At 64.6% G+C, this 57,671-nt stretch carries 50 protein-coding genes (2 of these 50 running past the window's edge); 21 read left to right on the top strand and 29 right to left on the bottom strand.

Annotated elements, in window-relative coordinates; translation table 11 throughout:
* The 4 genes from ING15_RS11410 to ING15_RS11395 all read left to right on the top strand — a co-directional run.
* Window positions 1-851, top strand: the 3' end of a protein-coding gene (locus ING15_RS11410) for an ASKHA domain-containing protein (RefSeq protein WP_206454928.1). The gene continues 1,222 nt to the left of window position 1, outside the view; 851 of the gene's 2,073 nt are visible here — the last part of the coding sequence; the start codon falls outside the window, past its left edge; its stop codon occupies window positions 849-851.
* A gap of 106 nt (window positions 852-957) precedes the next feature.
* Window positions 958-1,326: a DUF6481 family protein gene (locus ING15_RS11405; RefSeq protein WP_206454927.1), complete on the top strand. Its 369-nt coding sequence runs from the start codon at window positions 958-960 to the stop codon at window positions 1,324-1,326.
* 135 nt (window positions 1,327-1,461) lie between these two features.
* Window positions 1,462-1,794 (top strand): hypothetical protein, encoded by a 333-nt coding sequence (locus ING15_RS11400; protein ID WP_206454926.1) that lies wholly within the window; start codon window positions 1,462-1,464, stop codon window positions 1,792-1,794.
* A gap of 292 nt (window positions 1,795-2,086) precedes the next feature.
* The gene (locus ING15_RS11395) at window positions 2,087-3,025 is read left to right on the top strand and encodes a GlxA family transcriptional regulator (RefSeq protein ID WP_232845709.1); all 939 of its coding nucleotides are present in this window, start codon (window positions 2,087-2,089) and stop codon (window positions 3,023-3,025) included.
* A gap of 20 nt (window positions 3,026-3,045) precedes the next feature.
* Here the strand turns inward: ING15_RS11395 and ING15_RS11390 are convergent, their stop codons facing one another.
* The 14 genes from ING15_RS11390 to ING15_RS11325 all read right to left on the bottom strand — a co-directional run bounded on the left by ING15_RS11390 (window position 3,046) and on the right by ING15_RS11325 (window position 19,088).
* Window positions 3,046-3,945: a DUF1194 domain-containing protein gene (locus tag ING15_RS11390; RefSeq protein WP_206454924.1), complete on the bottom strand. Its 900-nt coding sequence runs from the start codon at window positions 3,943-3,945 to the stop codon at window positions 3,046-3,048.
* A gap of 75 nt (window positions 3,946-4,020) precedes the next feature.
* Window positions 4,021-6,534 (bottom strand): GcvT family protein, encoded by a 2,514-nt coding sequence (locus tag ING15_RS11385; protein WP_206454923.1) that lies wholly within the window; start codon window positions 6,532-6,534, stop codon window positions 4,021-4,023.
* An 80-nt stretch (window positions 6,535-6,614) separates the two neighbouring features.
* Window positions 6,615-7,835: a hypothetical protein gene (locus ING15_RS11380; protein WP_206454922.1), complete on the bottom strand. Its 1,221-nt coding sequence runs from the start codon at window positions 7,833-7,835 to the stop codon at window positions 6,615-6,617.
* Window positions 7,836-7,900: 65 nt separating this feature from the next.
* Entirely contained in the window at window positions 7,901-9,355 is a 1,455-nt protein-coding gene (locus tag ING15_RS11375) for an aspartate aminotransferase family protein (RefSeq protein WP_206454921.1), read from the bottom strand.
* A 17-nt stretch (window positions 9,356-9,372) separates the two neighbouring features.
* A complete protein-coding gene (locus tag ING15_RS11370) occupies window positions 9,373-10,386 on the bottom strand; it encodes an NAD-dependent epimerase/dehydratase family protein (protein WP_206454920.1) in 1,014 nt (337 codons plus the stop codon).
* Window positions 10,383-10,820 (bottom strand): EamA family transporter, encoded by a 438-nt coding sequence (locus tag ING15_RS11365; RefSeq protein WP_206454919.1) that lies wholly within the window; start codon window positions 10,818-10,820, stop codon window positions 10,383-10,385. The genes ING15_RS11370 and ING15_RS11365 overlap by 4 nt, the downstream gene beginning before the upstream one ends.
* A gap of 181 nt (window positions 10,821-11,001) precedes the next feature.
* Window positions 11,002-12,318 (bottom strand): FAD-binding oxidoreductase, encoded by a 1,317-nt coding sequence (locus ING15_RS11360; protein ID WP_206454918.1) that lies wholly within the window; start codon window positions 12,316-12,318, stop codon window positions 11,002-11,004.
* On the bottom strand, window positions 12,311-13,744 hold the full coding sequence (locus ING15_RS11355; protein WP_206454917.1) for a UbiA family prenyltransferase: 1,434 nt from the start codon (window positions 13,742-13,744) through the stop codon (window positions 12,311-12,313). Before ING15_RS11355 ends, ING15_RS11360 begins: the two co-directional genes overlap by 8 nt.
* A gap of 221 nt (window positions 13,745-13,965) precedes the next feature.
* Entirely contained in the window at window positions 13,966-15,012 is a 1,047-nt protein-coding gene (locus tag ING15_RS11350) for a histone deacetylase family protein (protein ID WP_206454916.1), read from the bottom strand.
* A 130-nt stretch (window positions 15,013-15,142) separates the two neighbouring features.
* Window positions 15,143-16,579, bottom strand: coding sequence for a coniferyl aldehyde dehydrogenase (locus ING15_RS11345; protein WP_206454915.1), 1,437 nt, complete (start codon window positions 16,577-16,579; stop codon window positions 15,143-15,145).
* A 170-nt stretch (window positions 16,580-16,749) separates the two neighbouring features.
* Window positions 16,750-17,823: a DUF3618 domain-containing protein gene (locus tag ING15_RS11340; protein ID WP_206454914.1), complete on the bottom strand. Its 1,074-nt coding sequence runs from the start codon at window positions 17,821-17,823 to the stop codon at window positions 16,750-16,752.
* Window positions 17,820-18,215, bottom strand: a complete 396-nt coding sequence (locus ING15_RS11335; protein WP_206454913.1) for a phage holin family protein — start codon at window positions 18,213-18,215, stop codon at window positions 17,820-17,822. The genes ING15_RS11340 and ING15_RS11335 overlap by 4 nt, the downstream gene beginning before the upstream one ends.
* Window positions 18,205-18,930 carry a hypothetical protein gene (locus ING15_RS11330; protein WP_206454912.1) on the bottom strand — a complete coding sequence of 242 codons (726 nt, stop codon included), beginning with the start codon at window positions 18,928-18,930 and terminating at the stop codon, window positions 18,205-18,207. The genes ING15_RS11335 and ING15_RS11330 overlap by 11 nt, the downstream gene beginning before the upstream one ends.
* A gap of 11 nt (window positions 18,931-18,941) precedes the next feature.
* Window positions 18,942-19,088 (bottom strand): hypothetical protein, encoded by a 147-nt coding sequence (locus tag ING15_RS11325; protein WP_206454911.1) that lies wholly within the window; start codon window positions 19,086-19,088, stop codon window positions 18,942-18,944.
* A 269-nt stretch (window positions 19,089-19,357) separates the two neighbouring features.
* Here ING15_RS11325 and ING15_RS11320 point away from each other — a divergent pair, with 269 nt between their 5' ends.
* The gene (locus tag ING15_RS11320) at window positions 19,358-20,056 is read left to right on the top strand and encodes a CBS domain-containing protein (protein WP_232845701.1); all 699 of its coding nucleotides are present in this window, start codon (window positions 19,358-19,360) and stop codon (window positions 20,054-20,056) included.
* Window positions 20,057-20,118: 62 nt separating this feature from the next.
* Here the strand turns inward: ING15_RS11320 and ING15_RS11315 are convergent, their stop codons facing one another.
* Entirely contained in the window at window positions 20,119-22,338 is a 2,220-nt protein-coding gene (locus tag ING15_RS11315) for a RelA/SpoT family protein (protein ID WP_206454910.1), read from the bottom strand.
* Between the two features lie 109 nt (window positions 22,339-22,447).
* Complete coding sequence (gene rpoZ / locus ING15_RS11310) at window positions 22,448-22,858, bottom strand: DNA-directed RNA polymerase subunit omega (RefSeq protein ID WP_206454909.1); 411 nt, start codon at window positions 22,856-22,858, stop codon at window positions 22,448-22,450.
* Between the two features lie 257 nt (window positions 22,859-23,115).
* Here rpoZ and ING15_RS11305 point away from each other — a divergent pair, with 257 nt between their 5' ends.
* Complete coding sequence (locus ING15_RS11305; RefSeq protein ID WP_206454908.1) at window positions 23,116-23,712, top strand: LabA-like NYN domain-containing protein; 597 nt, start codon at window positions 23,116-23,118, stop codon at window positions 23,710-23,712.
* Window positions 23,713-23,735: 23 nt separating this feature from the next.
* The gene (locus ING15_RS11300) at window positions 23,736-24,392 is read left to right on the top strand and encodes a uracil-DNA glycosylase (RefSeq protein WP_206454907.1); all 657 of its coding nucleotides are present in this window, start codon (window positions 23,736-23,738) and stop codon (window positions 24,390-24,392) included.
* A 34-nt stretch (window positions 24,393-24,426) separates the two neighbouring features.
* Here the strand turns inward: ING15_RS11300 and ING15_RS11295 are convergent, their stop codons facing one another.
* The 3 genes from ING15_RS11295 to dapA all read right to left on the bottom strand — a co-directional run bounded on the left by ING15_RS11295 (window position 24,427) and on the right by dapA (window position 26,443).
* Window positions 24,427-24,987 (bottom strand): peroxiredoxin, encoded by a 561-nt coding sequence (locus ING15_RS11295; RefSeq protein WP_206454906.1) that lies wholly within the window; start codon window positions 24,985-24,987, stop codon window positions 24,427-24,429.
* A 12-nt stretch (window positions 24,988-24,999) separates the two neighbouring features.
* Window positions 25,000-25,473 (bottom strand): SsrA-binding protein SmpB, encoded by a 474-nt coding sequence (gene smpB / locus ING15_RS11290; protein WP_206454905.1) that lies wholly within the window; start codon window positions 25,471-25,473, stop codon window positions 25,000-25,002.
* An 88-nt stretch (window positions 25,474-25,561) separates the two neighbouring features.
* On the bottom strand, window positions 25,562-26,443 hold the full coding sequence (gene dapA, locus ING15_RS11285; RefSeq protein WP_206454904.1) for a 4-hydroxy-tetrahydrodipicolinate synthase: 882 nt from the start codon (window positions 26,441-26,443) through the stop codon (window positions 25,562-25,564).
* A 318-nt stretch (window positions 26,444-26,761) separates the two neighbouring features.
* Between dapA and ING15_RS11280 the strand changes: the two genes are divergently transcribed.
* A complete protein-coding gene (locus tag ING15_RS11280; protein ID WP_206454903.1) occupies window positions 26,762-28,942 on the top strand; it encodes a lytic transglycosylase domain-containing protein in 2,181 nt (726 codons plus the stop codon).
* 63 nt (window positions 28,943-29,005) lie between these two features.
* On the opposite strand, the gene ING15_RS11275 is transcribed toward ING15_RS11280, so the two are convergent.
* The 4 genes from ING15_RS11275 to ING15_RS11260 form a co-directional block, all read right to left on the bottom strand.
* A complete protein-coding gene (locus tag ING15_RS11275; RefSeq protein ID WP_206454902.1) occupies window positions 29,006-29,233 on the bottom strand; it encodes a hypothetical protein in 228 nt (75 codons plus the stop codon).
* A gap of 329 nt (window positions 29,234-29,562) precedes the next feature.
* A complete protein-coding gene (locus ING15_RS11270) occupies window positions 29,563-30,843 on the bottom strand; it encodes a porin (RefSeq protein WP_206454901.1) in 1,281 nt (426 codons plus the stop codon).
* 316 nt (window positions 30,844-31,159) lie between these two features.
* The gene (locus ING15_RS11265; RefSeq protein WP_206454900.1) at window positions 31,160-33,802 is read right to left on the bottom strand and encodes an AAA family ATPase; all 2,643 of its coding nucleotides are present in this window, start codon (window positions 33,800-33,802) and stop codon (window positions 31,160-31,162) included.
* Window positions 33,803-33,805: 3 nt separating this feature from the next.
* The gene (locus ING15_RS11260; RefSeq protein ID WP_210348860.1) at window positions 33,806-34,930 is read right to left on the bottom strand and encodes a metallophosphoesterase family protein; all 1,125 of its coding nucleotides are present in this window, start codon (window positions 34,928-34,930) and stop codon (window positions 33,806-33,808) included.
* Window positions 34,931-35,137: 207 nt separating this feature from the next.
* Here ING15_RS11260 and ku point away from each other — a divergent pair, with 207 nt between their 5' ends.
* From ku to ING15_RS11240, 4 genes are all read left to right on the top strand, one after another.
* Window positions 35,138-36,088 carry a non-homologous end joining protein Ku gene (ku, locus tag ING15_RS11255; protein WP_206454899.1) on the top strand — a complete coding sequence of 317 codons (951 nt, stop codon included), beginning with the start codon at window positions 35,138-35,140 and terminating at the stop codon, window positions 36,086-36,088.
* An 11-nt stretch (window positions 36,089-36,099) separates the two neighbouring features.
* Window positions 36,100-38,697 (top strand): DNA ligase D, encoded by a 2,598-nt coding sequence (gene ligD, locus ING15_RS11250; protein ID WP_206454898.1) that lies wholly within the window; start codon window positions 36,100-36,102, stop codon window positions 38,695-38,697.
* A 75-nt stretch (window positions 38,698-38,772) separates the two neighbouring features.
* Window positions 38,773-39,309 (top strand): gamma carbonic anhydrase family protein, encoded by a 537-nt coding sequence (locus ING15_RS11245; RefSeq protein ID WP_206454897.1) that lies wholly within the window; start codon window positions 38,773-38,775, stop codon window positions 39,307-39,309.
* A gap of 120 nt (window positions 39,310-39,429) precedes the next feature.
* A complete protein-coding gene (locus ING15_RS11240; protein ID WP_206454896.1) occupies window positions 39,430-40,545 on the top strand; it encodes a pyridoxal phosphate-dependent aminotransferase in 1,116 nt (371 codons plus the stop codon).
* Between the two features lie 123 nt (window positions 40,546-40,668).
* Here the strand turns inward: ING15_RS11240 and ING15_RS11235 are convergent, their stop codons facing one another.
* Window positions 40,669-40,941, bottom strand: coding sequence for a sel1 repeat family protein (locus ING15_RS11235; RefSeq protein WP_210348859.1), 273 nt, complete (start codon window positions 40,939-40,941; stop codon window positions 40,669-40,671).
* 368 nt (window positions 40,942-41,309) lie between these two features.
* Here ING15_RS11235 and ING15_RS11230 point away from each other — a divergent pair, with 368 nt between their 5' ends.
* Entirely contained in the window at window positions 41,310-41,657 is a 348-nt protein-coding gene (locus tag ING15_RS11230) for a DUF2147 domain-containing protein (RefSeq protein WP_206454895.1), read from the top strand.
* A 131-nt stretch (window positions 41,658-41,788) separates the two neighbouring features.
* Entirely contained in the window at window positions 41,789-42,127 is a 339-nt protein-coding gene (locus ING15_RS11225; protein ID WP_206454894.1) for a DUF2147 domain-containing protein, read from the top strand.
* Window positions 42,128-42,224: 97 nt separating this feature from the next.
* Here ING15_RS11225 and ING15_RS11220 read toward each other — a convergent pair whose 3' ends face one another.
* Complete coding sequence (locus tag ING15_RS11220) at window positions 42,225-42,938, bottom strand: glutathione S-transferase N-terminal domain-containing protein (RefSeq protein WP_206454893.1); 714 nt, start codon at window positions 42,936-42,938, stop codon at window positions 42,225-42,227.
* Window positions 42,939-43,117: 179 nt separating this feature from the next.
* Between ING15_RS11220 and ING15_RS11215 the strand changes: the two genes are divergently transcribed.
* The 3 genes from ING15_RS11215 to ING15_RS11205 are packed head-to-tail and all read left to right on the top strand — an operon-like array spanning window position 43,118 to window position 45,885.
* Window positions 43,118-43,309, top strand: coding sequence for a hypothetical protein (locus tag ING15_RS11215; protein WP_206454892.1), 192 nt, complete (start codon window positions 43,118-43,120; stop codon window positions 43,307-43,309).
* A 45-nt stretch (window positions 43,310-43,354) separates the two neighbouring features.
* Window positions 43,355-44,857: an AMP nucleosidase gene (locus tag ING15_RS11210; protein WP_206454891.1), complete on the top strand. Its 1,503-nt coding sequence runs from the start codon at window positions 43,355-43,357 to the stop codon at window positions 44,855-44,857.
* 8 nt (window positions 44,858-44,865) lie between these two features.
* A complete protein-coding gene (locus tag ING15_RS11205; RefSeq protein WP_206454890.1) occupies window positions 44,866-45,885 on the top strand; it encodes an endonuclease/exonuclease/phosphatase family protein in 1,020 nt (339 codons plus the stop codon).
* A gap of 3 nt (window positions 45,886-45,888) precedes the next feature.
* On the opposite strand, the gene ING15_RS11200 is transcribed toward ING15_RS11205, so the two are convergent.
* On the bottom strand, window positions 45,889-47,550 hold the full coding sequence (locus ING15_RS11200) for an electron transfer flavoprotein-ubiquinone oxidoreductase (RefSeq protein WP_206454889.1): 1,662 nt from the start codon (window positions 47,548-47,550) through the stop codon (window positions 45,889-45,891).
* Window positions 47,551-47,780: 230 nt separating this feature from the next.
* On the opposite strand from ING15_RS11200, the gene ING15_RS11195 reads away from it, so the two are divergent.
* From ING15_RS11195 to ING15_RS11185, 3 genes are all read left to right on the top strand, one after another.
* Window positions 47,781-48,110 (top strand): DMT family transporter, encoded by a 330-nt coding sequence (locus ING15_RS11195; RefSeq protein ID WP_232845700.1) that lies wholly within the window; start codon window positions 47,781-47,783, stop codon window positions 48,108-48,110.
* 64 nt (window positions 48,111-48,174) lie between these two features.
* Window positions 48,175-49,074: a uracil-DNA glycosylase gene (locus ING15_RS11190; RefSeq protein ID WP_206454887.1), complete on the top strand. Its 900-nt coding sequence runs from the start codon at window positions 48,175-48,177 to the stop codon at window positions 49,072-49,074.
* A gap of 132 nt (window positions 49,075-49,206) precedes the next feature.
* Window positions 49,207-50,481: an MFS transporter gene (locus tag ING15_RS11185; protein WP_206454886.1), complete on the top strand. Its 1,275-nt coding sequence runs from the start codon at window positions 49,207-49,209 to the stop codon at window positions 50,479-50,481.
* Between the two features lie 52 nt (window positions 50,482-50,533).
* On the opposite strand, the gene ING15_RS11180 is transcribed toward ING15_RS11185, so the two are convergent.
* From ING15_RS11180 to ING15_RS11170, 3 genes are all read right to left on the bottom strand, one after another.
* Complete coding sequence (locus ING15_RS11180; RefSeq protein ID WP_206454885.1) at window positions 50,534-52,522, bottom strand: PhoX family protein; 1,989 nt, start codon at window positions 52,520-52,522, stop codon at window positions 50,534-50,536.
* Window positions 52,523-52,629: 107 nt separating this feature from the next.
* A complete protein-coding gene (locus ING15_RS11175; protein ID WP_232845699.1) occupies window positions 52,630-53,574 on the bottom strand; it encodes a DMT family transporter in 945 nt (314 codons plus the stop codon).
* Between the two features lie 82 nt (window positions 53,575-53,656).
* A complete protein-coding gene (locus ING15_RS11170) occupies window positions 53,657-55,957 on the bottom strand; it encodes a xanthine dehydrogenase family protein molybdopterin-binding subunit (RefSeq protein ID WP_206454884.1) in 2,301 nt (766 codons plus the stop codon).
* Between the two features lie 230 nt (window positions 55,958-56,187).
* Between ING15_RS11170 and pepN the strand changes: the two genes are divergently transcribed.
* Window positions 56,188-57,671 carry the 5' portion of an aminopeptidase N gene (gene pepN, locus ING15_RS11165; RefSeq protein ID WP_206454883.1) on the top strand. Its footprint extends 1,165 nt past the window's final position, so the window shows 1,484 of its 2,649 coding nt (coding positions 1-1,484); the start codon lies at window positions 56,188-56,190; its stop codon lies beyond the right edge, outside the window.

Raw genomic sequence — 57,671 nt, 5'->3', positions numbered from 1 at the left:
CCGGCCCGGCCTTCGAAGGCGCCGAAATTTCCTCCGGCCAGCGCGCCGCGCCGGGCGCCATCGAGCGCGTTCGCATCGATCCCGAAACGCTGGAGCCCCGCTTCAAGATCATCGGCGTGGATAGCTGGTCCGACGCGGCGGAATTCGCCGAGGCCGCCCGATACGTCGGTGTCACCGGCATCTGCGGCTCCGGTATCATCGAGGTGATCGCGGAAATGTTTCTCGCCGGCATCGTCACCGAGGACGGAATCATCGACGGATCGCTGGCCGCCCGCTCGTCCCGCATTGTCCCGGAGGGGCGCACCTTCGCCTATGTTCTCCATGAGATGCCCGGACGGACGATCAGCATCCTGCAAACCGACGTGCGCGCCATCCAGCTCGCCAAGGCCGCGCTTTACGCCGGCATCAAGCTGCTGATCGACAAGTTCGGCGCCGCTGGTGAGTCCAGCACCATCGACCGCATCGCGCTAGCCGGCGCGTTCGGCTCCTTCATCGAGCCGAAATACGCCATGGTCCTCGGACTGGTGCCCGATTGTAACGTGGAAAAGTGCGGCTCGGTCGGCAATGCGGCCGGCGCCGGCGCGCGCATGGCGCTTTTGAACCGCTCCTATCGCCGCGAGATCGAGGCGGTGGTCAAGCGCATCCAAAAGGTCGAAACCGCGCTGGAGCCTGCCTTCCAGGATCATTTCGTCGCCGCCATGGCGTTTCCGAACAAGCGCGACGCCTATCCCGAACTGGTCAAGGTGCAAAGGCTGCCCAACCGCGATTCCGAGGGCCGGCCGATCCGGCGCTCCGACGACGCCGAAGGGAATGCGCCCCGGCGCCGGCGCAGCGGTCGTCCTCCCCGCTGAACCAGACTGTTGCGATTGACGCGGCGCCGCCAGCGGCTTATCCCCCAAGGCATCGGCGCCCGGACAACGAGTGCCCGAACCCTTTTCCACGAATTACGATTGGTCCATGTCAGTTTTGAAACCCAAGGGTGCGGATTTCGTCGAACGCCGCACAGCCGCGCAAGAAGCGAAAGCCGCCCTTCTCGAAAAGATGAAGGCGAAGCAGAACGATCCGGCTGCCGAGGCTCGCCGCGCCGAGCGCGCCGCCGTCGTCGCGGCTCGCGAGGAGCGTCAGGCCAAGAAGCGCGCCGAGGCCGAAGCCAAGGCCCGCGAAGCCGCCGCTCGCAAGGCCGAGAAGGAAGCCGAGCGCCTGGCCGCGGAAGAAGCCGCCAAGGCCGAAAAAAATCGTCCGATGGCGCAGATGGTCGCCGATGAAGCCGCCCGCAAGGCGGCCCGCGACGCCAAATACGCCGCGCGCAAGGCCCGCAAACGCTAGAGCGGGATGAGGCTGAGCGGAAACCGGTTTTCCGCCGGCATGTCGATCTAATTTACTGAAATCGATCGCGTTTATGACATGGGATCGAATCGATCGCTTTCTTACTGTGATCCGGGAACCGTTGAGGCGTTTTCGATGGGCCTGTTGGGCGTTTTTGCCAACATCGCAGCGATCGTCACGGCAGTGGTCGCCGGGTGGGCCTATGGGCGATACGTGTGGGAACGGCGGCAAAAACGTCTGCGCCTTGAACACCACTTGCGTGAAGAAAAAGCGGCCCGACGCGATCAGGGTCAGCGGACGCTTCTGCATCTCGTGGCCAATCTGGGAATGACAGAGTCCGAGATCGTCGACGCGGCGTTTCGCAGCAAATATGTCAGGCGCCGCCTCGGCGTCGATGATCAGGGCCGCGCCGACCGGCTGCTGCTCGAATACGACGGCGGCGATCCCGAGGACGATCTACCGAAATAATCGGCACTCCAAGTTGGCCAGTCTCCGGCCTGAACCTGAATGTGAAAGACCTCGCTTGCGCACGGAAACGATCCCGCGCAATCTTGCGCGATTCGGCCGCGTGGTCGCAGTATCGTGGAAGCGAGACCGTCGCCGGTCGCGTCAGGATCGGAGGCATTTGCCGATGAGGATCGCGTCAACGGCAATCGGCCAGCCGCGCTTCGCGAGCGACCAAGCGGCCAGGGTGGACGATGGAGCCAGCGAGGCCGCGCCGAAGCGCAGCATCACGTTCCTGCTCGTTCCGAATTTCTCGATGATCGCCTTTGCGACCGCGATCGAGCCGCTGCGAATCGCTAACCGCATCGTCGGCCGCGAGATCTACCGTTGGCGTCTTGCCTCGGTCGATGGTGCATCGGTGCGTGCGTCGAATGGCGTCGAAGTCGCGGTCAACGGGTCCGTTGAGGCGGAGCGCCGGACCCTCCCCGGCGAGAACCGGCCCTCGATGGTTTTCGCCTGCTCCGGCGTCCTGGTCGAGGATTTTTCCGACAAGGCGGCCTTTTCCTATCTGCGCGAATCCCATCAACGCGGCATTTCGGTCGGCGGCCTGTGCACGGGCGCCTGGATTCTTGCGCGCGCCGGCCTCCTCGCCGACCGGCGATGCGCGATCCACTGGGAGAACCTGCCGGGCTTTACCGAAGCCTTCCCACGCGCCGACGTCTTCGCCGACCTCTTCGAGATCGACCATAACATCTACACCTGCGCCGGCGGCACGGCCTCGCTCGACATGATGCTCGCCCTGATCGGCGAGGATCTGGGGGAGGACGTGGTCAACCGGGTCTGCGAACAGGCGCTGACCGACAGGGTGCGTGGCCCCCAGGACCGGCAGCGGCTGCCGCTGCGGGCGAGACTCGGCGTCCAGCACGCCAAGGTTCTGCGGGTCATCGAGATCATGGAAGCGAATCTGTGCGACCCGCTGTCGCTGGTCGAGATCGCTCGCGCCGTCGGCCTCTCCCGCCGGCAGGTGGAACGGTTGTTCGACAAGGAGATGGGCCGCTCGCCGGCGCGTTACTATTTGGAGATTCGGCTCGATCGGGCGCGCCACCTGTTGATGCAGTCGCAACTGCCGATCGTCGATATCGCCGTCGCCAGCGGTTTCGTCTCCGCGTCGCATTTTTCCAAATGCTACCGCGAACTCTATTCGCGCTCGCCGCAGCAGGAACGTGCCGGACGCGCCGCGCTGTCTCCGGCCTGATCGCGCGGGCGGCAGGCGGTCTACTGGAAATCCTCCAACCAACGTCGCTGGCGCTGCTGCCACAGCCGTTCGCCGATCAGACAGTCGGCGGCCGCGGCGTTTTGGGTCTGGATAACGGTGGCCGACGCCGCCTCGCGGAGATCGGGCCAGGTGCCGGCAAGTTCCAGCACCAGTTTGCGACGCACTGCCTCGGGAAACTGCGACCAGTCGTTGACCGGGATGATGAAGGCCGAGGGCCCGCCGATGACGCAATCCGTATAATAGCGGTCGAGATCTGGGATCGAGCTCCAGCCGAAGCCGCCGCCTGACGTCATCAGCGGCAGGCCGTTGATTGTGATGCCGCGGGCGACCGCCGCATCGCGCGCGGCGGTGACCACGCGTCCCTGATTGTTCGGCCCGTCTCCGGATATGTCGACGACCCGCCGACGCCCGTCGAAGCCGTTACGATCGAACATCGGCACAATGAAATCGATGGCGGATGCGATGGAGGTTCGGCGTTGCCGCTCGGGTTCCTCCGATGCGAGGCGATAAGCAAACGCCTCGGCGCTCGCCTTGGAGTCGATCAGCGTCCAGGGGACGATGACCGACTGGGAGAACATGCCGGCCCATTCGATATAGGTGACCGCGACCCGCCCATAACCACCTTCCAAGATCGCCCGCTGCACGGCCGGGCTACGGAAGGCGGCGACGTAACCTTCGCGCTGAATCTCCTGCTCGCCATGGTCCATCGACCAGGAAACATCGACCGCCAGGACCAGTTCGACGTCGACCTTCTGGCCGTCCTGGGGGACTGGTTCCGCCTGGGTGCCGAGATCGCCGAGGCCGCGTTGCTGGGCCTGCGCAGGGACGAGGCCGAGCAGTCCCGCTGCGCCAGCGTGAAGAAGGAAAGCAATAGCGAAAGCGGCAACTCGGCTGCTCATGACGAAATCGTTATGCCGATCTTGCGATGGCGCAAGACACAAAGCTGTCAAATTTCGACAGTGCGTTGCCGCACCCTATGCGCGCAGCCACTCGTTATCCGGATCGAACGGGCTTTCGCCGATGACGGTCGCGTCATGGAGCGTAGCGAGAATCTTGATCTGGAGCCGCGTCCCCTCGCCCGCGTGTTCCGGCTTCAGCATGGCCAGCGCCAGGCTCTTGCCAACCCGCCAGCCGAAGCCGCCATTCGTCGCCCGTCCGACCAGTTCGCCATCGGCGTAGATCGGCTCCGATCCACGCGCGTCCGCGTCGCCGACGCCGTGGATTTCAAGCGTCGCGAACTGCCAGCGCAGGCCGGCCTCGCGCGCCTGAACCACCGCGTCACGGCCGATGAAGTCGCCCTTGTTTGGATGAACGAATCTCTCAAGACCTGATTCAAACGCATTGTATTCGATAGAGAGTTCGCGGGGCAGTTGGCGATAGGATTTTTCCAGCGCCATCGCGCCCATCGCCCGGATACCGAAGGGTTTGATCCCGAACTCAGCGCCCGCTTCCATCAGCATGTCGTAGAGTGCGTTCTGCATTTCGATCGGATGGTGCAATTCCCAACCGAGCTCACCGACGAAATTGACTCGAAGGGCGTCGAGACGGATTGGTCCGACCGAGATGCGCTGGCCGGTCAACCAGGGAAACGCCGCATTGGCAAGGTCGGTGCGGGTCAGCTTGGCGAGGACATCGCGCGAGCGCGGCCCGGCGATGACGAGGACACCGAGCCGCGTGGTCGCCGGATACATCTGAACGCTGCCGTCGTCCGGCAACGCCTTTTGCAGGATGTCATGATCGATCGATTCATAACCGCCGCCTGAGACGAGATAATAGCTCTGTTCGCCGGCCTTGAAGACGGTGAATTCGGACCGAACGCCGCCCGCCGGCGTCAGCAGATGGCACAGCGCGATGCGGCCGGTCTTTTTCGGGATGCGATTGGCGAGCAGGCCGTCGAGCCAGCCTGCGGCGCCCGGCCCGGTCACCACGGCCTTGGCGAAGGGCGTCATGTCGAGCAGCCCGACGCCCTCATGCACCGCCCTCACCTCGTCGCCGACCGGCTCGAAATAGTTCGAGCGGCGGAATGACCAGCGCTCGCGAATCCGGCCGGTGTGATCGACCGGTGCGTGATTGTGCTTCATGAGGACATCGGCGCCGACGTCGAGTTCGGCCTCCGGCACCGCATAGCCGTCCGGCGCGAACCAATTCGCCCGCTCCCAGCCATAGACCGACCCGAACACCGCGCCGAGCGCCTTCTGGCGCTCGTAGGAGGGCGAGGTCTTCAACGGCCGCGCGGCAGCGCGCTCCTCGTCCGGGTAGTGGACGGAGAAGACGTTGGCATAGGCCTCCTCGTTCTTGGCCCGCAGATATCCCTCGCCCGCATAGGGTCCGAACCGGCGCGGATCGACGCCGATCATGTCGACGGTCGGTTCGCCGTCGACGATCCATTCGGCGATCTGCCAGCCAGCCCCGCCGGCCGCGGTGATGCCGAAGGAATGGCCCTCATTGAGCCAGAAGTTCTTCAGGCCCGGTGCCGGACCGACGATGGGTGAACCATCGGGCGTATAGGCGATGGCGCCGTTATAGACCTTCTTGATACCGACCTCGCCAAACGCCGGCACGCGCGCGATCGCCGTCTCGATATGCGGCATCAGCCGGTCGAGATCCTCCTGGAACAGCTCGTACTCGCTCTCCTTGTCGGGCCCATCGAGATAGCAGCAGGGCGCGCCGATCTCGTAGGGGCCAAGGATAAGGCCGCCGTTTTCCTCGCGCATGTACCAGGACGAATCGCTCTCGCGCAGGACGCCCATTTCCGGCAGGCCCTGCCGCTTGCGCTCGACGATCGCGGGATGCGGTTCGGTGACGATATATTGGTGCTCGACCGGGATGACCGGCACGGCGAGACCGACCATGGCACCGGTCCGGCGGGCGAAGTTTCCGGTCGCCGAGATGACATGTTCGGCGACGATCTCGCCCTTGTCGGTGGTGATCTTCCACTCGCCGGAGGCGAGCTGCTCGATGCCGGTCACGGCGGTGTTGCGATGGATGATAGCGCCGAGGTCACGAGCCCCCTTGGCCAGCGCCTGGGTGAGATCCGCCGGCTGGATGTAGCCGTCTTCGGGATGCTGGATGGCGCCAAGGATGTCGTCGGTCTCGCAGAGCGGCCAGACCTGCTTCAATTCCTCGGGGCTGAGCAGCTTTATCGGCACGCCGATCGTCTCCGCAACACCGGCATAGTACATATATTCGTCCCAGCGGTCCCTGGTGCGGGCCAGACGGATGTTGCTCACATTGGAGAAGCCGACATTCATGCCGGTCTCCTCCTGAAGCTCACGGTAGAAGCGCACGGAATATTTGTGCAGCTGGCCAACCGAATAGCTCATGTTGAACAGCGGCAGGAGCCCGGCCGCGTGCCAGGTCGAGCCCGAGGTCAATTCCTTGCGCTCGATCAGGATACTGTCGGTCCAGCCCTTTTTCGCCAGGTGGTAGAGCGTCGAGACCCCGACCACTCCACCGCCGATCACCACCGCGCGCGCCCGTGAATTCATGCCTGCCGCTCCGAGCTTTACCCTCACCGGCGGACACACCGCCTCTCGGGACCAACCCTAGCGGAATGCTTCGGGCGGTTTCAGCCTCTTTGCGACATCGGCGATGCCGCGCGCGGCGGGGACAACTCCGACAGACGCGGTTTCCACGCTTCGAGCAGGATGATCGCGAACGCCGCGACGAACATGAAGTAGACCCGATCGTCCGGCAGCGGGAAAGTGACGAACTTGCCGAGGAAGCACAGGACGATCGCCGTCAGCATCATGGCGGCGCGGCGCGCCGGCGCACGACCGTTGAGGACGAGCATCAGCCATCCCAACAGCAGCAAAGCCATGATCGCCGGCCAGTTGTTCATACGCAACGCGACGCTGATCCCGCGGACGACGCCACGCAGATAGTCGATGACGCTGAACGCCGGCGAAAAACCCGCCATGTCGTTTTGCAGCGCCACGTTGGAGAAGTAGAAATGCGGCCACCATCCGGGGTGGCCAGCAGCCTGTGCGATCAGCGGATAGGCGACGACCGCCACGGCGAAGGCGGCAAGCGTCGGCAACCGAGCATAGCCGAAGGCCACGGCCGCCAGCAGCAGCGCGAACAGGAAGATGATCCCGTCGGGCCGCACGAGGTACATGGCGACGAGGAACGGTACAGAGGCCCATGGCCGGTTCTTGACCATGAGATAGATGCCTGCGAGCCCAAACGTGGCCATGTACATGTCCGGTGTCGCTAGCAGTCCCATGTCGAAATAGCCGGCCAGCAGCAGGATCGGGGCAAGCAGCAGGCCGGATTCGGCAAAGCCGTTCCGGACCATCCAGAACTGGAGGAAGAGGCCAACGGCAAGGGCGGAAAGGGAACTGACCAGGATGGTGGCAAAAACCGGATCAATGACGCGATCGAGCAGGCGGACCGTCTGCAGATAGCCGATCTTCACCCGGTACATCGGCAGTTGTGAGACGAAGTGGTCGGGGTTCTGCCACAGGTCGGCATTATAGGCGTTGCCTTCGCTCAGCTCGTACCACTGCGCCTCGGAGGCCCGCGCCTTGATGCCGGCCCAGGCCTCACGGTGAAGTTCGACCGGATCGCTGATGCGATCCTCCAGGGAGACCGCGATGTAGGGCGCCATGTCCCAATTGTATTCGGGCTTGACCAGCGCGAAGACGGCTGTGGCGAGGACGACCAGCGTGAACACCGCGATCGACGCCGCCCGGACGACGCGCGGCGACAGCATGGTGCGCAATCTCGCGCCGAGATGGCGCACGGGTTGCCAATCGACCGGCGTCGCGATGTTTTCGGCAAGGCTCATGGCTCGGTCCCTCGCGGGTTCTGAAACGAAGACGGCGACGCCGCGCGGGGCGCGGCATCGGTCGGTCAATTCATCTGCGACTTGACGAAATCCTTGACGATCGAGACGATACCGCGCGCCAGCAGCGCGTCGAGCGCGTCGCAGAACTGGTCGACATGCTCCTCGCCGCAGATCAGCGGCGGCTCCAGCCGGATGACGTTGCGGTTGTACTCGGTGAAGGCGACCAGCACGTCGTAGTCGCGTAGGAGCAACGCTCCGATGAAGCCGGACAGCGAGCCTTTGAGCTTTTCGTCGAGGATCGCCACCATCGGGCGCAGCGCCAACGGCAATGTGCGCGAGAAATCATGGAACTCCAGGCCGACCATCAGCCCCTGGCCGCGCACATCCTTGATGATCGAGGGGTAACGCGACTTGATCTCCTTGAGGCGGGCCAGCAGATGCGCCCCGACCTCGTCGGCGTTGCCGATCAGATCGTCGTCGTAGAGGACGTTGAGGCCCTCGATCGCGGTGATGCAGGCTTCGCCGATGCCGCCAAAGGTGGCTTGGGCATGGATCATCGCCGTCTTCGGCGAGCCATAGGCCTTCATGTAGACCTCACGCCTGGCGATCATCGCGCCGACCGCCGCCTTGCCGGCGCCGAGCGACTTGGCAAGGGCCGTGACGTCCGGGACGACGCCGTGATGCTCGAAGGCGTAGAACCGGCCGGTGCGCCCGTAGCCGCACTGCACTTCGTCGGCGACCCACAAGACGTTGTGCTTGTCGCACAGCGCTCGCACACCCTGCCAATAGGCGGTCGGGGCGCCGATGATGCCGCCGCCGCCCTGCACCGTTTCCAGCACGACGACGCCGATGTCGGGATCGCTGCGAATGGCGTTGGTCAGCGCCTCGAGGTCGCCGAACGGGACCTTGTAGGTGTTGCCGACCAGCTTGAACTCACCCTGGTAGAGCGGCGAATCCGTCAGCGAGAGAACGCCCTTGGTCTTGCCGTGGAAGGAATTCTCGGCATGGACGATCTTGCAATTCTTGCGGCCCGAGGCGCGCTCGGCGACCTTGACCGCCGCCTCCATCGCTTCCGATCCGGACGAGCCGAGGAACACCATGTCGAGGTCGCCGGGCGAACAGGCAGCGAGGTTCTTGGCGAGCGCCGCAGCGTATTGGGAGAGAAAGGCGATCGCGATCTCGTGGCGCTTCTCGTCCTGGAAACGCTGCCGCGCCGCCAGAATGCGCGGATGGTTGTGACCGAAGGCGAGCGAGCCGAAACCGCCGAAGAAATCGAGGATCTTCCGGCCGTTCTGGTCGATGTAATACATCCCCTCGGCGCTCTCGACCTTCACCTTGTTGAAGCCGAGCAGTTTCATGAAATGGAACTGGCCTGGATTGATGTGATCCTTGAAGAGATCGGCCATCGTCTGCACGTCGAGCGCCTTGGCCTCCTCGACGGTCATGAGATCGGGTTTGGCCGGTCCGCGCCGAAAAGGCTCATCGAGCGCGGGAGCGGTGACCGTGGGGCGATCGAGCATATCGGCTCTCCTGGTTCTTATTCGGCGGCTTGGGTGAAAGCGGTAGAAGCGGTCCGGTGGTCCTTGGACTTGGCCCGGTATTCCGAATAGGCGGCGATGAGCATGTCCTCGTCACGGTACCGCGGAACCCAGCCGAGATCGCGCTCGCCCTTCGACACGTCGAGGACGCAGAGCTCGTCGGCGATGAGATACTGTTCCGGATCCATCAACGGCACGTTCAACAGGTCGAGCAGGTCGAGCGTCCGCTTGACCGCAAAGCCCGGGGTGGGCACGAGGATGGACCTCGAACCGGCGTGCTTGACCAGATCGCCGAGCAGGCGCCGCACCGGCGGTGGGTTGAGGGAACCCAGATTATAGGCCTCGTTCGGCACACCGGCCTTCCAGGCGAGCCGCGCCGCTTCGGCGCAGTCGAACACCGAGATGAACTGATAGGGATTCTTCCCCGATCCGATCATCGGCACCGGCAGGTTGCCGTCGATCAGCTTGAACAGCTTTTCCAGAATGCCGAGCCGGCCCGGCCCGATGATCAGCCGCGGGCGGAACAGCGTGATGTTCATGCCGCGCTCGCGCCATTCGGCCGCCAGATACTCGGTATCGAGCTTCGACTGGCCGTATTCGCCGAGCGGGGCGACCGGATGCTCCTCGGTCATCGGGTGGGTGACCGTGTGGCCGTAGATCATGTCGGTGGTAAAATGCACCAGGTTCGGCGCGCCGACGGCGTGCATGGCCTCGATGATGTGCTTGGTGCCGAAGAAGTTCACCGGATAGAAAAAGTCGTAGCGCTTGGCCCGCGGCATGATCGGCGACAGCATCTTGGCCGACAGATTATAGACCATGTCGTCGGGGCCGATCGGCACGCGCCGGACGGCGTTCGGGTCGGTTACGTCGGTCGAAACGAAGGTGCAGCTGCGATAGTGCGCTAGATCGCTCTTGCTGATGTCGGCGACGACGACCTCTTCGCCGTCCTGCACGAGCTTTTCGGCCAGGTGGCGGCCGACGAAACCGTCGCCGCCGAACAGGATATGCTTCATCGGGAAACCTCTTGTGCGGAGTCTGTGGACAGTGCGGCGACATCGTCCTCGCCATGGATCTTGGAACCGCCCTGGGCGATGAACACCGTGCCGAGGCAGATCAAGGCGATGCCGCCAACGCGCATGGCGTTGAGATCCTCGCGGAAGATGAAATAGGCGAAGACCGCGACTGCGACATAAGCGAGCGACAGGAATGGATAGGCGTAGGACAGCTCGACCTTCGACAGGACGAAGAGATGCGAGGCCATCGATATGACGAAGGTCAAGAGGCCGAGGAAGACCCAGGGACTGAAGACGATCTGCAGGATCTTGACAATCGGATTGACGCCGGCGAACGACAGGGGGCCGAGCTGGATCATGCCGTATTTCAGCATCACCTGCGCCGCGGCATTGGTGAACACCGTAAACAGGATAAAGGGAAGAAACTTCGCCATCGATGCCGCCTTATCGGAATGAGCCACGTCTTCAACGCCGCCGCTATATGGATAGGTAGTATAAATCTGTGAGATATGGGTTAAACCGGCAGAATTCGCGCGTATTTTGCGGGAATTCGCGAATTTTACGGTAAATTTTCGATTGATACTGTATTTATAATTTTATATTTTGGTTGAGCGGTCAGCCGTCCCTTAGGGCAGACCGCCTCCAGAAGTCCGAAACCATCGCCGGATCGCGGAGCGCTTCGAGTTCGCGCCAGCGGGGAAAGCCCGCCGCGAAGGTTTCCGGCGACATGCGCGCGTCCTTGTAGGGATTGACGGCGCCGCCGGCATCGACGGTGATCCGGTCGAGCTCCGCCAACAGGCGCAGCGTTCTCTCGCCGCGATGGGGAAAGTCGAGAGTCAGCGTGTAACCCGCGCGGGGAAAGCTCGTCAGACCAGGACTGACCTGCTCGCCAAAGCGCTTGAGCACCGTAAGGAACGAGCCATGATCGTGGCGGCCGGCGCATTCGATCAACGCACGGACGGCATCCCGGCCGTTATCCGGCGGCACGACGCTCTGGTGCTGATGCAGCCCCGCCGGACCGTAAAGACGGTTCCACCCGCCGATCCGATCAAGCGGATAGAAGAACTGGTCGAACGGCACGATCTGCTCGGTCGTCCCCTTCCCGGCCTTGCGGAAATAGGCTTCGTTGAAGGTTCGCAGCGCCAGCCCCCGAAGCGGACTGAACGGCGGCGTGAACGGGATGCCCGCCAACGGTCCGCGAGCGACCCCGCTCATATCGCCCTCCGCCGCGTGGTCGCCGGCGATCAAATGGCCCCGGCCAAGCGAGGCGCCGCCGGCGAGCGAATCGATCCAGGCGACGGCGTATTCGTGCCGTTTATCCGCCTCCTCTGCGATCTCGAAATAGTCGTCGAGCCGGTCGAAGCGCGTCGTCGTCTGGACGATCGAAAGCGAGGGAACCTTGAGCAGCCGGATCGTCGCCCGCCGGATCAGGCCGGTTAGCCCCATGCCAGAGACGGTCGCGGCGAACAGACGCAGGTTGCTGGTCTTGCTGCACACGATGCGGCCGTCGTCCGAGCGATCGAGATCGAAGCCCTCCACCCATTGGCCGAATGTGCCCCGGCGATGATGGTTCTTGCCGTGGATGTCATTGGCGATGGCGCCGCCGAGAGTGACGAACTGCGTTCCCGGCGTCACCGGCAGGAACCAGCCTTGCGGCGCCACATGCCGGGTGATGTCGCACAGCAGCACCCCGGCATCGGCCGTCAGCAGGCCGGCGATCGGGTCGAAGGAACGGATACGGCTCGTCGGGCGGCTGTCGATCAGCGTCCCGCGATCGTTATGACAGCTGTCACCATAGGAGCGTCCGTTGCCGAATGGCAGAAAGCCCCCGCCATCGCCGCGGGCCGGCACACCCGGCAATCGAACGGCCTCGACGGCAGGACGTTTGGCCGATCGCAACCTGCCCCAGCTTTCGTAAGCGACATCAGACATAGGCGGCGGCCAGGAACATGACCGCGCCGAGCCCGATCATCAACTGGCTGCGCCAATCCCGCAGAATGAAGACGACCGGGTCCTCATGCATCTCGTCGCGGCGGGCGAGGATCCATATCCGTACGATGATGTAAAGAACCAACGGACAGAGCGCCCAGGCCAGATAGGGTTCGGTGAATTGCTGACGGACTTCCGCGCTGTCCACATAGAGCGCCAGAACCAGAACGGCGGCAAATCCGGAAGCGAGTCCGGCCTGAGCCAGCGTTTCCAGATCGGCATCGACATAGCCGCGGCCGGTCTTGGAACGGTGCGCACCGGTGCCGAAATCCTGAAGTTCGGTGAAGCGCTTCACCAGAGCGAGCGACAGGAAGAAGAACAGGGAAAAGGCCAGGAGCCAGAACGATGTCTCGACGCCCGAGGCTTCCGACCCGGCAATGATGCGCATGGTGTAAAGGCCCGCCAGCACCAGAACATCGATCAGCAACATGCGCTTGATGAACAGCGAATAGGCGGTCGTCGTCACCAGATAGAGGCCAAGGACCGCGAGAAGGTGCTCTGGTAAAATCCAGGCGATCGCCAGCGAGGTGGCCAACAGCCCTGCCGCAAGCTTCAGTCCGGTGGGGATCGCCAGCGCCCCGCTGGCGAATGGCCGGTGCCGCTTGGACTTGTGCTTGCGGTCGGCGGCGAGATCCACGAGGTCGTTACCGATGTAGACGGCCGACGCCGCGAGCGAGAAGCTGACGAAGGCCAGCATGGCCCCGGCCAGCATCTGCAGATTGAACAATTCCTGCGACAGGACCATCGGCACGAAGATCAAAAGGTTCTTCATCCACTGATGCGGACGTAGCGCCTTGATGGCTGGCCTCAGCCAGCCGCCGTCTTCGTCGATGCGACGCGCGCCGCTGCGCTTCTGCCAGCGATCGGCGGCCCGATCGGGCACGACCACCGTGGCCTCATCCGCCTTGTCGAGCAGGCAGATATCCTCGTGGGAATTGCCGAGATAGTCGAAGCGGCCCTCGCCGCAGTCGCTGATAATACGGTCGAGCTTGCGTTCCGCCGTCAGATTGACCGTATCGTCGGAGGCCATGACCGCATCGAACACCCCCAGATGGGTGGCGACCGCATGGGCGAGCTTTTCATTCGCGCCGGTCGCCAAGACGATACGCCGGCCATCCGCCCGCGCCTGGCGAAGCTGCGCGACGACATCTTCACGATAGGGAAGCAGTGCCGCATCGAACTCCACGGCGGCAAGTTCGGCCTTCAGACGCGCCTTGCCTGCGGCCAACCAGCGCGGCAGGCGGTGGAGGGTATGCGGCCTCTGGCGCAGCGTCAGAAACAGGGTTTCCCAAAGCAGATCGCTGCGGATCAGCGTTCCATCGAGATCGACGAAGATCGTGTTGTCCGTCTGCGGTGCTCTGGCGTCCAACGGTCCAGCCCTCCTGCCGCGCCACGCGGAACAAGATCGCGCAACGTTCTCGGGCCCGTTATGCGCGGCCGCGGTTTCAAGGCGGTGAATTCTTGGGGCTGCGCGGCCAGTTGCCAAGGAGAACCTGGAAAGACGGTAAACAACTACGCAAGACCATAGCGCAGCGGCAGGGCTTCATCGATGCCTGCGCCGCGGGTCCGCCTACCGCCTGTCGCGATCGGTCACGCCGCTGCAAACGCCGCCACGAAGGCCGGCGCCGCCTCGGCCACGGCCGCGAGCGAATAGCCCCCCTCCTGGACGATCACCGAGGGCAGTTTCAGGCGACCGAGGATGGAGCCGATCGCCGGGTAGGCGTCGCTCGAGACATCCAGCTTCGACAGCGGATCGTCGCGATGGGCATCCCAACCGGCGGAGATCACCAGGGCCTCAGCCCCGAACCGGTCCGCCGCCTCGGCCATGCGCTCGACCGCCCCGATAAAGGCGGCGTCGTTAGCGCCGAACGGCAGCGGCAGGTTCAGGTTGAAGCCCTCGCCCGGGCCCTCACCGCGTTCGTCCGCGTAGCCGAAGAAATGCGGATAATAGGCCGACGGGTCGGTGTGGACGGAGCCGACGAAGACATCGTCGCGGGCGTAGAAGATCGCCTGGGTGCCGTCGCCGTGATGGGTGTCGAAGTCGAGGATCGCGACTTTGGCGTAGCGTTGCCGCAATTCCTGCGCGGCGATCGCCGCGTTGTTGAAGAAGCAGAAGCCGTTCGCCCGGTCCGGATAGGCGTGGTGGCCGGGCGGGCGGCACAGCGCATAGGCGGCGGACGCCCCCTCGACGACCGCCCGGGCGGCGCCGACCGCGCTCGTCGCCGAGGCCAGCGCCGCGTCAAAGCTTCGCGCCGTCATCGCGCAGGACAGATCGCCGATATACCAGCCGGTCTGTCCGAGGATGCCGGTCGTCTTGGGCGCCGGCCGGGCTCCCAGCCGGGTGGCGCCCGAGAAATAAGGATGCACGTTGGGCAGAACTTCCGGTCCGGCATTCGGCAGCGCCTGAAATCGCTCGAAGGCGCCTTCTAAGAATCTCACATAGTGATCCGCATGAACGGCAAGCACCGGATCGAGACCGCAATCACCCGGCGCCTTCGCCTCCATACCGAGCGTGCGCAACGACGCGATCAGCGTCTCACCGCGTTCAGGGTTCTCGAGCGGGCGCACCAGCCGCCCGTGAACGCCGTACTGGGTCGGCCTATGGCCAAGCTGATCGGGAGTGAAGAACAGGCGCATGGGGCGAATCCGGGATTTGCGGTGAGACCTGATCAAAGCTGCGACAGATTGAAAATCTCGACGCGAGCAGACGCGGGTCCTTACCCTACAGAAACCCGAGTGCCATCGCGCGAATCAGAATGTTGGAACGTCAGCGCCGGCTCAACAGCCACGAAGCCATCCTGGCACGTTTTCCCCAAGGTGGGCCAAGGCGCTCAAAGACATTGAACGCGCCGACCTTATAGACCGAGCGGGCGTGGCTCAGGCGGCGAAATCCGTCAAAGCCGTGATAGGCGCCCATCCCGCTCATCCCGACACCCCCGAAGGGCAGGCTTTCCTGGGCGACATGCAGCAACGTGCCGTTGAGGGTCACCCCGCCCGACATGGTTCCGTCGAGCACCTTGGCCTGGTCGGCCTTGTCGTCGCTGAAACAATAGAGCGCCAATGGGCGGTCCCGTGCCGCGACGTGGCGGATGGCGTCGTCCAGGCTGTCGTAGCCGAGGATCGGCAAGACAGGGCCGAAGATTTCCTCCGTCATCAGCAGGCTCTCCGGCGCCGCCCCGAAGACGACGGTGGGACCCATCTTGCGGCCGGAATCTGCGCCGCTGTCCTCGTGCGACAGCACGGTGGCGCCCTCGGAGCGGACTGTCTCAACGGCATCGCGAAGCCGTTGGTAATGCCGGTCGCCGATGATCGCGGAATAGTCGTCATTGCCCGCGATCGCCGGATAAGCGCGGTGCGCCGACGCCATGACGGCCTCGGCAAAGGCAGCAATCTTGTCGGCCGGGACGAGCGCGTAGTCGGGGGCGATGCAGGTTTGTCCGGCATTGAGGAACTTGCCGAAGGCGATACTGCTCGCGGCCTTTTCGAGCGGATAGTCTGGGCAAACGATCGCGGGCGACTTGCCGCCGAGTTCGAGCGTCACCGGCGTCAGGTTTTCCGCCGCCGCCTGCATGACCTTGCGTCCGACGGCAGTGGAGCCGGTGAACAGGAGGTGATCGAATGGCAGGCTGGAAAAGCGCTGCGCCGCCTCGACACCGCCGGTCACCACGGCGACTTGCTCGGGGTCGAAACGTTCGGCGACAAGGCGCTGCAGCAGGTCGGCGAAGCGCGGCGCAAGCTCCGACGGCTTCACCATGACGCGATTGCCCGCCGCCAGCGCCTCGACGAGCGGCGACAAGGCAAGCAGCAGCGGATAGTTCCACGGCGCGATGATACCTACGACACCGAGCGGCTCATGCTGCACCCAAGCGCGAGCCGGTTGAAACGCCAGATCGACATGCCGGCGCTGCGGCTTCATCCAGCCCCCGAGCTTGCGTCGGGCATAGCGAATGGCACCCAGCGTGGGAACGACCTCGAGCAGGTCGGTTTCATCGCGCGACCGATTGCCGAAATCCTGCGAAATCGCTTCCGCGATGGCGGACCGGTTGTCCGTCACCATGCCGCGCAGACGATCCAACGCGTCGCGCCGCGCCTCCAGATCCGGTGTCGCTTCCCGCCGGGACGCCTGACGCTGACGTTGGAAAACCGCGCTCAAGGCACGGTCGGGAACGGCCCCATCGGCTGTGGCTTCGGCATCCTGTGGCATGGCGGATCCAGCGTGTTCCAGTCGGACTAGCTCCCGATTCTATAGCTTGGGAGACAAAGCGCCAACAGCCGCCATGGGCCGGCGAACCTATGCCCAATGCGCGACCGGCCACGCCGCAAGACGTGGCCGGCATAGACATCAGCGGCCGTCTAGGCCGCCTGAGACAGCGGTCAGGACAGGCCTTCCTTCTTTGCCTCGCTCTTGGCCGCGCCGGCCGCGGCACTGGCGACATCCGAGGCCTTCTCCGCCAAGGTTTCACCGCCAGCGCCGCCTTTCGGCATCAAGCCCTTCTTGTCGGCTTCCTCGCTGGCCGCCTCATAGGCCTTCTCCGCGACATGCCCGGCCCGCTCGACCGCATCCTGGCCATAGGCATAGGCCTCGTCACGCATTTTGTCGCGGGCAGAGCCCATCAGCTCATCCTCACGGCGCGTCGAGGGGAGCGCGGCTCCCACGGCCGCCCCCAAGGCGAGCGCGACGCCGCCCATGATCAGCGGCTCCTCGTAGAGCGTGTCGAGGAAGGTGCGCCGCGCGCTACGCCCGGCGCGGTAGACGCCACGCCCTGCCCCGCGAGCGGCACGCGCCGCGGCTTCCTCGGCCCGCCAGGCGGCATCCGAAGCATCGTGGCCGAGACGCGCAGCCGTATCGCGCGCCGATCCGGCGGCACCTGAGATGGACGAACCCGCGCGGGTGGCGGCATCGGAGACGCTCGCCCCGGCGCTGGATGCAGCTGCTTTGGCCTTGCCCGTCATACCGGGACCGCTGGAGGTGCTGGAGTCGGCGCCTCCGACGGGCGGGCGGGACGCGCCCCCGGTCACCGGATAAGGACTTGGCCGGGGTGAGCCCGATGACGTCCCCAGCGCCGACGAATCCGATGCGCCCGAACGATAGTCGCCGACCGGCTCCGAGCCGACCGGAAAAACCCCGTCGAAGCGCTCATCATATTCCCGGTCATCGCGCCATTGATCGTAGCGGCCTTTCAAGTGACGGCCCTCGGCGCGTGCGCTGTCACCGGTAAACAGCCAGGCGATGCCGGCGCCGATCAGGCCGAGCGCGAGCGGATTGTCACGCACCTGACGCCCCAGGTTCCGGGCCATGTCGGACCCCTGCCCTTCCTTAAGGTAGCTCGACACCTCGTCGACGATCTGTCCGACCGAAAACCGGTCGCGCAATTCATCAAGGGTCGAGTCCACCCGCGAGCGATGGCTTTCGGCTTCATGTTCCAGTCGATCGGTATCGTTGCTCATCGGGTCTGCTCCTTCACGAGCTGGCCGTCCTTGCGCAGCTGACGGGCTGTGCGGTCGGGCGAAAGATTGCTGGGGCTGAGGTCGCTCCGGCCTTTGAACAGCAGCGCGACTCCGATGCCGGCGATGACCACGCCAACGAGCAGCGCCGCCCAGGCATCGCCCATGAATGATCCGAGCGCGACGATAAGGGCTTGGGCGAGGACAAAGAGCGCCACGAGCAGGCAGATCGCCCCCGCCGCGATCGAGCCACCGCCGACTTCCAGCTGGGTGATCTTGTCGGATATCTCGGAGCGAATGAGTTCGCCCTCGGTCTTGAACAGCTCGGTCGTTTCCCGCAGCAAATCGGACAACAGCTCGGGCACCGACCGGCTATCTCTGGGTTCAACGGCCATAGTTGCCTCCGCTGGTGTTGGTGGATGTGGTGCCGGACGGCGTCCGGGCCTGCGTGCCGCCGAGCGGCGCGGTGCTGGAAGAAACGCCGGCCGAAGACGGTGCCGTCACGCCCGAGGCACCGACGGACGATGCGGGGGTGGACGGTGACGGAGGCACGCCCGCCGTGCTAGTCGGCCGCACCGCAGTGGGCGCTGGCCGCCCGACCGCGGTCCTGTCGTAGGAGTCGCGATCGTCTTCATGCTCGTGTTCGCTGGACGCCCGGGCAAATCGTCCCAATGCGACACCGGCCAAGGCAGCGCCAACCAGAAAAGCCGTCGGCTGACGACGGGCGAAACCGGCGACCGAGCGGGTCAAATCCTGAACGCTGCGCCCATGCAGGGAGCGTGACGCGTCCTCCAGACCGGAGGCGACCTCACGAACGACATTCGCGGCCATCGACTGATCGCGGTCCCCGAGCTCGTCGGAGGCCTTGCGCACGGCGGCGGCAAAATCTTCCATACTTCCGGCAACAGCTTCCTTGCCCTGATCCGCGCCCTCGCCGGCCCGCTCCCTGGCCTTTTCGGCGAGGCCGGACGCTTCGTCGCGGATACGCTGGCCGGTCTTCGTCGCCTCATTCTGGGCGGATTGCGTTTCACGATCGATCGCGTTCGCCGCGCGTCTTTTGTCGTCTTCCGCCCTGCCGGGCAGCGACGGCTTGTTGATGTCGGAGGTCATAGTGAGATTCCTTATGCAAGTCCGAGGAGGGAGAGGATGACGAGGACCACCACGATCAACCCGACCAGATAGATGATGCTGTTCATGACAACGGTATTTCCTTCCTGGGGCGGCAGCGAAGACAGCGAGATGTCTTCACGCGCCCGTGTTCCAGACATGTTGCGTTAAGTTCGATGAAGCCGGTTTGGTTCCGTTAACGGTGGCTGGCTGCGCAAATGAGACTCGCCTAGCCGCGGGCCGCTCGCCGCCGAAACCGAAGCAACGCATGAGCGGCGCCGGGTTTGATCCAGGACAACTCCAGGGCCGGTGCAGGTCGCTATATTGACCGTGCTTTCGTCCGTCCCAACGCGCTTTGCAGGCGAATCGACCCCGCGTCCACGGGGCGGTGAGAGCGCGGTGGATCGCGAGAAGGATGGAGAACCTGCCAATGCTGACGGCGAAGGACGTGATGACCGCCAAGGTCTTCACCGTGGCACCTGATGATACGGTTCGCAATGTCGCGGCCCTACTGACCGACCATGGCGTGAGTGCCCTTCCCGTGGTTGACGGCGACAAATTGGTCGGCATCGTCAGCGAGGGTGATCTCATGCGACGCGAAGAGCTCGGCACCGCCGCCCGCCCGCGCTCCTGGTGGCTAAACATCTTCACCGAGTCGGCGACCACCGCCGCCGACTACACCAAGGCGCATGCCAGACACGTCGAAGCGGTGATGACGAGGAACGTGGTCACAGTCGACGAAGACACCCCGCTGGCGGACATTGCCAATCTTTTGGAAAAACGGCGCATAAAGCGGGTTCCGGTCGTCCGCGGGGACAAGCTCGTCGGAATCGTCAGCCGCGCCAATTTGATCCGGGCACTGGCGACAGCACGGGACCGCCAGCTCGCCGCCTCAGCGGCCGGCGACAGCGGCATACGCGAGGAAATTCTGGAGAAATTGCGCCGGGAGCCCTGGGCCTCTGTCGGCGCCTGGGACGTTACCGTCACCGACGGAACCGTCGCCTTCTGGGGCCGGTACCGAACCGAGGAAGAACAGGAAGCCTCGCGCGTCCTGGCCGAAAATACCCCGGGGGTCCGCTCGGTCGAGGACCATCGCATCCCGATCGAGGTCTATTACGGCGCCACGTAGCGCGGCGTGGCAGGATGCGCCGTCCTGTGGCCTTTCCAACCGCAGGGGAGACCACGCCGGCGTCAACCGTTGACCCGCACGACCTCCGAGACGCACGGCTTGCTACGAAGCTGATTCAACGTCTGGTTGAGATGATTGAGGTCCCACACCTCAAGCTCGATCACCATTTTGGTAAAATCGGGCGCCGTCGTGACCATCGACAGATTGTGGATGTTGGCGTCATTGGCCGCGACCGTTTCGGCGATCTCGGCGAGTGAGCCCGGCTCGTTGATCGCCGAGATCATGATCCGGGCGGGAAAGCGTTCGTTCAGCGCCTCGTCGATGTCCCATCTGACATCGACCCAGCGGTCCAGCTGGTCGTCATAGTCCATCAGGGCCGGCGACTGGATCGGATAGATGGTGATGCCCTTGCCGGGCTCGATGATGCCGACGATCCGGTCGCCCGGCACCGCGCCGTCCGGCCCGAAATGCACCGGCATGTCGTCGCCCGCGCCGCGGATCGGAATGGCGTTCCGGTCCTTCTTCTGCTTCGACTTCGAGCGGCCCGGCACCCGGAAGATCATGCCGGCGGCGGTTCTGAGGTTGAACCAGCCCTCCTCTTCCCGCCGCGGCGAGCGCCGTGTTACCCGGCTGTCCTGATAGTCCGGGAACGCAGTCTTGAGGACGTCGGAGGAGTTCAACTCGCCCCGGCCGACCGCGGCGAGCGCATCCTCGATCTCGCGCTGTCCGAGCTTGCCCAGCAGCGGCTTCAGGATGTCGCGGGTAAACGTTTTGCCGGACCGCGCAAAGGTCCGCTCGAGGATCTGCTGGCCGAGCCCCGAATATTGCCGGCGAATCGAGAGACGGGCCGCCCGCCGGATCGCCGAGCGCGCCTTGCCGGTGACCGCGACATTCTCCCAGGCCTGCGGCGGTGTCGCCCCCTTGGCCCGGATGATCTCGACCTCGTCGCCATTGGCAAGCTCGGTGACCACCGGCATGATCCGCCCGTCGATCTTACAGCCGACGCAGGTATCGCCTACGTCGGTATGGACCGCATAGGCAAAGTCGATGGGCGTCGCGCCGCGCGGCAGAGCGATCAGCCGCCCCTTCGGGGTAAAGCAAAAGACCTGGTCCTGGAAGAGTTCGAGCTTGGTGTGCTCCAGGAACTCCTCCGGGTTATCGCCCTCGGCAAGCAACTGGATCGTCCGGCGCAGCCAGCCATAGGCGTTGGAATCCTTCGACAGATGCACCTTGGCGTCGGCGTCCTCGCCAAGATCCTTGTAGATCGAGTGCGCCGCGACGCCGAATTCGGCGATCTCGTGCATCAGGGACGTGCGGATCTGCAGCTCGACACGTTGGCGCGACGGCCCGACGATGGTGGTGTGGATCGAACGGTAGTCGTTCTGCTTCGGCGTCGAGATGTAGTCCTTGAACCGTCCGGGGACCATCGGCCAGGTCCGGTGCACGATACCGAGCGTGCGGTAGCAATCCTCTTCGCTGCCGACCACGACGCGAAAGCCGAAAATGTCGGAGAGCTGCTCCAGCGACAACGCCTTTCGCTGCATCTTCGAGAATACCGAATAGGGCTTTTTCTGCCGGCCGGTGACGGTCGCCTCGATGCCGCTGTCCTTCAGGCGCGCGGTCAGATCCCGTTCGATGCTGGCGATACGCTCGGCGTGCCGATCCCGCAATTCAGCCAGCCGCGCGGTGATGGTCTCGTAAGCTTCGAGATTGACGTGTTTGAACGCGAGGTTCTCCAGTTCCTCGCGCATGTCCTGCATGCCCATGCGCCCGGCCAGCGGGGCATAGATGTCCATCGTCTCCTGGGCGATCCGGGCGCGCTTGTCCGCCGCCATGTGGCCGAGCGTGCGCATGTTGTGCAGACGGTCGGCAAGCTTGACGAGCAGGACGCGGATATCGTCGGCGATGGCGAGCAGCAGCTTGCGCAGGTTCTCCGCCTGCGCCGCCTTTTTCGACACGAGGTCGAGCCGTTTCAGCTTGGTCAGCCCCTCGACCAGTTGGCCGATCTTCGGCCCGAACAGCTGATCGATTTCCTTGCGGGTGGCGTCCGTATCCTCGATCGTATCGTGCAGGAGCGCGACCGCGACCGTCGCCTCATCGAGATGCATCTCGGTCAGGATCGCGGCGACCTCGAGCGGATGCGAGAAATAGGGATCCCCGCTGGCACGCGTCTGCGCGCCATGCTTCTGCATGGCGTAGACATAGGCCCGGTTAAGGAGCGCTTCATCGAGATCGGGCTTGTAGGCCGCAACCTTCTCGACGAGTTCGTATTGTCGCATCATATGTTACGGCGACGATCCTGAACGAGAAAAGGACGCCTCCCCGATCAGGGAGGCGTCCTTCAATATAGGACTGTTACAGGCTCCGCCGAAAGTGCGGCGCAAACAAAACTCAATAATCGTCGGTCCGCTCCGGCGGCACGAGCCCCTCGATCCCGGCAAGAAGCTCTTCTTCCGACATGTGATCGAAGGAGACCTGATCGTCGCCCTCCTGCGCGCCGGTGGTCTGCGCTGCCACCGGCTGCCCGGCAATACCGCGCGGCTCCGGCGCCGGTGCCGGCTCCGGCTCGTCCACCTCGACATGCTTTTGCAGCGAATGAATCAGATCTTCCTTGAGATCGCCGGGCGACAAGGTCTCCTCGGCGATCTCGCGCAGCGCGACCACCGGATTCTTGTCGTTGTCGCGATCGATGGTGATCGATTGCCCCTGCGAGATCTGGCGCGCCCGGTGGCTGGCGAGCAGAACCAATTCGAAGCGGTTCTCGACCTTATCGACGCAATCCTCTACGGTGACGCGGGCCATGCCTGTCTCCTGGCTGTACGAATTCGATGAGATTAAGCGGTTCGCATAGACCGTTTGCCGTCGCAGGACAAGGGCTTGTGGCAGCGCGGTCGCGGTTTTCCGAATCTGACAATGCCCGTTGTGCAGCCAAGGCGCGCCGATTATGGTCACGCGGAATTTGCCATCCGCCTCGATAACCGTCGATCGCGCCTTCTCGCCAAGACGGCCCGACGATTTTGCCATCACCGATTTGAGCGCTACCGAAAGCTGCATTGCCGATGTTTGACCAACGTGAAAAAATCGCCCTCCTCATCGACGGCGCCAATCTTTACGCCGCTTCCAGAAGCCTCGGCTTCGATATCGATTACAAGAAGATGCTGGTCAGCTTCCAGAAGCGCGGCTATCTCCTGCGCGCTTATTATTATACCGCGCTCATCGAAGACAGCGAATATTCGTCGATCCGGCCGCTCATCGACTGGCTCGACTATAATGGCTACCGGGTGGTCACCAAAGCCGCCAAGGAGTTCACCGATGCGGCCGGACGGCGCAAGGTCAAGGGCAATATGGACATCGAGCTTGCGATCGATGCCATGGAGCTGGCCGATACGGTCGATCACTTCGTGTTGTTCTCCGGCGACGGCGATTTCCGCTCCCTGGTCGAGGCGCTGCAGCGCAAGGGCCGCAAGGTTTCGGTGGTATCGAGCCTGACCACGTCCCCGCCGATGATTTCCGACGATCTGCGCCGGCAGGCCGACCATTTCATCGATCTGGCGAGCCTTCGGGCCGAAATCGGCCGCAACCCGGCCGAGCGTGAAAGCCGGATGGCCCGTCGCACCGAGATCGATGAAGCCGACGCGTCCAACGAGGACTATTGAGCCTGCCAGTCGAGCCCGCCGCGATGCCCACCCTTCCATCGGACCCCGCGCGCGACTGTCCGGTCTGCCCGCGGCTGGTCGCCTTCCGCCACGAATTGCGCGCGCGCGAGCCCTCCTGGCACAACGCGCCGGTGAAAACGTTCCTGCCCGCGTCCGGCGCTAGGTCCGTTCGCCTGCTCGTGACCGGACTGGCGCCAGGGATGCGCGGCGCCAACCGCACCGGGCGCCCGTTTACCGGCGACTATGCAGGCGACCTCCTCTACGCGACCCTGTCACGCTTCGGCTTCGCCAACGACCGGTTCGCCGCCCGCCCCGACGACGGGCTCGAGCTGTTCGCGACGGCGATCACCAACGCGGTCCGCTGCGTCCCGCCCCAGAACAAGCCGGTGGGCGCGGAGATCAACCATTGTCGCCCGTTCCTGACCGCGACCATCGCCGACTTTCCCGATCTTCGCGCCATCGTGACGCTCGGCAAGATCGCGCATGACTCGACCGTCCGCGCACTCGGCACCCGGCTGGCTGACGCTCCATTCCGCCATGGCGGCGAGCACCAGATCGGCGGGATCCGGCTGTTTTCGAGCTATCACTGCTCGCGCTACAATACCAATACGCGCCGCCTGACCGCGGACATGTTCGTCGCCGTGTTCCAAAGGGTGCAGAACTATCTGGACGATCGATGACTATCCAGGGATCGCATCTGTTCGTCTGTGACTGTCAGCGTCCGACGGCAAGATAGGCGATCACGTCCGCAGCGTTCCGGTCGGGCGGAAACACCGGATAGAAGACCTTTGCAATTCGCCCGTCGTCGATGATCAGCGTGGTCCGCTTGAGGTAGGCGCGCCCGCCGAGTTCGAAGGCCGGAAGCTTCAGCGCGTCGCGAAACGCGCCCTGCTCGTCCGACAACAGCGCGAACGGCAGATGCAGACGCTCGGCGGCTTCCCGCTGATCGGCGGGCGATTGCGACGACAGCCCGAACACGGCATCGACGCCGAGGGCGCGCAATTCGGCGAAATGGTCCCGGAACGCGCAGCTCTGCGGCGTACAGCCTCGGGCGCCGGGCATCTCGTTCCAACCTTGCGGCAGGTCGACGCCGGGCTTGCCCGTCATCGGATAGACATAGAGAACGATGCGACCGCCGATCGCCGACAGATCGACCCTCCGGCCGTCGGTCGCTTCAAGCGGCACCGACGGCCGCGTCAGGTCGAGAAGATGGTCCGCCGTCCCGTCGTCAATGGGCGGGGTCAAACCATCGGGGAGTTGCGCGAAATCGGCCATGGGCGGATCGCCCTACCCTTCCTTCAATATCCGTTGCTTTTGCCGGTTCCAGTCGCGCTCCTTGATGGTCTGGCGCTTGTCCGGCGCATTCTTGCCCTTGGCGACAGCGAGTTGAAGCTTGGCCACCCCGCGGTCGTTGAAGTAGATCCGTAGCGGCACGAGCGTCATGCCATCTTTTTGCACCGCCCCGGCGAGCCGGTTGAGCTCGGCGCGATGCACCAGCACCTTGCGGCGCCGTTTCGGCTCGTGATTGAAGCGGTTGGCCTGGAGATATTCCGGCAGGTTGGAGTTGATCAGCCACAATTCGCCGCCTTCTTCGGTGGCATAGGACTCGGCGATCGACGCCCTGCCGGCGCGCAGCGCCTTCACTTCCGTACCGGTCAGCGCCAGGCCGGCCTCGAGCGTATCCAGGATCTCGTAATTGTAGCGGGCCTTGCGGTTTTCCGCCGCGACATTCGAGCCCGTCGTCTTTTTCTTCTTGGCCATCAACCACCTCGCGCGCGCCCGATGCGCGCGCCCCTCACACGGCCGATATAGTCACGGCAACGCCACGGCGCGACGGACGGCGGAAAATTCAGTTCAACAGCCCGGCATGACGAAGCGCGGCATCGATGGCTTCCTCGGTTTCGCGATCCACCGGCACCAGCGGCGAGCGCAGCCGGTTGCCGACCTTGCCGAGCTTCGACAGCGCATATTTCACGCCCGTCGGATTCGGCTCGAGGAAGAGCGCCTTGTGCAGCGGCATCAGCCTGTCCTGCAAGGCAAGCGCGGCGACGTAGTCGCCCGCTTGGCACGCCGCCTGGAAATCGGAGCACAGGCGCGGCGCGACATTGGCCGTCACCGAAATGCAGCCGTGCCCTCCATGAGCGTTGAAGCCGAGCGCGGTTGAATCCTCGCCCGAGAGCTGGATGAAATCCGCGCCGCAGGTGATGCGCTGCTCGGAGACGCGATCGACCTTTGCCGTGGCGTCCTTGACCCCGACGATGTTGGGATAGTCCGCCGCCAGACGACCCATCGTTTCCGGCGTCATATCGATGACCGAACGGCCCGGAATGTTGTAGATGAGGATCGGCAGGGACACCGCCTCGGCCACAGCCGAAAAATGCGCGTAGAGCCCCTTCTGGTTAGGCTTGTTGTAATAGGGCGTGACGACCAGCAGGCCATCGGCGCCGGCCTGTTCGGCGAATTTCGCCAGGTCGATCGATTCGGCGGTGTTGTTCGACCCCGCTCCGGCGATGACCGGAACCCGGTGGTCCGTCACCTCGACGCAGATCTCGACCACACGCTTGTGTTCGTCGTGGCTCAGCGTCGGGCTCTCCCCGGTGGTGCCAACCGGCACGAGGCCGTTCGAGCCTTCCGCGATCTGCCAGTCGACGAAAGCGCGGAATTCCGCTTCGTCGAGCGATCCGTCCGCGGCGAAAGGCGTGATCAGCGCCGGCATCGAACCCTTGAACATTCTTTCCGTCACTCCCACAATTTTCCGCGGCGCTGGCATGGCCTCGGCTCGGTCCCCCGCTCGGTGCGGACCAGCGGTCGAAAGCGAGCGACCGCAATCCGGCCCCAGTGCGGTGCTAGAAACGCGGCACCATATTGAAGCGTTGACAGTGAAACAAGCCGAGCCGGAGAGCGCGCCGCAAGACCGTCTCGACCTCGCCCGGTAACCGCGCTTTAATCGTGTCCGTGAGAGATTTGCAAACCAATCCGGCCGTGCGAAGCGCGGCCGGAACCGGATCGGGCGCCGACGACGGGCGCCGAGGACTCCAAAAGGTTGGCCATGACGGCAAAGCTTTCCACCCGACGATTTTTGATCAGCGTACTGGCCGTCTCAATGCTGCCGGTCTCGGGCTTCGCCGACGAAACGATCCTGCCGCTGCTGGGTCCCAAGCCGACCCTGCGCCCCGTGGAACGGACCGCCGGGATCGCCATCGATCCCGCGCGCTTCGGCGGGGCCGTTCGTGCGCCGATGCCAAATCCGGTTCTGCGGCCGGCGGCCGCGCCGGCGCTTCCCGTTACCGCCGGCGCCTTTACTGCTTCGATCGCGGCGATGCCGCGGGTGGCTTCCGTTCGGCCAATGCAGGGCGAACTCAAGGACGGACTCCAGGCGCTGTCCGACCGCGATCCGGTCAAGGCACGGGCGATTCGCGAGGGGATGATGCCGGGATCCCTCGACAGGGACATACTGGCCTGGGCAATCGCCCTTCAGGGCGGCAAGGACGTCCCCGCGGTCGAGATCGCCCGCACCGCGACCGATCTAGCCGATTGGCCCGGCATGATCACGCTTCGAATCAACAGCGAAAAGGCGCTCTTCCGCGAGCGGCCACCGGCTGACGACGTCATCCGCGCTTTCGCCGGTGGTCAGCCGGAGAGCCCCGAAGGCGCCATGGCTTTGGCCCGAGCCTATCTCGCGGTCGGCGAAGTCGGGCGCGCCAAGAGCCTGATCGCGAAGATCTGGCGCGAGGAGCGGCTCGACAAGGACATCGAGCGTGCGCTGCTGGCCGACTTCCAGACTTTGCTGTCGCGGGCCGATCACAAATATCGCATGGACAAGCTGCTCTATGGCGACCGCGTCAGTGATGCGGGACGTGTCGCGGGCCTTGCCGGCACCAAGGAACTCTATGCCGCCCGCGCCGCGGCGATCCGCGGGGACGGGAACGCGGGCAAGCTGCTTGCCGCGGTTCCGAATGCCCAGCGCGCCGATCCGGGCTATCGCTTCGCGCTGGTCGAACACAACCGCAAGAAAGGCAAGATCAACGAAGCGGCCGATCTTCTGGTGGGAGCGCCGCGCGATCCTGCCTCTCTGGTCGATCCGGATGCCTGGTGGAACGAGCGGCGCATCGTCGCCCGCGATCTCCTTGATCTGGGCCAGCCGAAACTCGCCTATCGGGTGGCCAGCACCCACTCCGCCGAGAGCGCCACCGGGGCGGTCGAGGCCGAATTCCACGCCGGCTGGATCGCGCTGCGGTTCCTGAACGATCCGCGCACGGCATCCCGGCATTTCGCCGACATCATTCAACTGTCGAACAAGCCGCTGTCGCTGTCACGCGGCTACTACTGGCTGGGTCGCGCCGCCGAGGCGGGCGCTGGAGGTAACGCGGCGAACCACTACGCCGCGGCCGCACGCTACGGCTCCACCTATTACGGCCAGCTCGCCGCCGCCCGGCTCGGGCGGCCACCGGACGCGATCGCCTTCCCGCGGCCGAGTGACGCCGATCGCCGTCGCTTCGAGCAGCGCCGCGCGGTGCGCGCCATCCAACGGCTCGAGCAGATCGGATCGGACTGGCGGACAGACAGCCTCTATCGCGCGCTGGCCCGTGAACTCGAGAGCCCCGGCGAACTCGCGCTGCTGTCAGTCATGGCCGAACGACGCGGCGACCACGCCCTGGCTCTCCAAGTCGGCAAACTCGCCAATTGGCGCGGCGTCGACGCGCCGGCGCTGGCCTTTCCGATCGGCGTCATCCCGGCGAGCGCCAACATCTCCTCCGCCGGCAAGGCCTTGGCCTACGCCATCGCCCGCCAGGAGAGCGCGTTCAATCCCAAGGCGCGGTCGCCAGCCGGCGCGCTCGGCTTGCTGCAATTGATGCCCGGGACGGCGAAAAGCATCGCGCGCAAGGCCGGCTTGCCCTATTCTTCCGAGCGCCTGACCAGCGACCCGGGCTACAACGCCACGCTCGGCGCCCGTTTCCTTGGCGAACAGATCGCCGATTTCGGCGGCTCCTATGTCCTGACCTTCGTTGCGTACAATGCCGGACCACGCCGGGCGCGCGAGTGGATCGAGCGCTTTGGCGATCCGCGCGGCAAGTCCTTGGACGAGGTGATCGACTGGGTCGAGCGCATTCCCTTCACCGAAACGCGAAACTACGTCCAGCGCATCATCGAGAACTATCAGGTCTACAAGATGAGGCTCGGCGCGAGCGTCGACGTCGAACGGGATCTGCGGTTCGGGCGGGCCGGTTGACACCCGCCGCCTCGCTGCAAACGAGCGAGAGCCGGGCTGCGATTAGTCCGCCTCCCGGTGTTGCTACAGCGCGCGCGCCGGTGTGATCCTGGCTTCTCGCGCGATCCGGCCGGCCAAGCCGACCGTCCGCTCAATGACCCGGATCTCGTCATCGCCGAGAGCCGCAATCTGGTGAACGCGGAAGATGCCTCGCTCAAACAGCAGCCGCTCCACCGTCGGCCCGATTCCCTTGATCCAGGTGAGGTCGTCCGGCTTCGCGTCGGCGGCATGCGTGTTGACGTTTATTGCCACTCCGGCGGCGGCGGCGTCGGCCTTCGACCCCTCATCCGCAACCGCCTGTCACCCCGGCCTAGCGCAGCGCCGCCTAAAAAACGCGGCTGCCTTTCCCTCGCCTGCCGCATCGAACCGCGCGCCGCACCTAGCTGAACGATCCCGTTCAGCGCAATCGATAGGCTCCTATTGCCAAGGTCGGTATTCGCTAGCCGGCGCGGCGCCGCGACAATCGTTGCCGGCGAACGGGACGGCAGGGCCCGGGACGGGGGAGAAGTCCGTTTTTTCGCCGTCACAAATGAAAAAGAGCCCGGCGCGAACACCGGGCTCTCCAGACTGTGTAGCGACTCTTAGAAAGAACGGACGAAGCGGAGGAAGCCCGCCGTCTGATCGATCGAGTTGTCGACAAAGCCGTTCTGGCCGCTGAAGTCGATGTTGGCGTAAGAGATTTCCGCCAGCATGTCGAAATTCTTGGTGATCTCGTACTCGACGTTACCGACCAGCTTGTAGTACTCGCCGTTGCCGCGATTCGTGAAAGCGGTTGCCGTCGTGTAGCCGTACGTGTCGAAGGTCTCGCCGTAGACACCGGAGACCGCGACGCCGAGCTTGCCGAACGACTGCTTGTAACCGGCACCGACCTGCCACTCGACCGGCAGGGTGCCCGTCAGGAGGTCGATCTGGGTGCCGAGGGTACGAGCGTTCGAGAACAGGCCGATCGTCGAGTAGCTCGACGGGTCGAAGGCATAGCTACCCTCGACCTTCAGCTCGGAGTCGGCCACGATCAGGTCCTTGAGGGACAGACCACCCTTCAGAGCGAACGCGCCGTCACCGGCTGTGCTCGGATCGATACCGTTGACAAACGTTGCCGAGGCAGGAACGATCACGCCCGCACCGTTGATGACGAAGCCCGAACCCGCGGTGAAGGAAGCCGGGGTGACCAGACCACCCAGGACCTGCTCGTCGTATGAACCGGCGAGGTAGATCGAGCCCCAGCCACCGGCATAGGCCAGGCGACCGACAACGTCCGGAGCGAAATCACCCGTGCCGTCGTCTTCGAGCGACAGAGCAGCCGTGAAGCCATTTGCCGCGTAGGTGTAGGAGACGCGGTTGGTCTGATAGTCACCGACCGGCAGGTCCGTGTCCGTCAGCAGGCCGTCGCCCTCGGTCCAGAGGGTGTCCAAGTAACCCATGGTGAGGCCACCGAGCTGGATGTAGCCCAAGTCCATGCGGTAGTTGGCGTCGTTGCTGTAGGCACCGAAGGCGTTCTGAGCCTGGACGCGAGCGAAAGCGCGCAGGGTGCCCAGCTCGGTCTCTTCGCGAGCGTCGAAGTTCAGGCGAACGCGGACGACGGAGCCGGCCTGATAGTTGTCGCCCTCGGAGTTGCGAAGGTAGTCGTTGCCGAAGTCATCCTCGATGCCGCCAGCGACGTTGTACTGGAAACGCACATAACCGCCGATCGACAGGCAGGTCTCGGTGCCCGGAATGTAGTAGAAGCCGGCGCCGTAGACGTCGCAGACGCGAACGTAGTCGGCAGGCTCGGCGGCGACGGGCACGATGACGTCCGCAGCGCGGGCGCCGGAGACTGCGACGAGTGCCGCAGCGGAGCCGAGAAGAAGGCTCTTGATGTTCATGTTCTGACCTCCAGTCAAATTATAGGTTAGGGTTGGGCCTTGTTTATGAAGGACAGCCTTCCCTGCCCCATCCCCTTCTGCGAAAGTCCGAAGCGTTTGCCCCCGCGATCTTTCTGACGCGACATTATCCAGCACCGGTTCGGATGCAATCGCCTAATTGCCACAATGGGCGGGATGGGACGCTTTGGACACACCCCTGTTGCGGCGATGCAACTTTTTCGTTTACCCACTATTAAGGAATTGGCGAAAACAGCCGAAAAAAGCGCAGAACAGCTCCATCAGACGGCGAAGCGGCCGAAATGGCCCGTTTGCGGCCTCAGATTCGGAAGAGCGGCGCCCCCAGTCCGCGGAAATCGCGTTCGCGGCAGGTCAGAACGATGATCTGCAGCTCCGCCGCGGCCTTTTGCAGCACAAGATGCATGCGCTCCAGGCGTTTTTCGTCCGTATTGACCAGCGCATCGTCGAGAATCACCGTCGTCGGGTGGCCGCCCTTTTTCAGCACCTGCGCCAGCGCGATTCGGGTGACCACGGCCACTTGCTCGCGCGCTCCGGCCGAAAGGCGTTGGAAGTGTTCCTCGACCCCGGCGCGATGCAGCCCCCGAATTTCCAGCGTCGTCTCGTCGAACTCGATCTCGGTTCCCGGGTGGATCAGCCGCAGATAGGGAGCCACCTGCGTCTTGATCGGTCCCAGCCAGTGTTCGCGCGCCTCGCGCTGGGCCGTTAGCAGCGTCGCATGCAGCAGTTTTGAAGCCTCGGCCTCAAGCCGAAGGCGGCCCAGCCGCCGCTCGAGGACAGTCACCTCGCCCGCCATCCGATCGATGTCCTCGCCAAGAGCGATCAGCCCGTGGCCGCCGAGTTCGCCTTCCAGCGCCGCCGCTTCCTCGCGCAGGGCCACGACCTGCCGGCGAATCTCGATCAGTGCCCGGCGCTTGGATTGAAGGGTCAAGGTCACGGTTTCGGGATCGACGTCGGCCAATTCGCGTTGACGCTGATCGAGGACCACGGCCTTCGCGGTCCGCTCGACTTCGGCGGCGGCGAGATCTTCCGCCAGCGCCGCCCGGCTCCGCTTCGCTTCGGCCTCGAGATGCTCGTTCCGCAGCCGCTCGGCTTCTGCCTGGCGGAACCCGTCTTCCCCCTCCGCCGTCGCCAATTTGTCGGAAGACCCGGCCGCCCGACGGCGCATAGCGTCGAGCTCGGTATCCGCGGCCTCCAGCAGAGCCCTTGCGGCCCGGCGAGTCGCCCGACTTGCCGCTGGATCGGCCTTCGTCTGGTCTTCCTCGGCGAGTGCTCCCGTCGCCGCACGACGCTGGACGACCTCGCCTTCGTGAAGCTCGAGCGCGGCGGCAGCCTCGGATAGGCCTTCGGGCAGGATGGCCTCGAGCCGCGCCTTCAGGGTCTCCGCCGCGATCCGCCGCTCCTCGGCCGCCTGAACGCGCCGCCGCGCCTCGTCCAGCGAGGCAACCCCGTGTCGGGAGAGCAGCGTGGCGAATGCGGCCTCGGCCGTGGCTGCATCACGAGCCATGGCGCCGGCATCGGCGCCGGGCTCGATGACGATCCGGCCGAAACCTTCCAGATCGAAAACGCTGCGGCCGGTGATATCGATCGATCCTTCGGTCTCCACCGCCCGCCCGGTGTCGTCCAGCACAGCCTTACCGGCAGCCGGCTCCAACCACAGTTTCGGCGCGGCGACGGACAACCGAATCGCTGCCTCGCGGCGCGATTGCTCCGCCGCCTCGATCGCCGCCAGCGCCTTTTGATCGAGGCCGGCCCCAGTCGCGGCGTGGCGCAATTCGGAAAGCTGCTCCTCGATCGCGCGCGCGGTTTCGATCCGCTCGCGAGCCTTGGCCAGCTCTTCCTGCTTGCGCGACAGCTCGGCTCGAAGCTGAATCGCCTCGTCCGCCGCTTCGGCCTGATCGGCGGCGGCCTTGGCTTCGGCACGCCGCGATTCGAGCCGCGCGACCTCCGAGCGCTCCTCGACCGCCCGCGTACGCAGCGCAGCAAGGGAAGCGGCGATTGCCTCGGCCGCCTGCGACGCGTTCGCGCTCGCCTGGATCAGTTTGTCGCGCCGGCGCAGGATTTCGGCGGCGCCGTCGCGCTTGGCAAGCGCGTGACGAAGCTCGCGTTCGGCTTCGCCGCGTTCCCGGTCGAGCATCTCGGCGGCCCGGGAGGCGGTTTCCGCCGCCTCGACCGCGGCTTCCGCCTTGGCGATCGCGTCGTCGCGCTCGTAGGACTGAAGCGTTTCGCGCCGGCGCCGCAACCGGTCGAGCTTCTCGTCGTAATCAGCGCGAAGGGCCAGCTTAGCCTTGAGTTCCGTGCGCAGTTCCTCGCGCCGCTCTTCCGCCGCGCGGATCGGCGAGGCCGACGCCACGCGCAGCGTATCGGTGAAGAAGCGGTCCTGCAGTGCCTTCGTCGCGGCGAGCAGCGAGCGGCCACGCTCACCGCCGAGGATATGGCCCACCTCCCCTTCCAGCGAGGCGGTGACGGCATCCTTGCCGACGCCGATATCGAGGCCGCCGGTCGAGCGCCCTTGCTCGACCCAGAGAAGCCCGAACGCACCCTGATGCTCGCTGAGCTTGGAATCGCCGCGGCCGGGATGGGAAAAGCGGAACAACTCGGCCAGCCGCTCTTCCACCGCATCGCCGGACAGGCTTCCGCCCGGCCAGGACAGATCCGCCGACGGGCGCTGGACGAATGCCTTGCGAAGCGTGTAGGCGGTGCCGTCGATATCGAATTCCACCGCGACTTCCGGCCGCGCCTGGCGATTGTAGGGCGCCAGCATCTTCACCGCCTCGCCGCCGGCGCGATGTTTTTGGAAGAAGGCCGCCCGAAGCGCGGTCAACAGTGTCGATTTGCCGGCTTCGTTGTCGCCGACCACGACATTGAGCCCTGGCTCGAAATTCGGCAGATTGACCGAGCCGACACCGGCAAAATCCGTCAGTTTCAACGATCTCAGATACATCGCTCAGCCGTTCCCCGACGCGAGGCGCCGGTGTTCGACATAGGCCATCCGCAGCGCCAGCTTGGCCGCCGCGCGCTCGGGGTCCTGCGGATCAGTGCCCTTCGCCCGCAGCCGTTCGATCGCCACGCGCACGAATCCACCGACGTCGATATGGTCGAGATCCTCCTCGTCCGGCTCGTCCAGAAGGCCATCGTCCGACAGGCGCAGATCGAAAAGGCGCGCGCGCCAGTCTGCGAGCGCCTCGTCGAGCCGCACCCGCTCGCGCAGCGACAGGCTGCCGGACAGCGTCAGGTTTAGCAGTGTCTCGCCCGGACGCGCCAATGTCGCGAGCGCTTCGTCGAGCGCGCCGATGCCGCCGTCGAGCCGCACATCCATCGACCGCCAGTCGAAACGCGCAGTGCGGACCCGTTCGATCCGCGGCGCAACGCCCGGCGCGTCGATCTCAACGATCGCGACGTGACCTGGCGCATTGGCGGGATAGCGGTCCGGCTCCGGGGTCCCGGCATAGACCGTGCGCGGCGCGATCTCGACGAAGCCATGCCAGTCGCCGAGCGCCAGATAGTCGAGCTTTGCCCTGTGGGCCCGGTCGTCGGCGATGGGATTGCCGGCTTCGGCCTTTTCCGGCAGCCGGTTGAGCACCGCGCCATGGGCAAGGCCGACGCGCACTGCATGGGAGGGCGTTGCCGCGTGATCGAACCATTCGGTGAGATCGGCCCCCTCGCGGCGGCGGATCAGCGGCGCCGGGAAGATGACGAGCGCCCCGCCCTTCAGAACCGCCGGCTCGGGGCGATCCGCGATCATGATCGTCGCCTTGGTCGTCAGCCGGCGCAGGCGCGTCCAGACCGACACGCTCAACGCGGCATCATGATTGCCGGGCAACATCACCCATGGACCCCGGAAACCGGCCATGGCGTCAAGCGTGCGGTTCAGGTCGCGATCGCTGGCGTCATTGTTGTCGAAGGCGTCGCCGGCGACGAGCACCGCGTCGCAACCGCGCTCCTCGGCCAGCGCGGCGATGCGCGCGACGGCGGCGAAACGCTCGGCGCGCAGTTCACCCCGGCGGTCGGGCTCGAACGTGCCGAACGGCTTGCCGATCTGCCAGTCGGCGGTGTGAAGGATCCGGATCAAGGGCGGTGCCTTGGCTGATTCATCGATGGTCCCTGCTTAACCGCGCGCATGCCCTTGGCAAGAGGGGACGAAACGCGCCCCCGATTTTTCAGGTCCTCGGGACGCCTGCCGGGCGGCGCGGGAATGCTGACTGCTCGCCGGAACGAGTCGGGCCTTCACGCCGTTCTGTCTCCCGTAGCGGCAGTCATCATGTCCGGAGTTAAAAAAATGGCGCCACGCCCCGTTTGGAAAGGGCAGATACGTCTGTCGCTTGTCTCGATCCCCGTCGAAATGTTCTCGGCCACCCAGACCGGTGCGTCGATCAGCTTCCGCCAGATCCACCGCGAGAGCGGCAAGCGCATTCATTACGACAAGGTCGTGGACGGGATCGGTCCGATCGACAAGGACGACATCGTCAAAGGCTACGAGATCGCCAAGGACGAATATGTTCTCCTGACCGACGAGGAGATCGAGGACGTCAAGCTGGAGACGAAAAAGACGCTGGAGCTCGTCCAGTTCGTTGATACCTGCTCCATCCCGCCGCTCTATTTCAACAAACCCTATTACGTCGTACCGCAGGACGAACTCGCCGAGGATGCGTTCCGGGTGGTGCGTGACGCGCTACGCCAGTCGCAGAAGACCGGGCTCGGCCAACTCTCGTTGCGCGGCAAGGAGTACCTCATCGCCCTTCGCCCGTGCGGCAACGGCCTCCTGCTCGAGACGCTGCACTACGAGGACGAGGTCCGCAAATCCGATTCCATCTTTTCCGACATTTCCGACGCGGAGACGGATGAAGACCTGCTCGACGTCGCCGCCCAGCTGATCGCCAAGAAATCCGCGCCCTTCGACGCATCCGCTTTCAAGAACCACTACACCGACGCGCTGAAGAAGCTGATCGCCGAAAAGCGGAAAAAAGGCGGCAAGGCGACGATCGCGATCGAGGAAGACGAGCCGGCGCCGTCCAACAAGGGCAGCAACGTCGTCGACCTGATGGCGACGTTGAAAAAGAGCCTCGAGGGCGACGGTGGCTCCGCCGGGTCGAAGGCTGGCGCGGCGGAAAATCGCAAGCCATCCGCCAAGGCACGGACCACGAAGTCTCGCGCCGCCACGTCGGGCAAATCCGCGAAGAGCGCCAAGCCGGCGACCAAGGCCCCGCCCAGCCGGCGCAAGAGCGCCTGACGGTCGACGCGATGGCGGTGAAGGGCGACGATCTCCTCGGCACCTACCGCCAGAAGCGCGATTTTTCCAAGACCCGCGAGCCCGCCGGATCGTCGGCGCCGCACACCGGCGATGGCGCCTTGTTCTTCTGCGTGCAGAAGCACGACGCGACGCGGCTCCACTACGATTTCCGCATCGAATGGGACGGCGTCCTGAAAAGCTGGGCTGTGACCAAGGGGCCGAGCCTCGACCCCGCCGACAAGCGCCTGGCAGTCCGGACCGAGGATCACCCGATGGACTACGGGACCTTCGAGGGCACCATCCCCAAGGGCCAATATGGCGGCGGCACCGTCATGCTATGGGACCAGGGTTCGTGGGAGCCACTGGAGGACCCCGAAAAGGGTTTCGAGAAGGGCAGCCTGAAGATGCGCCTTGCCGGCGAGCGGATGCGGGGCAACTGGGCACTGGTGCGCATGAAGCCGCGCGGCAAGGAGACGCGGGAGAACTGGCTGCTGATAAAGGAAAAGGACGAGGCGGTGGACCGGCGCCGCAACCTTCTCAGCGCCGACAAGAGCGTCAAGACCGGCCTCACCATGGCGGCGATCGCCAAGGGTGACGAAAGCTGGGCCGAAACCCGGCGGCCCGGCGAGCCCGCCGCCAAGTCCAGCCGAACCGGGACCAAGAAGCCGGCCAAGGCAAAGGGGGGAGAAGGATCCACCGCCTCGCTGCCGCTGCCGCGTTTCCATCCCCCGCAACTGGCCACGCTGGTCGACGCCGCGCCCGAGGGCGATGGATGGCTGCACGAGATGAAATATGATGGCTACCGGGTCATCATCGCGGTCGGCAAGGGGCAGGTGCGGTGCTGGACCCGCAACGAAAAGGACTGGACCGACAAGTTCGGGCCGATCGGCGAGGCCGCGAAGGGGCTCGATTGCGGCAATGCCCTGATCGATGGGGAGATCGTCGCATTCGACGATAATGGCAAGACGGATTTCTCGACCCTGCAACGGCACCTCGGCGAGAGCGGTCCCCTCGCCTGCTTCTGCTTCGACCTGCTGCGCCTGGACGGCAAGGATCTGACCAGGCGGCCGCTCACCGAGCGCAAGGCCGCACTGAAGGCGCTGCTGGATCGTACGCCCACCGATCTGCTTCTTTATAGCGAGCACGTGTCGGGCAACGGCCCGGCGGTGTTGGAGACGATTTGCGGAGCCGGCCACGAGGGCATCGTCGCCAAGCGCGCCGACGCGCCCTACCGGTCCGGGCGCGGCAAGTCCTGGCTGAAGGTCAAATGCACGCGCCGGCAGGAATTCGTCGTCGGCGGCTGGTCGCCATCGGACAAGAAGGATCGTGCCTTCTCCTCGATCCTTGTCGGCGTCATGGAGGGCAAGACGCTGCGCTATCGCGGGCGAGTCGGCTCCGGCTTCGACCAAACCACGCTGACAGACCTTGCAGAGCGATTCGACAGCCTCTCGCGCAAGACCTCCCCCTTCGATACGCTGCCGAAGGACGTCAGGCGCGACGCCCGTTTCGTCATGCCGACGCTCGTTGCGGAGATCGACTTCGCCGAATTCACCGCCGACGGCCACATCCGCCACGGCGTGTTCAAGGGCTTGCGCGACGACAAGGAGGCCAAGGCCGTGACCGACGAGCTTCCCAGGCAGATGAAATCCGCGGGCGCGAAGCCGGCGAACGCGGAAAGGAGCACGGGAAGCCCATCCGCCTCCCGGCGCTCCGATGGCGCGCCCGTTACCGTCGCCGGTGTCCGGCTCACCAGTCCGGATCGCGTAGTCTATGACAGCCAGGGCGTGACCAAGCTCGATCTGGCGCGTTACTATGAAGCAGCAGCGGACCGCATGCTCGACCATGCCGGCAATCGCCCGGTCTCGCTGGTGCGGTGTCCGCAGGGCCGCAACAAGCACTGCTTCTTCCAGAAGCACGACACCGGCGGCTTCCCGGATGCGGTGAAGACGGTAGCGGTCCCCGAAAAGGACGGCGGCACCGCCGACTATCTGACCCTGCCAGACGCCGCCGCGCTTGTCGGCGCGGTGCAGATGGGAACGCTGGAATTCCACATCTGGGGCGCGCGCAACGATCTGCTGGAAAAGCCCGACCGGCTGGTCTTCGACCTCGACCCGGACGAAGGCCTGGGCTTTGCGGACGTGAAGGCGGCGGCTTTCGACCTTCGCGACCGGCTCGCCGGTCTCGGCCTCCAGAGCTTTGCCATGGTCACCGGCGGCAAGGGCGTGCATGTGGTCGTGCCGCTTGAACGACGGCAGGGCTGGACGGAGTTGAAGGCGTTCGCCAAGGGCTTTGCCCAGACACAGGCCAACACCGAGCCGGAGCGTTTCGTCGCCACCATGTCCAAGGCCAAGCGTAAGGGCCGGATTTTCATCGACTGGCTGCGCAACGAGCGCGGCGCGACGGCCATCGCTCCTTACTCCACACGCTCGCGCGCGGGGGCGCCCGTGGCAACACCCGTCGGCTGGGACGAACTGGAGACACTCGACGCAGCCAATGGCTTCGACATTGATGCTGTGCTGGAACGGCTGGAAGCGACCGACCCATGGGCGGACTATGGCTCCGCGCGCCAGTCCGTCACCAAAGCGATGCTTAAGGCCGTCTCCGAATGACCGATCACCGGACAGACGCTTGATTCCCATTCGGGCCTGACGCAATTTCGCCGCCGCAACCGGAGGAATTTGCTGATGCCCCTTTACGCACTCGACGGCGACCGCCCCGAAACCTCGCCCGACAGCGAGTTCTTCGTTGCGCCAGGCGCCCATGTCATCGGACGGGTGCGCCTCGGCAGAAATGCCAATATCTGGTTCGGCTCGGTGCTGCGCGGCGACAATGAATGGATGACGATCGGCGAGAACACCAACATCCAGGACAATTGTACGCTGCACAGTGACCCCGGCTTTCCGCTGACCATCGGCGCCGGCTGCACGATCGGCCACGGCGCCATCGTCCATGGCTGCACCATCGGCGAGAATTCGCTGATCGGCATGGGCGCGACGGTCCTCAACGGCGCCCGGATCGGCAAGAACTCGATCGTCGGCGCCAACGCGTTGGTTACCGAGGGCAAGGAGTTTCCCGACAATTCCCTGATCGTCGGCGCGCCGGCCAAGGTGGCGCGCATACTCGATGACGCAGCGGTCGCCGGGCTCGAGGCCGCAGCCGAGCATTATGTCGCCAACGCACGACGCTTCGCCAAGGGGCTCGAACGCGTCGATACCGAGTGATACGAGAACGCCGCCGCAACGGACGGAGCGACAGGCGACCGCCGCGTTGAATCAAAATCACAGCGACCCCGGTAGCCAATTGATTCCGCTTTGTGCGCTTAGCCCTTGATCTGGATCGCCATGCCACTCTTCACCTCCCTCGCCCGATCGCTTCCCGCCACCGTCCCCTTCGTCGGCCCGGAGGCGATCGAGCGCCGCACCGGCGTGCCGTTCAAGGCGAGGCTCGGCGCCAACGAAAACGTCTTCGGCCCGTCGCCGAACGCGGTCGCGGCCATGGCCGAAGCGGCGCACGGGAGCTGGGCCTACGGCGACCCGGAGAACTTCGAGCTCAAACAGGCGCTCGCCGGCCATCTCGGCATCGGCTTCGAGAACGTCACGGTCGGCGAAGGCATAGACGGTCTGCTTGGCTATCTTGTGCGGCTGACCTGCGGGCCCGGCGATGTGGTCGTGACGTCGCGCGGCGCCTATCCGACCTTCAACTATCATGCCATCGGCTACGGCGCATCAGTCGACTTCGTCCCCTACCGGGCGGACGATCATGAGGATATCGACGGCCTGGTCGAGCGGGCCAAGGCGCTGCGTCCGAAGCTCGTCTATCTCGCCAACCCGGACAATCCGACCGGCTCCTGGCACGAGGCCGCTGCGGTGGAGCGCCTGATCACGGAGCTACCGGAAGAGACGATCCTCGTGCTCGACGAGGCGTATTGCGACTTCGCTCCCGCTTCATCGCTGCCCCCGGTCACGTTGATGCGACCCAATCTCCTGCGATTTCGCACCTTCTCCAAAGCCTACGGCATGGCCGGCATGCGGATTGCCTACGCGATCGGCCAGCCGGACACGGTCGGTCAGTTCGACAAGGTGCGCAACCATTTCGGCGTGTCGCGCGTGGCGCAAGCCGGGGCATTGGCGGCGTTGAAAGATCAGGATTATCTGCGGGAGGCGATTGCCAAGATCATCTCCGCGAGGGCCCGGCTGGCCGACATCGCGCTACGGGCCGGGCTTCGCCCCCTGCCCTCGGCCACCAATTTCGTCGCCATCGATTGCGGCGGCGATGGCGACTATGCGAGCACGCTGCTCGAGGCGGTGATCCGCCGCGGCGTCTTTATCCGGATGCCGGGTGTGGCTCCGCTCGATCGGATGATCCGCGTCACGGTCGGACGGGATGAGGATCTGGCACTGTTCGAGACGGCCCTTGCGGGCGCGATCGCAGAAGTCGGCGCGCCCAAGGCGGCCTGACGTCGCGGTCGATCTCGAAGCCCAGAGCATCGGACCAAAACGCGGAATCCGGCGTCGGGTCGTTCCGATGCTCAATCGCCGTATTGGCGTGTCCTTTATGCACCCGACTGGGCGCACGGCACTCTAATGCACGGTCAGCCATTCGCGGGCGGCGCGCAACGCGGCCGCGATCTCCGACTTCGACATCTGTCCGGCGATATCCTGGCGATGGAAGGCGGCATCTTCGGCGCCCTTGCGGTCGGCCAGGTTGAAATACATGTGGGCGGCGATGAAATTTACTGCGCCGTCGCGGCCCGAGGCCGCCCGCATGCCGAGGTCGAGGAGGATGTCGGCGTCGACGAACGCGGCACCGTTGACCGTCGGTTCGGAGTAGTTCTGGAAGTCGATGCGAGCCATTGTCTTTGCGTCCCTGTCGCTATTGATCGGGCTGCTGTCCGATGGCGTCAGAATGACCGGCACGACTGAAAAGGCGATTAAAGTTCGAGCTTAATTAGACTTAAACGTCGCCGACGGAAAAGCCGCCCTCATATGCGGTAACGATTTGAAATGAACGGGCAATATCGATAATCGACTCAAATCGCGCGGGCCTCGGCTTTACCGGACGCTAACCGCGTTGCCACAAGGGCCAGCGCCCGGCGCGGCTTTCCCGGCTGTTTGGGGCCCGAACATGCCACTTGCGATTTTCCGCGTTTCAATTACGCTTACGTCAAGGGAATATAGGCGGGCGACGGTCGATCGTCCGGTCGTTCCCGTGGGAGGAAGAAATGAGATGCGTATTCCTTGCGGCAGCGTGCTTCGGCCTCGCCATGGCCGGCGTCGCAAACGCCGATCCGATCGAGGGCAAATGGCGGATGCCGTCCGGCTATGACGCCAGGATCGCGCCCTGCGGCAGCGCTTTTTGCTTGACCTATACGAACGGCCCCTACAAGGGCAAAACCTTCGGCCAAATGCAGCCCAAGGGCGGCGGCCAATATGCCGGCTCGGTGACCGATTACACCAAGGGCGGCAAGCAATATTCCGGCAAGGGCAACCTTTCCGGCAACACGCTGTCGATTTCGGGCTGCGTGCTCGGCGGCCTGTTCTGCCGGTCGCAGAACCTCAACCGTCTTTGACAGCGACCGCCTGCTGGAAACTCTCACGATGCGCTCGGCGCGCCATGCGGCGCACCCAAGCCGGGCCACCGTGCTGCCCAAATCCGACCCTACTGTTCGCGCGGGGACGTCCCAGCGAACAGGAACAGAGCATGCGCCAGCTACTCCTTGCCATCACCGCTATCGCGGCCATCACGTCGCCGACGCTCTCGGCCGAGCCGATCGTCGGAAAATGGCGCGCGCCGGGGGGCGGCATCGTCAAGGTGACGTCGTGCGGCAACGCCTACTGCGCTCAGGTCATTACCGGCGAGCACAAGGGCAAGTCGGTCGGGCAGATGTCCGGGGCCGGCGTGGAATATGTCGGCACCGTCACCGATCCCCGCGAGGACCGGACCTATAACGGCAAGGCGCGCGTGGAGGGTGGACGGCTGAAGCTGACCGGCTGCGCATTGAAGATCTTCTGCAAGACGCAAATCTGGGTCCGCGTCTGAGACCGCCGGCGCGGCTTTTCGTGAACCAACCCGCCGCAGTTTGCGGGTCGAGGTTCCTGTCTGACCGAGAACAACGCGGCGCCATTGTCATCCCGCGTCAGGCGCGGGCGCGTTGACCGAACAGGACGCTCTGGGCGTTGCTGTCGGTGGCCAGGTTCATCTTCTCGCGTTCCGCCTTGCCGATGTCCAAACCCTTGGAAACCGCCGGGCGCGATTTGACGACATCGAACCAGCGCCTGAGATCGGGAAACTGTTCCAGATCCTGACCCTGGTTCTTGTAGGGCACCACCCAGCCGATCGCCGCCATGTCGGCGATCGAATAATCGGCGCCGCCGAGATAGTCGTTGTCCTTCAGGCGTCGATTCATCACCCCGTAGAGCCGGTTCACCTCGTTGGTGTAGCGGTCGATTCCGTAGGCGATCTTCTCGGGCGCGTAATTGCGAAAGTGATGGGCTTGGCCCGCCATCGGCCCGAGGCCGCCGACCTGCCAGAACAGCCATTCCTCGACCGCGACCCGGGCCCGTTCCTCGCTCGGATAGAATTTGCCGAACTTGCGGCCGAGATATTGCAGGATCGCGCCGGACTCGAACACCGAGATCGGCGCGCCATCCGGCCCCTCCGGATCGACGATCGCCGGCATCCGGTTGTTCGGCGCGATTGCCAGGAATTCCGGCTTGAACTGGTCGCCCGCGCCGATATTGACGTATTCGATATCGTAGGGGAGGCCGAGTTCCTCCAGCATGATGGAGATTTTCCAGCCGTTTGGCGTCGGCCAGTAATACAGCTTGATCGGATCGGACTGGGTCGGCATCGCAGAAATTCCTGTCATCGCGAGTTGGCGTGACCACCGACCTAGGGCCGCGAAGGCGAAGCGCAAAGCTGAATTCCATCCAACGCAGCGTTCATCATCGGCGTCCGGCCCGGCGTTTTTCGTCAGCTTCGGTTCAGGCAGCCCGTGCAAACATGGGAAAAATCGTTTAGGACGACGCCATGATGACGCGATTGACAATCATCACCGCGCTAATCGCGCTCTTTGGGGTGAGCTTCAGTTTTCTGGCCCAGAACTCCGTGAACCGCCCCGGCAGCGCCTTTGCCTCGGTGGCGGGAAGCGATTGCGGCTACCGGAACGGAATCGTCTGTCCGCTTGAACGCGATCCGGTCACAACGCGGGCGAAATTTTAAGCCCGCTCGTCTTCTCCGCGCCATGCCGGCGAGCTAAACAAGGGCATGACCAAGCCCTTTCCGTTGCCGGCCGATCCCGATTTCCAGACCCCCGAGCCCGCGCGGCAACGGCCCTTCAACGACGCGGGTGAGGCCGTGGCCGAACTGACCCGGCTTTACGACCGGTCGGTCGGGTTTCTGTCCGACACATTCGATAGCGTTTTAGAGAAGGGCCGCGGGGGCAAGCGTTACCGCGCCTACTATCCCGAAATCTCGCTGACGACGGCGACCCACGCGAGGGTCGATTCCCGGCTCGCCTTCGGCCATGTCCCGCGGCCCGGCCGCTATGCCGCGACGATCACCCGTCCCGATCTGTTCGAGCGCTATCTCGTCGAGCAGGTCGACCTTTTGATCCGCAATCACGGTCAGCCCGTCACGGTCGGCGATTCGACCACGCCGATCCCGTTGCACTTCGCCTTCAGTGAAGGCTCCTACGTCGATGGAGGGTTGGCCGAGAAACTCGATCGCCCCTTGCGCGATATCTTCGACGTGCCCGACCTGGAGGCGACCGACGACCGGATCGTCAACGGCAATTTCGAGCCGCGGGACGGCGAGGCGCTACCGCTCGCACCGTTCACCGCGCAACGGGTCGACTATTCGCTGCACCGGCTTTCGCATTATACCGCGACCAGACCGGAGCACTTTCAGAACTTCGTCCTGTTCACCAACTACCAGTTCTATGTCGACGAGTTCTGCATGCTGGCGCGCGAGATGATGGCGGAAGGTGGCGGCGGCTATACCGCCTTCGTCGAGCCCGGCAACGTCGTCACCCCGGCCGGCACGCGCGAGCCGAGCGAAGGCATGGCGCCGCTTCGGCTGCCGCAGATGCCGGCCTATCACCTGAAACGCGACGACGGCCACGGCATCACCATGGTCAATATCGGCGTCGGCCCCTCGAACGCCAAGACCATCACCGACCACATCGCGGTCTTGCGGCCGCATGCCTGGCTGATGCTCGGACACTGCGCGGGATTGCGCAACAGCCAGGAACTCGGCGACTACGTCCTTGCCCATGCCTATGTGCGTGAGGACCACGTCCTCGACGCCGATCTGCCGCTGTGGGTGCCGATCCCGGCGCTCGCCGAGGTACAGGTGGCGCTGGAGCGAGCGGTGGAGGAGGTCACCGGCCTGTCAGGCTACGAGTTGAAGAAGATCATGCGGACCGGGACTGTCGCGACCATCGACAACCGCAATTGGGAATTGCGCGATCACAAGGAACCGGTGGAACGCCTGTCGCAGTCTCGGGCCATCGCCCTCGACATGGAATCGGCGACGATCGCGGCGAACGGTTTTCGTTTCCGCGTTCCCTACGGCACCCTGCTCTGCGTCTCCGACAAGCCGCTGCATGGCGAACTGAAGCTCCCCGGTATGGCGACGGAATTCTACAAGCGGCAGGTCTCGCAGCATCTGCGGATCGGCATGCGTGCGCTCGAACTGATGTCGGAGCTGCCCTCAGAACGGGTGCATTCGCGCAAGCTGCGCTCGTTCTTCGAGACCGCGTTCCAGTAGGCGGCGCCGTGTCGAACCCCCGCCCTTCCGACCGGCGCCGCATCAGCCGCGCCTTTGCGCAGGCGCTTGCGCTCGCTGCGGCGTTGGCGTTCGCCAGCGGCTATTTCGGCGACATCGTGCCGTTCTTCGATTCGCTGGCCCACTTTCGCGCGCATCTGGCCGCGCTCTTGTTGCTCGCCGGGCTTGCGCTCCTTGTCATCCGACCTGTCACGACGGGTCTGGCGGCGATCATCCTCGGTGCGTTCGGTTTTTTTTCGGTCTATCCGGCGATGCTGCCCGCATCGTCTCCAGGCAAAGCCATCGCGGCACCGGCGCGCTACACCTTACTGCAGATGAACCTGCGCTGGAGCGCCACCGATCGCACGGCGGCGATCCGGCTCATCGGGGAACTTTCGCCCGACGTCGTGACCCTGCAGGAGGCGCGAAAAAAGTGGCGGCCGCTGCTGCAATCCCTCTCCGCGCGATATCCCTACCGGTTCGATTGCACTGGTCCTCGCGCCTATTTCGATGTCGTGATCCTGTCGCGTCGGCCCTTCGCAACCGACGAGCCGGGCGATTGCGACCGTCCCGGCACATTTGCCAGCCGAACCGTCGATTTCAACGGCCAGGCGCTCACCATTGCCACCCAACATCTGACCTGGCCCTGGCCGGGAGGGCAGTGGCGGCAGCTCGAACGGCTGCAGGATCGTCTCCGACGGCTCCGCCGGCTCGGGACGCCCGTCCTCATTGCCGGCGATTTCAACGCAGCACCCTGGAGCGCGGCGCTGAGAACCTACGCCGCCGCGAGCGGCACCGGGATCGTGCCGAATGTCGGGCCCAGCTGGTTGTTCCGGCCGCTCACCGGCTGGCTCGCGCCCTATGCCGGCCTGCCGATCGACAACGTTCTCGTCTCGCCGGGCGTGAAGATCATCAGTGTCGGGCGGCAGCCGGCGACCGGCTCGGATCATCTGCCGCTGCTGGTGACATTCGGTGTCGCGGGCAACACTTCGGGAGCCGATGCCACGTCTACAATCGTCGAACGCCAATAAGTCTCACATCACCTGATAGACCGGCCCCTCGCCGCCCTGGGGCGGGACCCAGTTGATGTTCTGGTTGGGGTCCTTGATGTCGCAGGTCTTGCAGTGGACGCAGTTCTGGGCGTTGATCACGAATTTTTCGGCGCCGTTCTCCTCCACCCATTCATAGACGCCGGCCGGACAATAGCGCTGCGACGGGCCGGCATAGACCGCCCATTCGGACGAGTGCTGCAGCGCCGGGTCCTTCACCTGAAGATGGACCGGCTGGTCCTCCTCGTGATTGGTGTTGGACAGATAGACCGAGGAGACCTTGTCGAAGGTGAGGACGCCATCGGGTTTGGGATAGGCGATCTTTTCGTGCTTGTCCGCCGGTTCCAGGCAGGCGTAATCCGGCTTGCCGTGCTTCTGCGTGCCAAACAGGGAAAAGCCGAAGAGCGAATTCGTCCACATGTCGAGACCGCCGAGCGCGATGCCGAGCATCGTGCCGTATTTCGACCAGAGCGGCTTGACGTTCCGGACCGGCTTCAGGTCCTTGCCGATCGGTGAGGTCCGCCACTCGTCCTCGTAGGCCGCCAGCCGGTCATGCGAACGGCCCGCCTTGATCGCCTCGGCCGCCTTTTCCGCCGCCAGCATGCCCGAACTCATGGCGTTGTGGGCACCCTTGATGCGCGGCACGTTGACGAAGCCGGCCGAGCAGCCGATCAGCGCGCCGCCCGGGAACACGAGCTTCGGCACCGACTGCCAGCCGCCCTCGGTGATCGCGCGGGCGCCATAGGCGATGCGCTTGCCGCCCTCGAGCAGCTTGGCCACGTCGGCGTGGGTCTTGAACTGCTGGAATTCCTCGAAGGGCGAGAGATACGGATTCTTGTAGTTCAGGTGCATGACGAAGCCGACGTAAACCTGATTGTCGCCGAGATGGTAGAGGAACGATCCGCCCCCGGTACCGCCGTCGAGCGGCCAGCCGAAGGAGTGCTGTACGCGGCCGGGCTTCGACTTCGACGGCTCGATCTCCCAGAGCTCCTTGAGACCGATGCCGAACTTTTGCGGCTCGCGTCCCTCGTCGAGCCCATAAGCCTTGATCAGCTGCTTGGCGAGCGAACCGCGGACGCCCTCGCCGATCATCACGTATTTGCCCATCAGCGCCATGCCGCGCTGATAACTCGATCCCTGTTCGCCCTCGCGTGTCACGCCCATGTCGCCGGTCGCCACGCCGATCACCGCATTCGACTCGTCATAAAGAATCTCGGAGGCGGCGAAGCCCGGATAAATCTCGACGCCGAAGGCTTCGGCTTTTTCCGCCATCCATTTGCAGACGAGGCCGAGCGAGACGACGAAATTGCCGTGATTGCCCATCAGCTTCGGCATCAGGACATTCGGCAGGCGGATCGAGCCCTGCGGGCCGTAGAAATAGAACCGATCTTCGGTCACTTCCGTCTTGATGGGCGTATCTTCCGCGCGCCATTCCGGCAGCAGGCGATCCAGTGCCGACGGATCGAGGACGTTGCCGGACAGAATGTGCGCGCCGACTTCCGCGCCCTTTTCCAGAACCACCACCGTCAGGTCGGGGTCGATCTGCTTCAGACGAATGGCCGCCGCCAGTCCCGCCGGACCGGCTCCGACGATGACCACGTCGAACTCCATCGATTCCCGTTCGGGCAGAGTTTCGGCTTCGCTCATCGTCTCATCCCTTGTCCCGGTTCCCGCCGATCGACCCGGCCGCATGGCCACGACCGCACTATTTTGCGCTACACTAGCGCTCCCGCGTGTTCGGACGAGAGTTCTATCGTGATCGACCTTAACGTCAATCCGGTGATGCGATGGCCTATCGGGCTCCGTCGCACCGCTTGACCGAAGCGCGCGGGGCGGTGCTAGACAGAGGATGTCGAGCGCGCCGGGGGGGGGCGGATTTGAATTTTCTCTATCTGAGTGTCGCGATCGTCTGCGAAATCATCGGGACGACAGCCTTGAAATCGTCCTTCGGCTTCACCCGCCTGGTGCCGTCGCTGGTGACGGTCGGCGCCTATGTGCTGGCCTTTTATTTCCTGTCGCTGCCGCTTCGCACCCTGCCGGTCGGCATCGTCTATGCCATCTGGTCCGGCACCGGAATCGTGCTCCTGGCATTCATCGACCTGTTCTGGTTTCGGCTGTCGATCGATTTCGCCGGCTTCGTCGGCGTGGCCCTGATCCTCGCGGGCATCATCGTCATCAACCTGTTTTCCCAGACCGTCGGCCATTGAAAGCACGCGCGCAAGATTCCGGGCAGCCATCGCGCCGCGTGCCGGAATGGGCTAGGAAGACGCCATGAGCGCCGAGATTCAATCGACCGCCAGCCACGCCGCCATCGCGCTACTGGAATGGTATCGCGCGGCCGGGATCGACGTCGTTCTGGAAGAGCGGCCGCGCGACCGTTTCGCCGAGACCCAAGCCGAGATCGAGGCGAGACGCGCGCGCAATGCAAGTCCATCAGCCCGGCCGGCCTCCGCCGATCCCTCGCATGCGCCCGCGCCCACCGCAAAGCCAATAGCGGGCCCGTCTGACAGCGCCGCCTTTCCGACCTCGCGCGTCGCCGTGCCGGACGACATCGCCGTTGCCGACGCTCGCGAACGCGCTCGTTCGGCGGCCAACCTCGCCGAGCTTCAGGCGGCGCTTGCGGATTTTGACGGCTGCAATCTGCGCATCACCGCGAAGTCGATCGTCTTCGGCGACGGCAGCGAAACCGCCGACGTGATGTTCGTGGGAGAAGCACCGGGACGGGAGGAGGACGCGGCGGGTGTTCCCTTCGTCGGCCGCTCAGGCCAGCTTCTCAACCGGATGCTGGCGGCGATCGGGCTGGAGCGCGAAGCCGTCCGCGTGACCAATACCGTGCCTTGGCGTCCGCCCGGAAACCGGCCGCCGACACCCGCCGAGACGCAGATCTGCCTGCCCTTCGTGCAGCGCCATATCGAGTTGGTGCGGCCGAAGCTCCTCGTCTGCCTCGGCTCGCCCGCCTCCAAGGCGATCCTCGGCTCGCAAGAAGGTATTCTGCGCATCCGCGGGCAATGGACGACCTACAGCTTCGGAATCGAAGCGGATGAGGCGATCGACGCGACGGCGATGCTGCACCCCGCCTATCTCTTACGCCAGCCGGCGCAAAAGCGCCTCGCCTGGCGCGACCTCATGGCGCTGAAGACGCGGCTCGCTGCAAAATCCGCCCCCAACTGAGCGTCGTCTGACAAATGTCGCGGCTGGTGTCGCAAATCCCTCTCGCCAAATCACTCTCAGAGGCCTAGCTGTCGCGCCGAAACATGGCACCCACAAGCTGCCCCGCCGACATCTTGAGCCAAGGCCAACCCCATGCCCGTCCAGATCCTGCCGATCGTCTCGCTGCTTCTCTCGACCTTCTTCCTGATGGCGGGAGCCGGTCTGATGGGCATCCTGCTGCCGGTTCGCGGTTCGATCGAAGGCTGGTCGAGCTATCAAATCGGCGCCTTCGGAACCAGCTACGCCATCGCCTTCACGCTGGGATGCTTTGTCATGCCGCTGATCGTGCGCCGGGCCGGACATGTGCGCTCCTTCTCGAGCCTCGCCGCCCTCCTGGCGATTTCGATCCTCTTGTGCGCCATCGTCATCAATCCTGTCGCCTGGATTTTCTTCCGGGCGCTCGCCGGCTTTGCCCTGGCCGGCACCTACATGGTCGTCGAAAGCTGGCTCAACGAACGGGTCACCAACGAGTCCCGCGGAACGATCTTTTCCGTCTACATGATCGTCACCATGGCAGCGATGATGGGCGGCCAGTACGTCATGCCGCTGAGCAAGCCAGAACTTGCCATTCCCTTCATGCTTGGCGCTATCCTCTTTGCAATGGCGGTGATCCCGACAGCGCTATCGCAGGCACCGTCACCCAAGCCGCTGACCACCGTGAAAATCGATCTGCGTCTGATCTTCCGCAATTCGCCGGTGGCCTTCTTCGGCGTGCTGCTGGCCGGCGTTCTCTCAGGCGCCTGGAACAATATGGCGCCGGTCTTCGGTCAGAAGGCTGGCCTTTCCACGACGGAGATCGCCACCCTCGTCGTCGCGGCGATGGCTGGAGGCATCGTCTTTCAGGTGCCGCTCGGACGTATCTCGGACAAGGTCGACCGGCGCTATGTCATGAGTGCCGCGGGCCTAATCGGCGTCGCGGGGGCGACGGCGGGAGTGTATCTCGCCGACGCCGGGGCCGTCGCGCTTTTCGTCGTCGCCTTCGTCCTCGGCGGCATCATCTACCCGACCTATTCGCTCGCGGTCGCCCACGCCAACGACTATGCGGCCGACGAGGACTTCGTGAAGATTTCCAGCGGTCTGTTGATCCTCTATGGCGTGGGAACGATGATCGGGCCGCTCTACGCCGCCTATCTCATGGAAACCTTCGGCCCGCGGGGCATCTTCCAGTCGATCGGAACGGCTGCGGCACTTTATGCCGCCTATGCGTTCTACCGCACGTTCCGCCGGGTCTCGCTGCCGGCCGACGAGCGGCCCGACTTCCAGACGACGCCTTTGGCGCGCACCCAGACGCCGACGAGCTTTGCGCTCGACCCCCGCGCCGACGTGACGCCGGAAGCCGAGGAAGCCGAGCTCTTGCCTTCCAACTGAATGGGGGCGGCCTCCGCGAGACGCCCCCATTCAACCTTGGCAAAGTACGCGATCAGGCGATCTTGCCGCCACCCTGCTTGGTGATGGCGATCAACGACGGGCGCACCGGCATGTCGTCCTTGAAGTCCGGCCAGCGGGTCGAGGGATCCTCGTAGTAGGACGGACGGCCGAAGCCCTCCCAATCCTCGCCGCCATCCGCCGGATGCTGGACCGCGACGAACGCGGTCTGCATGTCCGGCAGGAGCAGCGGTCCACACATCTCCGCACCGATCGGCACACGGAAGAACAGCTTGGAGGTACCGCGGGCCTCGCCCTCCGTGTCGACGGCGAAGAGGCCGTCGGTGCGCCCGGTCTTCTTCGGCGACATGCCGTCGGTCGCGACCCAGAGCCGACCGTCGCTGTCAATGGCGCAATTGTCCGGCATGCCGAACCAGCCGTTCTTGGTGGTTTCCGTGGAGAAGGTCGCGCCGACCTCGGCGACGGAGGGATCGCCGCATTTGAGAAGGATTTCCCATTTGCCCGTCGTCGCAGCGAAGTCCCCGCCGTCCTCGGCGATCTCGATGATGTGGCCGAAGGCATTGTCGACACGCGGATTGGCCGGGTTTGGCTCCTCGCGCTTGGTATTGTTGGTCAACATCACATAGACACGTCCGTTGGAGCCGTTGGGCTGAATGTCCTCCGGGCGATCCATCTTGGTCGCCTCGAGCAAATCGGCGGCCAAGCGGGTCTCGATGAGCACGTCCGCCTGGCTTTCGAAGCCGTTCTCGGCCGTGAGCGGTCCCTCGCCGAAGGTCAGCGGCAACCACTCCACCGTGCCGTCCTCGGCGAACTTCGCGACATAGAGCGTGCCCTCAGCCAACAAATCCATGTTGGCGGCGCGATCGTCGGTGTTGTAGGTGCCCGCGGTCACGAATTTGTAGACATAGTCGAAGCGCTCGTCGTCGCCGAGATAGAAGACGACGCGGCCGTCCCCATTGACGATCGACTCCGCGCCCTCGTGCTTGAAGCGCCCCATCGCGGTGCGCTTCTTCGGCACGGAATTGGGATCCTCGACGTCGACCTCGACGATCCAGCCGAAGCGGTTCGGCTCGTTCGGCTCCTTGGAGACGTCGAAGCGGTCGTGGAACTTGCCCCAGGCATATGTTCCGTCCGGCACGCCGTAGCGCTCGTAGTTCTTGGCCTCGCGGTGATCGGCTGGCAGCTCGCCCATGAAGTAGCCATGGAAGTTCTCCTCGGCCATCACGTAGGTGCCCCAGGGGGTGACGCCGCCGGCGCAGTTGTTGAACGTGCCGAATACCTTGCGGCCGGTCGGGTCGGCGTTGGTCTGCATGCGCGGATCCCCGGCCGCGGGACCGGTAAGTTCCATCTCCGTCTCGGCGGTGATCCTGCGGTTCTTGGCGCCGTCCTTCACCACCCGCCATTTGCCGTCCTCCTTGCGGATTTCGACGACGGAGCCGCCATGCGCGGCCATCTCGACATTGACCTGGTTCTCGTCGGCTTCGGCGACGACGAGCTTGTCATCCTCCACCTTGACGATCCCCGGGAACATCAGGTGATCGTTGGTGTATTCGTGATTGACGACGAGGATGCCATGCTCGGACGAGCCGTCGATCGGGACGTAGCCGACATAATCGTTGTTGTAGCCGAACTGCCGGTTCTGGGCCTCCGGCGTCTGGGCCGTCGGATCGAACTCCGGCGAGTCGGGAAAGATTCCGTCGCCCCAACGCAATAACACGTCGGCGTCGTAGCCCTCGGCGACATGGTGGGTTTCGTCGACGCCGGCCTCGACTTCGGTGAAATCGAAGCGCGATCCGGACGCGTCCTGCGCCTTTGCTTCGTCGGCGGCGACGAGCGCCAAAGGGCTCACCGTTGCGGCGATCGCGGTCGCGGCAAGCGAGCCGCGCAGGAACGTGCGCCGCGAGAAGCGCGCGGCAATGATCTCGCCCATGGTGCGGTTGTCGGTCGGGTTGTGTCCCTCGCCCGCCGCTTCCTCGAGCTGCGTGGTTCGGAAGATCGCACTATTCGTCAGATGTTCATTCATCGGATGACCCCTTTTCAGAAGGTTAAGAACAGCCCATCTTGCGCTGGTTCCGGTCTCACCTAAAGGGCCAATGTCACGGCCAGATGACGATTGTCGCCGGCGCCCTCTCAACCGCTCGGCGGCGTCACCCGCCGCGCCTTGGAGCGCTCGATCCCCAGTTGATGCTCGCGCCAGATGATGAAGATGCCGGCGGAAATCACGATGGCCGCGCCGACGAGCGTCGCCGAACTCGCGGCCTCGCCGAAGGCGAAATAGCCGATGGCGATGGCCAGCAGCATCGAGGTGTATTCAAACGGCGCGATGGTCGAGGTATCGGCGAAGCGGTAAGCCGAGGTCAGCAGCAACTGCCCGATTCCGCCGCACAGCCCCGCCAGGATCAGCAGCACCGCCTGTTCCCATGTCGGCAGCACCCATCCAAAAAAGATCGAGAAAAGCGCGATGCCGGACGACGTCAGCGAGAAATAGACAACGATCGTCGCTGTCTTCTCCGTGCGAACGAGGCGACGAATCTGGATCATCGCAACGGCCGCCACCGCAGCCGAAATGACGGCCGCGACGATGCCGATCGTTTCCGCGCCGTCGATCGCTTCACCGCCAAGGGTGAGCTTCGGCAACGTCACCACCACGATCCCGACCAGGCCAACCATTGCGGCGGTCCAGCGGTAGAGGCGCACGACCTCCTTGAGGAAGACGGCCGCGAAGACGACCGTCAACAGCGGCGCGCCGTAGGTGATGGTGATCCACTCGGGATAGGGCAGCCGGGTCAGCGCGTAAAAGCCGAGGCCCATCGACGTGACGCCAATCAGTCCCCGGCCGATATGGGCGGGCAGATTGTCGGTCTTGAGCGCGGTTTTCAGATCGCCGAGCCAGGCGAGATAGAGCACGACCGGAACCAGGGCGAAGAACGACCGGAAGAATACGATCTCGCCGGCGGGGATGCCCTCGCCGCCGGCCTTGATCGCCGTTTGCATGGCGACGAAGACCACCACTGAAAGGCATTTCAGCAAAATACCGCGCATCGGCGACTCGGTGACCGCCGGCCGGCTGTCCATCGTATCCCCTCTCCTGCCTCAACTTTCGCCGTCCAGGCGGACGCACCCGCCAGGTGTTGTGTCGCGTCCCCTTGCGGATGCCTTAGCGAACCGCCTGCAACGCCTGCCAAACCCGCAAGGGCGTCGCCGGCATGTCGATATGATCGACGCCGGCGGGCCGTAGCGCATCGGCGACGGCGTTCATTACAGCGGGAGCAGCGCCAATGGTGCCGGCCTCTCCGGCGCCCTTGATGCCGAGGGCATTCGTCGTCGACGGCACGTTGCGGGTCTTGAACGCGAAGAACGGCAGGTCCCAGGCTCGCGGCATGGCATAGTCCATGAAGCTCGCGGCGACGAGTTGCCCCTCCTCATCATAGACCGCGTTTTCGAGCAGGGCCTGGCCGATTCCCTGCGCGACGCCGCCGTGAATCTGGCCGGCGAGCAGCATCGGGTTCACCGTCACCCCGAAATCGTCGACGATCGTGTAGGCAATGATCTCCGTCGTTCCTGTCTCTGGATCGATTTCGACCTCGCAGATATGAGTGCCGTTCGGATAGGTCGCCTCGTCCTGCCTGAACTCGCCGACGGCCTTGCGGTCCTCGGGGGTGGGGGCGGCAGCGGCGATGGCGGCGAAATCGATCGAACGGTCGGTCCCGACGATCCGCGCGGTTCCGCCGTCGAGTTCGATGTCGCCGGTCGAGGCCTCCAACTCGCTCGCCGCCAGCTTCTTGATCTTGTCCGCCAGGGTCTGGCTCGCCCGCCGAACCGACACTGCGCCGAGCGGGATCGACCGCGAGCCGCCGGTGCCACCGCCGGTCGGTGTGTCGTCGGTATCGCCCTGTTTTACGTCGATCAGATCATAGTCGAGATTCAGCGCCTCGGCGACAAACTGGGCATAGGCCGTGGCATGGCCCTGCCCGTTGCTTTGTGTGCCGATCTTCAGTTCGATCCGCCCCGCCGGGGTCAATTCGGCATAGGCCGGCTCGGAGCCCGCGAAGGCGCAGGCTTCGACATAGGTTGCCATTCCGATGCCGCGAAGCTTGCCTTGTTCCTTGGCGCTCTGCCGGCGCGCTTCGAACTCCTGCCAGCCCGACTGCCGCATCGCCTCGGCCAGATGGCCCTCGAAATCGCCGGTGTCGTACATCCGGCCAACCGCCGTCGTATAGGGAAGCTGGTCGGGGCGGATGAAGTTCTTCCGCCGGATGTCCTCCCGGGTCAACCCCATGTCGAGCGCGCATTTGTCGACCAGCCGTTCAATCAGATAGGACGCCTCCGGACGCCCGGCGCCCCGATAGGCATCGATGGGAACGGTGTTGGTGAAGACCAGGTGGCAATCGACATTGACCGCCTCGACGTCGTAGAGGCCTGGCGCCATCGACATGCCCAGATAGGGAATGAACGGCCCGTTCTGCGACAGATACGCCCCCATATTGGCGTAGAGGTCGATGTCGAGAGCGAGAAAGCGCCCGTCCTCGTCCATCGCCATGCGTGCCGTAACGACATTGTCGCGGCCATGCGCGTCGGAGACGAAATGCTCGCCGCGGTCACCGGTCCATTTGACCGGACGGCCGAGGCGCTTGGCCGCCACCAGAACCAGAACGTGTTCCCGGTAGAGGAACGCCTTGGTCCCGAAACCGCCGCCGACATCCTTGGTCACGACCCGCACCTTCGACGGGTCGACCTTGAGCACGTTCTTGGCCAGCACCGCCTGGATGCCGTGCACGCCTTGGCTTCCAGTCGTCAATATCCAGCGGTCCTCGTCCTGCGACCACTCTCCGAGCGCGGAGCGAAGCTCCATATAGTTGCAGACAAGACGGTTCTGGCGGAGCGTGATTTCGCTAACCTTTGGAGCGTTCGCGAACGCCTCTTCGGTCCGCTGCTTGTCCCCCGTGTTGAGATGGCCGCCGATGTTCCCGTCGCTGTCCGGCCAGACCGGCGCCGCCCCCTCCGCCGTTGCCGTCTCGATATCGGCAGCGACCGGCAGCGACTCGTAGTCGACGACGAGGAGCTCCGCGGCGTCAGCCGCCTGGATCGCCGTTTCGGCGACCACGAAGGCGACCGCATCGCCGACATGCCGAACGACATCGCGGCAGAGCACGGGAATGTCACGGGCCAAAACCTTGCTGCCGTCCGGCTGTTCCAACAACGTCTGGCAGGGCACATCGCCGAGTTCGGCGACGTCCGCATGGGTCATCACCAGAACGACACCGGGGGCCGATCGGGCGGGTTCGATATCCGTGATGGTGAAATTCGCGTGGGCATGTGGAGAGCGCACCACCGCGGCATGCAGAATGTCCGGCCGGGTTTCGTCGTCCGTGTAACACCCCTCGCCTCGGATGAAACTGTCGTCTTCCTTCCGCAGGACCGAAGCGCCTAGGCCGAATTTCGGTGTCATGAGGTTCATGGGGAATTGGCTCCTGGATGGGTATGCGCGCCACCGGACATGCTGCGGCGCGCGACCGGGACGAGGACATGACGGCTTTTCCAAGCTTCACTTATTGCGCCACACAGCTCCCGTCGAGGGTCGACGCCGATGCTTTGGAGCCCTGCCATCATCGAAAACCCTGTCAGGGACCGGTTGGCAATCGGACCGTGGGGGGCTACCTCCCGCTGCGACACGAAAGGAACCGCTCCATGCCTCGCACCGACGACGGTCAGACCATCAAGCTCGCAGACTACCGCGCCACGGACTTCGTCCTGCATTCGGTGGCGATGACGATACGACTGTTCGAGGGACGCGCCGACATCGATACGACGCTCGAGCTTGAGCGACGCAAGGGCGCCGACGCGGCCGCCCCACTGGTTCTCGACGGCGACGAATTGACGCTGACGGGACTGGCACTGGATGGCACGCCGCCGGAAGGCGACCGGTACAAAGCATCTCCCGAGCGGCTTGAAATCACCGACCTGCCGTCAGACCGGCGCTTCACGCTTGACGTCGCGACGACGCTCGTGCCGGAAAACAACACGAAACTGATGGGGCTCTATCGCTCCAACGGCATCTGGTGCACCCAGTGCGAGGCTGAGGGCTTCCGCCGGATCACCTACTTCCTCGATCGCCCGGATGTGCTGGCGCCGTACACGGTCAGAATCGAGGCCGACCGGGGGGCCGCGCCCATTTTGCTGTCGAACGGCAACCCGACGGAGACGGGCACCCTTCCCGACAATCGGCATTTCGCCGTCTGGGACGATCCGTTCAACAAGCCGTCCTATCTTTTTGCCATGGTCGCCGGCGATCTCGACTTGATCCACGAGCCCTTCACCACGGCGAGCGGCAAATCCGTCAGCCTCGCCATCTACACCGAAAAGGGCCGTTCCGCGCAGGCCCGCTACGCCTTGAATGCGTTGAAACGCTCGATGGTCTGGGACGAGCGCCGCTTCGGCCGCGAATACGATCTCGACGTGTTCAACATCGTGGCGATCGCCGATTTCAACATGGGTGCGATGGAGAACAAGGGCCTCAACATCTTCAATCACAAATATGTCCTGCTCGACCCGGAGACGGCGACGGATACCGACTATGCCGGCGTGGAAACGGTCATCGCCCACGAATATTTCCACAACTGGACCGGCAACCGGATCACCTGCCGCGACTGGTTCCAGCTCTGCCTCAAGGAAGGGCTGACGGTTTACCGCGACCAGGAATTCAGCGCGGACGAGCGCTCGGCCACGGTCCAGCGCATCAGCTCTGTTCGCCGGTTGAAGGCGCATCAGTTTCCCGAGGACCAGGGGCCTCTGCAACACCCCGTCCGGCCGACAGAATACCGCGAGATCAACAATTTCTACACGGCGACTGTCTACGACAAGGGCGCCGAGCTGGTGCGGATGATCGAGACGATCCTCGGCCGCGAAGGCTTTCGCAAGGGCATGGACCTTTATTTCGACCGCCACGACGGCGACGCCGCGACGGTCGAGGACTTTATCGCCTGTTTCGAGGTCGCGACCGGCGAGGACCTGTCACGTCTCGCGCTGTGGTACGGTCAGGCGGGAACGCCCACCCTTACCGTCACGGAGGATTACGATGCGGCCGCCGATCGCCTCACCGTCGGCTTCAAGCAGACGCTGCAGCCCGGCGCCGCCGGAACCGGCACCACGCCGATGCATATTCCGATCCGCTT

Source organism: Aurantimonas marina (assembly GCF_017183135.1).
GTDB lineage: Bacteria > Pseudomonadota > Alphaproteobacteria > Rhizobiales > Rhizobiaceae > Aurantimonas > Aurantimonas marina.
Note: the sequence above shows the minus strand (reverse complement) of the source record. Positions and strands in the feature narration are given on the sequence as shown.

Bases quoted from the DNA above. Each gene is read 5' to 3' on its own strand.
- ING15_RS11220 (WP_206454893.1), bottom strand. From the start codon at position 42,938: ATGCCGACCCAGTCCGATCCGATCAAGCTGTATTACTGGCCGACGCCA.
- ING15_RS11170 (WP_206454884.1), bottom strand. From the start codon at position 55,957: ATGAACCTCATGACACCGAAATTCGGCCTAGGCGCTTCGGTCCTGCGG.
- ING15_RS11300 (WP_206454907.1), top strand. From the start codon at position 23,736: ATGCCCACCCTTCCATCGGACCCCGCGCGCGACTGTCCGGTCTGCCCG.
- ING15_RS11295 (WP_206454906.1), bottom strand. From the start codon at position 24,987: ATGGCCGATTTCGCGCAACTCCCCGATGGTTTGACCCCGCCCATTGAC.
- ING15_RS11370 (WP_206454920.1), bottom strand. From the start codon at position 10,386: ATGAAGCATATCCTGTTCGGCGGCGACGGTTTCGTCGGCCGCCACCTG.
- ING15_RS11265 (WP_206454900.1), bottom strand. From the start codon at position 33,802: ATGTATCTGAGATCGTTGAAACTGACGGATTTTGCCGGTGTCGGCTCG.
- ING15_RS11390 (WP_206454924.1), bottom strand. From the start codon at position 3,945: ATGAGCAGCCGAGTTGCCGCTTTCGCTATTGCTTTCCTTCTTCACGCT.
- smpB (WP_206454905.1), bottom strand. From the start codon at position 25,473: ATGGCCAAGAAGAAAAAGACGACGGGCTCGAATGTCGCGGCGGAAAAC.
- ING15_RS11315 (WP_206454910.1), bottom strand. From the start codon at position 22,338: ATGATGCGACAATACGAACTCGTCGAGAAGGTTGCGGCCTACAAGCCC.
- ku (WP_206454899.1), top strand. From the start codon at position 35,138: ATGGCGCCACGCCCCGTTTGGAAAGGGCAGATACGTCTGTCGCTTGTC.
- ING15_RS11175 (WP_232845699.1), bottom strand. From the start codon at position 53,574: ATGGACAGCCGGCCGGCGGTCACCGAGTCGCCGATGCGCGGTATTTTG.
- ING15_RS11270 (WP_206454901.1), bottom strand. From the start codon at position 30,843: ATGAACATCAAGAGCCTTCTTCTCGGCTCCGCTGCGGCACTCGTCGCA.
- ING15_RS11335 (WP_206454913.1), bottom strand. From the start codon at position 18,215: ATGGCCGTTGAACCCAGAGATAGCCGGTCGGTGCCCGAGCTGTTGTCC.
- ING15_RS11360 (WP_206454918.1), bottom strand. From the start codon at position 12,318: ATGTCTGATGTCGCTTACGAAAGCTGGGGCAGGTTGCGATCGGCCAAA.
- ING15_RS11280 (WP_206454903.1), top strand. From the start codon at position 26,762: ATGACGGCAAAGCTTTCCACCCGACGATTTTTGATCAGCGTACTGGCC.
- ING15_RS11365 (WP_206454919.1), bottom strand. From the start codon at position 10,820: ATGGCGAAGTTTCTTCCCTTTATCCTGTTTACGGTGTTCACCAATGCC.
- dapA (WP_206454904.1), bottom strand. From the start codon at position 26,443: ATGTTCAAGGGTTCGATGCCGGCGCTGATCACGCCTTTCGCCGCGGAC.
- rpoZ (WP_206454909.1), bottom strand. From the start codon at position 22,858: ATGGCCCGCGTCACCGTAGAGGATTGCGTCGATAAGGTCGAGAACCGC.
- ING15_RS11340 (WP_206454914.1), bottom strand. From the start codon at position 17,823: ATGAGCAACGATACCGATCGACTGGAACATGAAGCCGAAAGCCATCGC.
- ING15_RS11405 (WP_206454927.1), top strand. From the start codon at position 958: ATGTCAGTTTTGAAACCCAAGGGTGCGGATTTCGTCGAACGCCGCACA.
- ING15_RS11235 (WP_210348859.1), bottom strand. From the start codon at position 40,941: ATGGCTCGCATCGACTTCCAGAACTACTCCGAACCGACGGTCAACGGT.
- ING15_RS11190 (WP_206454887.1), top strand. From the start codon at position 48,175: ATGAGCGCCGAGATTCAATCGACCGCCAGCCACGCCGCCATCGCGCTA.
- ING15_RS11215 (WP_206454892.1), top strand. From the start codon at position 43,118: ATGATGACGCGATTGACAATCATCACCGCGCTAATCGCGCTCTTTGGG.
- ING15_RS11245 (WP_206454897.1), top strand. From the start codon at position 38,773: ATGCCCCTTTACGCACTCGACGGCGACCGCCCCGAAACCTCGCCCGAC.
- ING15_RS11185 (WP_206454886.1), top strand. From the start codon at position 49,207: ATGCCCGTCCAGATCCTGCCGATCGTCTCGCTGCTTCTCTCGACCTTC.
- ING15_RS11210 (WP_206454891.1), top strand. From the start codon at position 43,355: ATGACCAAGCCCTTTCCGTTGCCGGCCGATCCCGATTTCCAGACCCCC.
- ING15_RS11240 (WP_206454896.1), top strand. From the start codon at position 39,430: ATGCCACTCTTCACCTCCCTCGCCCGATCGCTTCCCGCCACCGTCCCC.
- ING15_RS11375 (WP_206454921.1), bottom strand. From the start codon at position 9,355: ATGCTCGATCGCCCCACGGTCACCGCTCCCGCGCTCGATGAGCCTTTT.
- ING15_RS11395 (WP_232845709.1), top strand. From the start codon at position 2,087: ATGATCGCCTTTGCGACCGCGATCGAGCCGCTGCGAATCGCTAACCGC.
- ING15_RS11180 (WP_206454885.1), bottom strand. From the start codon at position 52,522: ATGAATGAACATCTGACGAATAGTGCGATCTTCCGAACCACGCAGCTC.
- ING15_RS11380 (WP_206454922.1), bottom strand. From the start codon at position 7,835: ATGAGCCTTGCCGAAAACATCGCGACGCCGGTCGATTGGCAACCCGTG.
- ING15_RS11350 (WP_206454916.1), bottom strand. From the start codon at position 15,012: ATGCGCCTGTTCTTCACTCCCGATCAGCTTGGCCATAGGCCGACCCAG.
- ING15_RS11305 (WP_206454908.1), top strand. From the start codon at position 23,116: ATGTTTGACCAACGTGAAAAAATCGCCCTCCTCATCGACGGCGCCAAT.
- ING15_RS11200 (WP_206454889.1), bottom strand. From the start codon at position 47,550: ATGAGCGAAGCCGAAACTCTGCCCGAACGGGAATCGATGGAGTTCGAC.
- ligD (WP_206454898.1), top strand. From the start codon at position 36,100: ATGGCGGTGAAGGGCGACGATCTCCTCGGCACCTACCGCCAGAAGCGC.
- ING15_RS11385 (WP_206454923.1), bottom strand. From the start codon at position 6,534: ATGAATTCACGGGCGCGCGCGGTGGTGATCGGCGGTGGAGTGGTCGGG.
- ING15_RS11230 (WP_206454895.1), top strand. From the start codon at position 41,310: ATGAGATGCGTATTCCTTGCGGCAGCGTGCTTCGGCCTCGCCATGGCC.
- ING15_RS11345 (WP_206454915.1), bottom strand. From the start codon at position 16,579: ATGCCACAGGATGCCGAAGCCACAGCCGATGGGGCCGTTCCCGACCGT.
- ING15_RS11330 (WP_206454912.1), bottom strand. From the start codon at position 18,930: ATGACCTCCGACATCAACAAGCCGTCGCTGCCCGGCAGGGCGGAAGAC.
- ING15_RS11400 (WP_206454926.1), top strand. From the start codon at position 1,462: ATGGGCCTGTTGGGCGTTTTTGCCAACATCGCAGCGATCGTCACGGCA.
- ING15_RS11225 (WP_206454894.1), top strand. From the start codon at position 41,789: ATGCGCCAGCTACTCCTTGCCATCACCGCTATCGCGGCCATCACGTCG.
- ING15_RS11320 (WP_232845701.1), top strand. From the start codon at position 19,358: ATGCTGACGGCGAAGGACGTGATGACCGCCAAGGTCTTCACCGTGGCA.
- ING15_RS11325 (WP_206454911.1), bottom strand. From the start codon at position 19,088: ATGTCTGGAACACGGGCGCGTGAAGACATCTCGCTGTCTTCGCTGCCG.